A 57671-nucleotide genomic window follows, 5' to 3' on the forward strand; every position below is an offset into this window, starting at 1 on the left:
GTAACTGGCTGACCCGCGATTCGCTGACACCCAGGACCTCACCGATTTCCTTGAGGTTCAGCTCTTCGTCGTAGTACAGCGCCAAGACCAGTCGCTCACGCTCCGGCAAATTGGCAATCGCATCCGCCAGCGCGCTCTGGAAACGCTCATCTTCCAGGTCACGCGATGGCTCCATGTGAGCACTCGCGCCGTCCTCGTGCAGCCCTTCGTGTTCGCCGTCCTGCAGCAGGTCGTCGAAACTGAACAGGCGACTGCCCAAGGTATCGTTCAAAATCCCGTAATAATCATCGAGACTCAATTGGAGTTCGGCCGCAACCTCGTGATCTTTAGCGTCACGCCCGGTTTTAGCTTCAATGGCGCGAATGGCGTCACTGACCATGCGGGTATTGCGATGCACCGAACGCGGCGCCCAATCACCCTTACGGACTTCATCGAGCATCGCCCCGCGAATGCGAATACCGGCATAGGTCTCGAAACTGGCGCCCTTGCTCGCGTCGTATTTGTTCGACACTTCGAGCAGGCCGATCATGCCCGCCTGGATCAGGTCTTCAACCTGGACACTGGCCGGCAAGCGCGCCAGCAAGTGATAGGCGATACGCTTGACCAGAGGCGCGTATCGCTCAATCAATTCGTACTGGGCGTCCCGTGCCGATTTCTTGTAGAGATGGTTGTAACCGCTGGCTGTCATAACACGGGCCCTGCTGTTTGTTGCACGAGACGCTCGACGAAAAACTCCAGATGCCCGCGAGGGTTGGCTGGCAGTGGCCAGGTATCAACCTTCTGGGCAATAGCCTTGAACGCCAGTGCGCATTTGGAACGGGGAAAGGCTTCATAAACCGCACGTTGCTTCTGGACGGCCTTGCGTACGCTTTCGTCGTAGGGCACAGCGCCGACGTATTGTAGGGCGACGTCCAGGAAACGATCCGTGACCTTTGTCAACTTGGCGAACAGGTTGCGACCTTCCTGCGGGCTCTGGGCCATGTTGGCCAGGACGCGGAAGCGGTTCATGCCGTAGTCACGGTTCAATAACTTGATCAGGGCATAGGCGTCGGTGATGGACGTCGGTTCGTCGCAGACCACCAGCAAGACTTCCTGGGCAGCGCGTACGAAACTGACGACCGAATCACCGATACCGGCAGCGGTGTCGATCACCAGCACATCGAGGTTGTCACCGATGTCGCTGAAGGCCTGGATCAGGCCGGCGTGTTGAGCCGGGGTCAGGTGAACCATGCTCTGGGTGCCCGAGGCAGCCGGCACGATGCGAATCCCGCCCGGCCCTTGCAGCAGCACGTCGCGCAGTTCGCAGCGGCCCTCTATCACGTCCGCCAGCGTGCGCTTGGGCGTGAGCCCCAGCAGCACGTCGACGTTCGCCAGGCCCAGGTCGGCGTCCAGCAGCATGACCCGTCGGCCAAGCTCTGCCAGAGCCAGGGACAAGTTCACTGACACGTTAGTCTTGCCGACGCCACCTTTGCCGCCGGTCACCGCGATCACCTGTACGGGATGCATGCTGCCCATGTTCGTTCTTTACCTTGTCTTACTTAGACGGAGGCCACATTACTGGCTGCGCGCTCGCATGAAGGAACAATGCATGGCAGACCATCGATGTAGGTACAAAAAATATTCATGATTACCTCAGCCGACCTGCTTGGTCGGGCTGTGGTAGATATCAGCGAACATATCAGCCATGGCTTCTTCGCTGGGTTCTTCCTGCATTTGCACACTCACGGCACGACTGACCAGTTGATGACGGCGCGGCAGATGCAAATCATCCGGGATCCGCGGCCCGTCGGTCAGGTAGGCCACCGGTAAATCATGACCGATCGCCAGGCTCAACACCTCGCCCAGGCTTGCCGTTTCGTCCAGCTTAGTCAGGATGCAGCCGGCCAGCCCGCAGCGTTTGTAGCTGTGGTATGCGGCGGTTAGAACCTGTTTCTGGCTGGTGGTTGCCAACACGAGATAATTTTTTGACCGGATCCCACGCCCGGCCAGGCTTTCAAGCTGCATGCGCAGGGCCGGATCGCTGGCTTGCAGGCCGGCGGTATCGATCAGCACGACGCGCTTGCGCAGCAGCGGTTCCAGCGCCTGGGCCAGGGACTGGCCCGGATCCACATGGGTCACCGACACATTGAGGATCCGGCCCAAGGTCTTGAGTTGTTCCTGGGCACCGATACGGAAACTGTCCATGCTCACCAGGGCGATGCTCTGGGCGCCGTACTTGAGTACATAACGCGCCGCGAGCTTGGCCAGGGTGGTGGTCTTGCCCATACCGGCCGGGCCGACCATGGCAATGACGCCACCTTCTTCGAGAGGCTCGACTTCCGGTGTGGCGATCATCCGCGCCAGGTGCGCCAGCAACATGCGCCAAGCCTGACGAGGTTCTTCGATATCGTTGATCAGCGCCAGCAGGTCGCGGGACAACGGACCGGACAGGCCGATGCGTTGCAGGCGACGCCACAGGTTAGCCTGGGCCGGACGGTTGCCTTGCAACTGGTTCCAGGCCAGGGAGCCGAGCTGAACTTCCATCAGTTCACGCAGGCTGTTGAGTTCGAAGCGCATCGAGTCCAGGGCGCGCGGGTCGACGCCACCGCCCGAGGCAGCCTGAACCGGCGCCGGACGACGCGGCTCGGCCTTGGCCTGCTCGACCAGTGGCTCAGCAGCGGTCAACGGCAATCCAGCGGTCAGAGGCTGGCCGGCGAACAATTGACGATTGGTGCCCGCGCTGGCTTCGCCGTCACTGCTGCGCAAGCTCAATTCGGCCTGGGCACTGGCGATGCGCGACTGGGTCTTGCGCAGCTCATCCTCGAGTTCCATGTTGGGAACACGTGGGGCCAGCGCCGACAATTTGTAATCCAGAGCCGCCGTCAGCTCGACACCCCCGGCGATCCGACGGTTGCCGATGATGGCGGCTTCAGCGCCCAGCTCGTCACGAACCAGCTTCATGGCCTGACGCATATCGGCGGCGAAAAAACGCTTCACTTGCATAAACCACTACCTCAGCCGTTGGGCCCTACTGTCGCAACGATGGTCACTTGCTTGTTGTCCGGTATTTCCTGGTACGCCAGCACATGCAGCCCCGGGACCGCGAGGCGCCCGAATCGCGAAAGCATCGCGCGAATCGGACCGGCCACCAGCAGGATCACCGGTTGGCCTTGCATCTCCTGCCGCTGGGCTGCATCGATCAGCGAACGCTGCAGCTTCTCGGCCATGCTTGGCTCCAGCAGAACGCCCTCTTCCGAGCCTTGTCCTGCCTTCTGCAGACTATTGAGCAATATCTGTTCCAACCTTGGCTCCAACGTGATCACAGGCAGCTCCGACTCAGTGCCTACAATGCTTTGGACGATTGCGCGGGATACGCCAACCCGCACCGCAGCCACCAGAGCGGCGGTATCTTGACTCTTGGAAGCGTTGTTGGCGATAGCCTCGGCAATGCTGCGAATGTCGCGCACCGGCACCTGCTCGGCCAACAGCGCTTGCAACACCTTGAGCAATTGCGACAACGAAACCACGCCAGGCACCAGCTCTTCGGCCAGCTTCGGCGAGCCTTTGGCCAGCACTTGCAGCAATTGCTGGACTTCTTCGTGACCGATCAGCTCGCTGGAGTGCTTGTACAGAATCTGGTTCAAGTGGGTCGCGACCACGGTACTGGCGTCCACCACGGTATAGCCAAGGGACTGGGCCTGGGCCCGCTGGCTGATTTCGATCCATACCGCTTCCAGGCCAAAAGCCGGATCCTTGGCGGTAATGCCGTTGAGCGAACCGTAGACCTGCCCCGGGTTGATCGCCAGTTCACGGTCCGGGTAGATCTCGGCTTCGGCCAGGATCACCCCCATCAACGTCAAGCGATAGGCACTTGGCGCCAGATCGAGGTTGTCACGAATATGTACGGTGGGCATCAGAAAGCCCAGGTCCTGGGACAGCTTCTTGCGCACACCCTTGATCCGCGCGAGCAATTGACCACCCTGATTGCGGTCCACCAAGGGGATCAGACGGTAACCGACTTCCAGGCCGATCATGTCGATCGGCGTCACGTCGTCCCAGCCCAGCTCCTTGGTTTCCATGGCACGAGCCGGCGACGGCAACAGTTCCTGCTGACGCTTGACCTCCTGCAGGGCCTGAACCTTTTGTACGTTCTGTTTCTTCCAGAACAGGTAGGCGCCACCCGCCGCCAATGCGGCCATGCTCAGAAACGAGAAATGGGGCATCCCGGGGACCAGGCCCATCACGGCCATCAGTCCGGCTGCAACGGCCAACGCCTTGGGCGATGCAAACATCTGCCGGCCGATCTGCTTACCCATGTCTTCGGAGCCGGACGCACGGGTCACCATGATCGCGGCAGCTGTGGATAACAACAGTGATGGCAATTGCGCCACCAAACCGTCACCAATGGTTAACAGCGCGTAAACCTTGCCGGCATCGCCGAATGTCATGCCGTGCTGGAAGATACCGACAGCCATACCGCCGATCAGGTTGATGAAGAGAATCAGCAGGCCGGCGATGGCATCGCCGCGCACGAATTTGCTGGCACCGTCCATGGAGCCATAGAACTCGGCTTCCTGGGCCACTTCCAGACGACGGGCCTTGGCCTGGCCCTGATCGATCAGGCCAGCGTTGAGGTCGGCGTCGATTGCCATTTGCTTGCCGGGCATTGCATCGAGGGTGAAACGCGCACTCACCTCGGAAATCCGTCCGGCACCCTTGGTCACCACGACAAAGTTGATGATCATCAAAATGGCGAAGACGACGATACCCACCACGTAGTTTCCGCCGATCACCACTTCACCGAAGGCCTGGATCACCTTACCGGCAGCGGCGTGGCCTTCATGCCCGTGGATCATCACCACCCGGGTGGACGCCACGTTGAGCGCCAGGCGCATCAGCGTCGCCACCAGCAGAATGGTCGGGAACACCGCGAAATCCAGTGGCCGCAATGCGTACACACACACCAGCAGTACAACGATGGACAAAGCAATGTTGAACGTGAAGAACACGTCCAGCAGAAACGGTGGCACCGGCAGCATCATCATGGCGAGCATGACCAGCAGCAACAACGGCACGCCCAGATTACCCCGACTGAGGTCGGCTACGTTGTTGCGCGCGGTGTTGAATAACTGAGAGCGATCCACCAATAATCCCCGTTCCTGTGAAGCAAACTTTTGACGCCCGGAACGGGCGTAGACGGGGTATTGCAAGAAGCCTTCCAACTTTTGTCAGAGGCTGAAATAGAGGCGCTAGCCAAGGCGCTGAATGCAATCGAGGCTCGCTCCCACTGGTTCTGCATCCGAGCGCAATCAGCGCAGGCCCGAATCAGGAGTCGCGGCGCAAATCCGGTGGAATCGGCAAATCCTTGAGTGGCTCGGGGCGCTTGCCCTTGCCGGCGCGGTGTTGACGGATCTGATAGACGTAGGCCAACACCTGGGCCACGGCCAGGTACAGGCCTCCGGGGATTTCCTGGTCGAGTTCGGTGGAGTAGTAAATCGATCGCGCCAACGCGGGGGATTCGAGCAGCATCACTTCGTTGGCTACGGCAATCTCGCGGATTTTCAGCGCCAGGAAATCACTGCCCTTGGCCAGCAACACCGGAGCATTGCCTTTATCGGGGTCGTACTTGAGTGCCACGGCGTAGTGAGTCGGGTTGGTGATGACCACGTCGGCATCCGGGATCGCCGCCATCATCCGGCGCTGGGACACTTCACGCTGCAACTGGCGAATCCGTTGCTTGACCTCCGGCTTGCCCTCCTGGTCCTTATGCTCGTCGCGGATCTCCTGCTTGGTCATCATCAGCTTCTGCTTGCTCTGATACAGCTGGATCGGCACGTCGATGGCGGCGATCAGAATCAAGCCGCAAGCCATCCACAAGGTACTCCAGCCCACCAGTTGCACGCTGTGGATAATGGCCTGCTCCAAGGGTTCATGGGCGATGCGCAGCAAGTCGTCGATATCGGCCTGCAGTACCGTCAGCGCGACAAACAGGATCAGGAAAAACTTCCCAAGCGCCTTGAGCAACTCCATCAGCGCCGTGCTGGAAAACATTCGCTTGAGGCCGTTGGCCGGGTTCATCCGACTGAACTTGGGCGCCAGGCTCTTACCGGCAAACAGCCAGCCCCCCAGGGAAATCGGGCCAATAATGGCCGCCAACAGCAGAAAGATCAGGACCGGTTGCACGGCCAGGATCGCGATCTTGCCGGAGTGCAGCAGGTATTGCCCCATGGCACCGGGACTGAGCAGTACCTCGCGGGGCAAGGAAAAATTCAGGCGCATGATTTCCAGCAGATCCAGGGCCAGCCCGCCGCCATAAATCAACAGACCGCCCGCCCCGGCCAACATCACCGCCAGGGTATTGAGCTCCTTGGAGCGCGCAATCTCGCCCTTGTCCCGAGACTCCTTCTTGCGCTTCTCCGTGGGGTCTTCTGTCTTGTCCTGCCCACTCTCGCTTTCGGCCATGGTTCAGCGCGCCTGTGCCATGTCGCGTAACAGCTGCAGGGCCTGGGTCGCCAGCGGCTGGTACTGATTGAGAATATCCCCCAGGCTGATCCAGAAAATCACCAGGCCCAGCACCAGGGTCAACGGAAAACCGATGGAGAAAATGTTCAACTGCGGCGCCGCCCGGGTCATCACGCCAAAGGCAATATTGACCACCAGCAACGCGGTAATCGCGGGCAATACCAACACCATCGCCGCCCCTAGAACCCAGCCAAGCTTGCCGGCGATGTCCCAGAAATGATTGACCAGCATCGCGCTGCCCACCGGCAATGTGGTGAAGCTCTCGGTCAACACCTCAAACACCACCAGGTGCCCGTTCATGGCCAGAAACAGCAGGGTCACCAGCATCGTCAGGAACTGCCCGATCACTGCGCTGTTCACACCGTTGGTGGGGTCGACCATGGAGGCGAACGCCATGCCCATCTGGATCGAAATGATTTGCCCGGCCACCACAAACGCCTGGAAAAACAGCTGCAGCGAAAAGCCCATCAAGACGCCAATCAGAATCTGCTCGGCCACCAGCATCAATGCACTGAGGTCCAGAGCGTTGACCGGCGGCATAGGTGGCAACCCTGGTGCGATGACCACCGTAATCGCCAGAGCGAAATACAGCCGTACGCGGGTTGGCACAAGGGTAGTGCCAAACACCGGCATGCTCATCAGCACCGCGGTGACACGAAACAGCGGCAGGATAAATGACGCCACCCAGGTACTGATCTGGGTATCCGTCAGTTCGAGCATCGACATCAGGTCAGCCGATCAACTGCGGAATACTGCCGTAAAGCTGCAGGATGTATTCCATGAAAGTTTGCACCAGCCAGGGACCGGCGACGATCAACGTCACCAGCATTACCAGCAGACGCGGCAGGAAGCTGAGGGTCTGTTCGTTGATCTGGGTCGCGGCCTGGAACATCGCCACCAGCAAGCCCACCAGCAGGCTGGGTATCACCAGCACAGCGACCATCATGGTCGTCAGCCAGAGCGCTTCGCGGAACAGGTCTACCGCTACTTCAGGCGTCATATTCTTGCTACCCGCACAAATGGCCTAAACACCGCCGAAACTGCCCGCCAGGGTGCCGATGATCAGGGCCCAGCCGTCCACGAGCACGAACAGCATGATCTTGAACGGCAGGGAAATGATCAATGGCGACAGCATCATCATACCCATGGCCATGAGCACACTGGCGACCACCAGGTCGATGATCAGGAACGGGATGAAAATCATGAAACCAATCTGGAACGCGGTCTTGAGCTCGGACGTCACGAACGCCGGCACCAGGATGGTCAGCGGCGCTTGATCCGGGCTGGCAATGTCAGTGCGCTTGGACAGGCGCATGAACAGTTCCAGGTCGCTGGTGCGGGTCTGGGCCAGCATGAAATCCTTGATCGGCACTTCAGCCTTGGCCACCGCGTCTTGGGCGGTGATGGTTTCCGCCAGATAGGGCTGCAGCGCATCCTGGTTCACCCGGTCGAAGACCGGTGCCATGATGAACATCGTCAAGAACAGCGCCATGCCGGTAAGAATCTGATTCGACGGCGTCTGCTGCAAGCCCAGGGCCTGGCGCAGGATCGAAAAGACGATAATGATCCGAGTGAAACTGGTCATCAGCATGACGAACGCCGGGATGAAACTCAGCGCGGTCATGATCAGCAGGATCTGCAGGCTGACCGAATACTCCTGAGCTCCTTCGGCGTTGGTGCCCAAGGTAATTGCCGGGATCGACAGTGGATCGGCGGCAAGCACCAACGGCGCGGCCAGCATCAGGACCACCGCCAACAGAATGCGCAATGGCATTACTTTTTATCCTTCTGATCTTTACCCAACAGCTCCATGAGACGCTGGGCAAACTCGGGGGTGGCCTGGTCGGTGGCAGGCACCTGCACCGGCTCCTTGAGAACATGCAATGCAGTAATGGTACCCGGGCTCAGCCCCAGCAGAATCTGCTCGTTGCCAACCTGAACCAGCACCAGCCGGTCCCGCGGGCCAAGCGCGCGGGAACCGACGATGTCGATGACCTGCCCCTTGCCGGCTGGCCCCGCCTGCTGCACGCGCCGCAGCAACCAGGCCAGGAAGAAGATCAACCCCAGCACCAGCAGCAGACCGAGCACCAATTGCGCCAGTTGCCCGGCGATCCCGCTACTCGCCGCCGGCGCAGCCGCTACGGTGGCTACCGGTTCGGCCGCCAGCACGCTGAATGGCAGCATCAAGGCTGCGGCGAAAAAACCTTTCACTCAGCGCAGCTTCTTGATGCGTTCGCTCGGGCTGATCACGTCCGTCAGGCGAATGCCGAACTTCTCGTTGACCACCACTACCTCGCCATGGGCGATCAGCGTGCCGTTGACCAGTACATCCAACGGCTCGCCAGCCAGGCGATCCAGCTCGATCACCGAGCCCTGGTTAAGCTGCAGCAGATTGCGGATGTTGATGTCGGTGCTGCCCACTTCCATGGAAATCGACACCGGGATGTCGAGAATCACGTCCAGGTTCGGCCCGTCCAGCGTCACCTGTTCGTTGCTTCTGGGCACGCTGCCAAACTCTTCCATCGGCAGGCGGTTGGAGGCGTGAGCGCCAGTGTCGGCCGCCAGCAAAGCGTCAATGTCGGCCTGCCCGGCGTCGCCGGTTTCTTCCAGGGCCGCAGCCCACTCGTCGGCCAGCGCCTGGTCATCCTGGGTGTTCATATCGTCAGCCATCATTTGTCCTCGGCGGGCAAAAATTCAGTTAAAAACGTAAGGATTCGACACCGCTCAGCGGCGTTCGATCGGCTCGATCACCTGCAACGCCAGGTTGCCTTTGTGAGAGCCCATCTTGACCTTGAAGGCCGGTACACCGTTGGCGCGCATGATCATGTCTTCAGGCATCTCGACAGGAATAATGTCCCCCGGCTGCATATGCAGGATGTCCCGCAGGCGCAGCTGACGCCGGGCAACCGTCGCGCCGATCGGCACGTCGACATCCAGCACATCCTGACGCAAAGCATTGATCCAGCGCTCGTCCTGATCGTCGAGATCCGACTGGAAGCCGGCGTCGAGCATTTCCCGTACCGGCTCGATCATCGAGTACGGCATGGTCACGTGCAGATCGCCACCACCGCCATCGAGCTCGATGTGGAAGGTCGAAACCACAATGGCTTCGCTCGGGCCGACGATGTTGGCCATGGCCGGGTTCACTTCCGAGTTGATGTACTCGAAGTTCACTTCCATGATCGCCTGCCAGGCCTCCTTCAGATCGACAAAGGCCTGCTCCAGCACCATGCGCACTACCCGCAGCTCGGTCGGGGTGAATTCACGCCCTTCGATCTTGGCGTGACGACCGTCACCGCCGAAGAAGTTGTCCACCAGCTTGAACACCAGTTTGGCGTCAAGGATGAACAGCGCTGTGCCGCGCAACGGCTTGATCTTCACCAGGTTGAGGCTGGTGGGTACATACAGCGAGTGCACGTATTCACCGAACTTCATCACCTGCACGCCACCGACGGCCACATCGGCCGAACGGCGCAGCATGTTGAACATGCTGATGCGGGTGTATCGGGCGAAACGCTCGTTGATCATTTCCAGGGTCGGCATCCGTCCGCGAACGATGCGATCCTGGCTGGTCAGGTCGTAGCTTTTGACGCTGCCCGGCTCAGCAGCGTTTTCGGTCTGCACCAGGCCATCGTCGACACCATGCAACAGCGCGTCGATTTCATCCTGGGACAACAGGTCCTGCACGGCCATGTCGGGTTCCTACTGCAATACGAAGTTAGTGAAGAGCAACTGTTCGATCACCACTTTGCCGAGCTCTTTCTGAGCCACTTCCTGCACGCTGGCCGTGGCTTTCTGACGCAGCATTTCCTGGCCGACGGGCGTGGCCAGGGTGTCGAAATTCTGTCCGGAAAAGAGCATCACCAGGTTATTGCGGATCAGTGGCATGTGCACCCGCAGCGCTTCCAGATCAGCCTGGTTGCGGCCCAACAGGGTGATACTGACCTGCATGTAGCGTTGGCGGCCGTTCTGGGTGTAGTTGGCCACGAAAGCGGGCGCCATCGGCTCGAAAATCGCCGGCTGCTTGCCCACCGGCGCGGCCTCGACCGCGACGGCCGGCTTGCTTTGAGCGTTGTGCATGAAATACCAGGTCGCCCCCACAGAGACCCCAATGGCCAGGAGCAAGCCCACCACGATCAAGATGATCAGCTTGATTTTGCCCTTGGTTGCCGGGTCCTTTACAGCTGCTGCTTCGCTCTTCGCCATGCCAATAATCCGTCACTAATCGGGGTTTTCACTGTTGCACGGCAAGGCAGGAGCAAGTGTTATGCCAGAAGTGTCGGGGCACAAGGATCACGATTGGGATGCAATCTGCAGAACGCCATAAAACCAATGTGGGAGCGAGCCTGCTCGCGATAGCGGAGTGTCAGTCACCCATTTTGGGACTGATTCACCTCTATCGCGAGCAGGCTCGCTCCCACAGGGGGGGGCATCTTGGGGTCAGGCGTAGAAATCGACCGCGCTGGTGCCGATCACGCTGGTGGCAGTGGCTGCTACTTCAGCAATGCAGGCTGGCAGGTCTTCCTCTACCGAATCCACCCGACCGCCGGACGATGTTGTGCGCCCAGCCTGGGCCTGTTGCTGCGCTTGCTGTTCCTGCCCTTGGGAGCCACGGGATTGGTCGGACACGCTGACGTCGACCTGGCCCATGCCCTGCTGGGCAAAACTGTCGCGCAGGCGATGCATCTGACCTTCGAGCGCTTCGCGAACGCCGGAATGAGCGCTCATGAACGTCACCTGTGTCTGCTGATCCGGAACCATGTTCACCCGAATATCCAGACGACCGAGTTCGGCCGGCTGCAACTGGATATCGGCCGCCTTGAGGTTGACACTCGACAGGTACATCACCCGGTTGACCACTTCTTCGGTCCAGCCGCTCTGATTCATGGCGATAGGCTGGTTGACCGGTATCGCATTGGCGGTTTTTGGCGTGGCGGCCTGGGTTAGTGCCGCCAGACGGTTAGCGAAGTCATCCACGCGAGTATCGCTGGAGGCGGCGGTCAGATCCTTGAGACCCTCATTGATCAAACCGCCAAATGCCTTTTCACCGCCTTGGCTGCCGGGGCCAGTACTGTTCTGATCAGCCTGGACGGTGAGCATGCTTGCCATGCCGGCGGCAAAGGTTTGGGCCGATGACGGCTCACCGTCAACCGATGCAGGGGCAGGCGTCTTGGACTGCGCGTGGCTGGCAGCGGAAACATGGCCGCTCTGCTCCATCGCCAGGCGCAAGGCAGGCAATGCATCAAGCGGATCGGCCGCCGGATCGAATTCAGGATCGACCACAGCCGAAGTCTGGGCTGCTGCGGCCAATGGAGCAACCGGCGCCGCCACCGCAGCCGCGACTTGAGGCATCGTCGTGGCCACCACGGGGGCGGGTTCTGCCTCGGTTGCGACAACCGTTGCGATCATATCCGGCAGCAGCGCGGGGTCCACAGCCGGATCGCCAGAAGCAACTTCCGCCACTGGGGTTTCAGTCGTGTCGGCACCGTCATCACTGGCCACCTTGTCATCGGCCGTTGACGGCTTGTCGGCGGGCAAGGATTTGCCGCTATCGGCAACCGTCGTCTCGGAGGCGGCAGCCGTTTCGTTGCCATCGTCTTTTTTGACGGTGTTATCAGAAGCCTGGTCGCGCACCTGTTTAACCGATGGCTCGGGGGCGGTCGACGACTTCGCGGGGGCCTGGCGGGCGAAGACCTGGGCGAAGCTGGAGGCTTTATTCCCGAACTCAGGGGCCGCTGCCGGTGAATTGACGGCGGCCTGAGGCTTGGCCTGCGGGGTGGCCTGAAGCAGTGTATTGGGCGTTACGGGCATAAAAAGGTCTCCGCTGCACTGGAATCATAGGTACAGTCGAGAGAGGACAATGCAAGGGACGGGCCAACCTATTGGCAATGCTCGAATCTCAGCAGTGGAACCCTTCACGCTCTTCCCTGCAAAGCTTGCGGACATGGGCGAATTCACTGTCGATTTCGCTGACCAGCTTTTCAATCCCGCTCAACGACGGCTGTTTGGCACGTTGCTCCAGTTCGCCACACAGTTCTGCCAGGCGGATGGCGCCCATGTTGCTGCTGCTGCCCTTGAAACTGTGGGCCGTGGCACTGAGCTTTTCCGCATCCCGCGCCTCATGCAGCACACGCAGGCGTGCTTCGGAATCGTTAAGAAAGGTATCCAGCAACTCCAGATACCCGTCCTCCATGACTTCCTTCAACGTACTCAGTACGTCGCGGTCCAGATGAATCTCACTCACTTGTTCGCTCCCTGATCAAGAATGGCGCCGATTATGCCAGAGCCTCCCAGAAAAACTCCACGCGCGCACTACGACCATCGTCGGACCAGCAGGCCTGATGGCTCAACTGACGCACCAGGCTCACGCCGCGCCCCGACAACCGGTTACTGTCCGCAGGTCGTGCCAACACCCGGGCGACATCGAAGCCCTGGCCACTGTCTTCGACTTCAATGACCAGACGACCACCGTCACCGTGAGGCGTGACGTGCACATGAACCCGGACGTGACCGCTGTTCAATTCATCCAGGCGCTGGTTGCGCTCGCTGTAGTAACGGGCGAAACCCGACGCGTCGCGCTTGAGACTCGAATCGAGCCCCAATACGCCATGGTCCAGCGCATTGGAGTAGAGCTCCGACAGCACGCTGTAAAGAGCGCCACTCTGAGCCCTGAGCCCATGAACCTCAAGCAACAGCTGCAACAGGTACGGCATCGGGTTGAACCGCCTGAGCGTCTGCGCGCGAAACTCGAAACTCATCGACCAGTCCAGGGGACTGGACTGGCCGCTATCGGAATAGACCGGCGGTGGCGGGTTGAGTTGCGTCGGCGCGACCAAGCGCACCTCGACCATGCTGAAGTCGTCCCGCGGCTCGCCGCGAAAGTCCCGCAAGGCTTGCTGGATGTCTTCGAAAAGACAGTCGGGCTCACGATTGGCCGAAAAGACCTGTTGCAAACGCTCCACGCCAAACAGCTGCTCATTGTCGTCAGCGGTGTCGATCACGCCATCGGACAGCAGGAATACCCGGTCACCCAGCGACATGGGGTGTACTTCAGTGCGGTCATCGAACAACTGGGGAGTGAGCACGCCCAGCGGCAGGTGCCGCGCCGGCAATGGCGTGCGCACACCGCTGAGACTGTCATGCAGGTAACCATCGGGCATGCCGCCGTTCCAGACTTCCACCGTGCAGCGCTGGAAACTCAGGCATAACAGGGTCGCGCAACAGAACATGTCCACCGGCAGGATGCGCTTGAGCTTGGCATTCATCTCCCGCAGGATCTGCGCCAGGCCATAACCTTTGGCGGTCATGCCGTAGAACACCTCCGCCAGCGGCATCGCGCCGACAGCGGCCGGCAAACCGTGTCCGGTGAAATCCCCCAGCAGGATGTGCATATCGCCCGCCGGGTTGAATGCGGCCAGCAGCAGATCGCCGTTGAACAGGGCGTAAGGGGATTGCAGGTAACGGATGTTCGGTGCGCTCAGACAGCCGGAATGGGCGATCTTGTCGAACACGGCCTTGGCCACGCGCTGCTCGTTGAGCAGGTAGTCATGGTGCCGGGATATCTGGTCACGCTGTTCCACGACAGTGGCCTGCAACCGACGCAAGCGGTCCATGGCCTTGATCTTGGCGGCCAGGATGACCTGGTTATACGGCTTGGCCAGAAAATCGTCCCCCCCGGCTTCCAGACATCGGGCCAAGGCTTCGCTTTCGGTCAACGAGGTGAGAAAGATGATCGGAACCAACTGCTCCCCGGCCAGTTGCTTGATCTTTTGCGCCGCCTCGAAACCATCCATCACCGGCATCATCGCATCCATCAGCACCAGGTGCGGACGCTGCTGGATATAGATGTCCACCGCTTCGGCACCGTCAGCCGCAGTGAGCACGTGATGGCCCTGACGACGGACAATAGTCGACAGCAGCAGTCGATCAGCGGCACTGTCTTCGGCAATCAGGACCGTCAGCGGTTCGAGGTCGGACAACATGGCTGCCGGTCAAGCTTTTCCGGGATGAAGTTTGTCCTGGAGATGGCCTGCCTGTGGCTTGTCTTTTTCTCCCGAGCTGTCTTTCCCGGCTTCTTCTTTCGGATAGATATCGAACAGCTTGTCGAAGTTGGAGATCGCGAGGATTTTCTTGACGTCACTGTTGCTGTTCACGATCCGGATATCCGAATCTTCGCCGCCGGCATGATCGCGTAGCAACAGGAGCATGCCCAAGGCGGAACTGTCGAGATAAGTGGCTTCTTTCAAGTCCACCACAATGGATTCGGGCTTTTTGTTGAGCCGCTCGTAAGACTCGCGAAACTCCTGATGCCGCCCAAAATCGAAACGACCCTTGATCGAGATCGTCAGCTTTTGCCCATCGGGGGATACTTCGGTAACGACTGACATGTTCGGCTTCCTTGTCATGGACATACGTGTACAAGGTTTAGCACCTGGTAGAAGTCTGAGCAAGGTTTGGAACACTTCCCTCTCAAAATCCCGGCCCGATGATCAATACGGATCCTGACGCGGCAGACGCTGGGACAATTCATCCAGCAGTTTTTGCTCGCGCCTGTCCTCCAATCGCCGCGCTTCGTCGATATAACGCTGTACGAGTTTGCGCAGCCCTTCGACCCGGGCGAAAGCCTCCTGCCAACTCTGGCGAGCCTTTTCCAGGTTGTTCTGGTGCCAGACCAGACTCTGGCGCTGCTGGTCAATGGCGGTGCCCAATTGCGCAAGAAAGCCCTGGTAACCCAGCAACCATTGGCCGGAAACCCCATGGCTGCCACGGGCGATCCACTGCTCCTGGTATTCGAGACGGAAGTTTTCCAGGTCCGCCAGTTTGCTTTCGGCGACGGCCACCTGCCCCTGGAAATATGCCAGACGCTGGACGGCGGTTTTTTCGGCTTTTTCCGCCATCTCCACCACGGGCGCCAGACGCGCCGCACGACTCGTGGCCATGGCCGGTTATCCGCCGGCGACCGGAGTGAAGATGCTCTGCAGGTGCGCCTCGCTGGCGCCCATGCCGATGTTGTCGTTCAGGCTCTGGCGCAGATAGACCGCCATTGCCGGATAGAGATTGATGGCGGTATCGGTCTCACGATCACCGCCGGGCACGTAGGCACCGACGCTGATCAGATCGCGGCTTTGCTGATAGCGCGACCAGTATTGCTTGAACTGTTGGGCACGCTTGAGGTGCTCGGCGCTGATGACCGACGGCATGACCCGACTAATGGACGCCTCGATGTCGATGGCCGGATAGTGCCCTTCTTCGGCCAGACGCCGGGACAACACGATGTGACCGTCGAGCACGCCACGGGCCGAGTCGGCAATGGGATCCTGCTGATCGTCGCCTTCGGACAGCACGGTATAGAACGCCGTGATCGAACCGCCGCCCTTTTCCGCATTACCGGCGCGCTCAACCAGCTTGGGCAACTTGGCGAATACCGAGGGTGGATAGCCTTTGGTGGCCGGCGGTTCGCCGATGGCCAGGGCGATTTCCCGCTGGGCCTGGGCGAAACGGGTCAACGAGTCCATCAGCAGCAGGACATTCTTGCCCTTGTCGCGGAAATACTCGGCGATCCGCGTGCAGTACATGGCGGCCCGCAGGCGCATCAACGGTGCATCATCGGCTGGCGAAGCCACGACCACTGATCGCTTGAGGCCCTCTTCGCCGAGGATGTGCTCGATGAACTCCTTCACCTCGCGACCCCGTTCGCCGATCAGCCCGACCACGATAATGTCCGCCTCGGTGAATCGGGTCATCATGCCCAGCAGCACACTCTTGCCCACCCCCGTACCGGCAAACAGGCCCAGACGCTGACCGCGCCCGACCGTCAACAAACCGTTGATGCAACGAATGCCCACGTCCAGCGGCACGCTGATGGGGTCGCGCTTGAGGGGGTTGATCGTCGGGCCGTCCATCGGCACCCAATCCTCGGCCTTCATGCCGCCCTTGCCGTCCAGGGCACGCCCGGCGCCGTCCAGCACCCGTCCGAGCATGCTCATGCCCATGGGCAGCCGACCGGTGTCAGCCAAAGGCACAACCCGCGCGCCAGGTGCGATGCCGGCTACGCTGCCCACCGGCATCAGAAAGACCTTGCTGCCGGAGAAGCCCATGACTTCGGCTTCGACCTGGACCGGGTGATAACTGTCGTCGTTGATCACCATGCAGCGACTGCCCATGGCGGCACGCAGACCCTCGGCTTCGAGGGTCAGGCCAACCATGCGCAGCAAGCGCCCTTCCAGGATCGGCTGTCCGGCCAGCTCGGTGGCCTCGGCGTAGCTGCCCAGGCGCTTGCCGAAGCTGGTTCGCTCAAGGCGCATCGCGGCCGTCCAGTTCAGGGGTACTGAGTTCAAGAGCATCCGACTCTGCGGCGCCTGGATCAATAGGGGTGTCAACCTGGGGCTCGTCCGGCAATTCCAGGCTCAGGTCGGCAGCAGCCGGGTGCAGTGCCTGTTCGTGCAACTGGTCGAAGAGCTTGGCCATGATCTGGCTGATGCGGGTTTCGATGGTCGCATCAATGCGGCTGTGCTCGGTTTCCACACGGCAACCGCCCGGCAGCAGGGATTCGTCCTCGACGATGCGCCAGGTTTCTTCATGACGCTCACGCAGCGCCTTGACCAGTTCGAAATCCTGAGGATTGATGTACAGCCGCACATTGCCCACGCCCAACGGCAAAAGCTTGAGGGCTTCGCGCATGACGTGTTCGATCTGGCTCGAATCAATGGCCAGTTCCCGCTGGATCACTTGTCGAGTGATGTGCTGCACCAGCCCGACCAGGGACTTCTCGATCTGAGTGTCCTGCTCGGCGATGGGCTCGAACAGGTTGAGCATCAGCGATTCCAGCGCGCGGAGCTTGGCTGTCAGCGCTACGTCGGCTTCCTGGCGAACCTTGAGCGTGGTGCTATGGAAACCTTCTTTTTCACCAATGGCGAAGCCTTCGTTGTAGGCCTCCTGACGAATACTTTCGACTTCTTCGAGGGTCAGTGGCTGGACTTCTTCCAGCGGCACCTCCTCCATTTCCGGCAGTTCTTCCTCGGGCTCAGGCTCAGGCTCGGGCACGTGGGGATCGAAGCTGGGCAGCGACCAGACGTCAAAACCACCGACGTCCCGAGCGCGGATCAGGTCGCTGGGTGAATCATCACTCTTGGCAGACATAACGACCTTAGATCATCTCTTCGCCGCCCTTGCCACCGAGCACGATCTCTCCGGCTTCGGCCATACGGCGGGCGATGGTGAGGATTTCCTTTTGTGCGGTTTCCACGTCGCTGACACGTACCGGGCCCTTGGCCTCGAGATCGTCGCGCAACAGTTCGGCCGCCCGTTTGGACATGTTCTTGAAGATCTTTTCCTTGACGCCTTCGTCCGACCCCTTGAGGGCCAGTACCAGGACGTCGGAGGACACTTCGCGCAACAGCGCCTGAATGCCGCGATCGTCGACATCGGACAGGTTGTTGAACACGAACATGAGGTCTTCGATCTGACCGGACAGGTCTTCGTCGAACTCGCGGATCGAGTCCATGAGCTGGCCTTCGATCGAACTGTCGAGGAAGTTCATGATGTCCGCCGCGCGCTTGATGCCACCCAGAGTGGTGCGCGAGGCATTGGAGTTACCCGAGAACTGCTTCTCGAGAATCTGGTTCAATTCTTTCAGGGCCGCCGGCTGCACGGTATTGAGCGACGATACCCGCAGGATGATGTCCAGGCGCACCTTATGATCGAAGTTGCCCAGCACTTCACCGGCCTGGTCCGGGTCGAGGTAAGCCACCACGATCGCCTGGATCTGCGGGTGCTCGTAACGAATCACGTCAGCCACCGCGCGCGGCTCCATCCACTTGAGGCTGTCCAGGCCGCTGGTATTGCCGCCCAGCAGAATCCGGTCGATCAGGCCATTGGCCTTGTCCTCGCCCAGGGCCTGGGTGAGCATTTTGCGCACGTAGTCGTCAGATCCGACGCCCAGGCTGGTCTGGTCGCCGACGATGTCGACGAACTCGCTCATCACCTGTTCGACCTGCTCACGGTGCACGTTGCCCATCTGCGCCATGGCCACGCCCACGCGCTGGACCTCCTTGGGCCCCATGTGACGCAACACTTGGGCGGCGTCGGTCGACCCCAGGGACAGCAGCAAAATCGCGGCTTTGTCGACCCGGGACAATTTGGCAACAGCGGCTCGATTATCACTCATCTGCGTTAATCCACTCTTTCACGACCTGGGCCACACGACCCGGATCTTCTGCCACCAGACTCTTGATAGCGTTCAACTGAGCGTCATAGCCTTCACTCGGACTTGGCAGCAGAATGCTCTGCGGCCCACCGAGGCTGACGCGATCATTGGCCAATTCGCCATCCAGGCCGCCCATGCCTCCCAGCTCTACATCACCCAAGCCAGCCAACTGCTTGTTCTTGCCGCCACCGGTAATGTTGTTGAGCACCGGACGCAGCACGCCGAACACCAGGATCAGGATGAACAGCACACCCAATACTTGCTTGACCACATCCCAGAACCAGGGTTGCGAATAAAATGGAATGTCGGCGATTTCTTCGCCGCGCTCCTGGGAGAACGGCACGTTGATCACGCTCACACTGTCGCCACGGCTGGCGTCGAAACCGACCGCGTCCTGCACCAGGCGAGTGAACCGCGCCAGTTCGTCGGCACTCCACGGCGCACGGCTGGTTTCGCCATTGGCCGGGTTGATCTTGACCTGATCGTCCACCACCACCGCGACCGACAGGCGATTCAAACGGCCCTGCTGCTGCTTGGTGTGGCTGATGGAACGGTCGAGCTCGAAGTTCTTGGTCGATTGTTGGCGCTTGTCGGCCGGGTACGGCGCCAGCATCGGCTGACCGGTGGCCGGATCCATGATCTGTTGGCCGTTGGCGTCGATCAGCGGCTGGCCCGGTTGCACCATGCCAGCGGCCGCAGTGGCACCACCGGTGGTCTGGGGCGCGCTGGCCGGCGACGGCGGTTGGTTGCTAAGCGCACCAGGCACGCCTTGCGGGCCATTGCTGGCGGTGCGTTGCTCGTTCACCGACTGTTCGCTGCGCAACGCCGGTTGATCAGGGTTGAACTGTTCGGACGTCGATTCGACGGAGCTGAAATCCACATCGGCCGACACCTCGGCCTTGTAGCGGTCGTTACCCAGGATCGGTTGCAGGATGTTGTGCACCCGCTGAGTCAGCATGCCTTCCATGCGACGGCTGTAGTCGAATTGCTTGCCGGCCATGGTCAGAGCAGAGTTCTCCGCCTGATCGGACAACAGGTTGCCCTTCTGGTCGACCACGGTGATCTGGGACTTGCTCAACTCGGGAACACTGGTAGCCACCAGATTGACGATGGCCACGACCTGGCTGGGCTCCAAAGAGCGACCGGAATACAGTTCAACCAGTACCGAGGCGCTTGGCTTGCGCTCATCGCGCACAAACACCGAGCTTTTTGGAATCGCCAGGTGCACACGGGCACCCTTGACGTTGTTCAGACTGGCAATGGTGCGCGCCAATTCGCCTTCAAGGCCGCGACGATAACGGGTCGCCTCCATGAACTGGCTGGTACCCAGGCCCTGGTCCTTGTCGAGGATCTCGAAACCGATATTGCCATCGGTGGGCGTTACGCCAGCAGCGGCGAGCTTGAGGCGCGCGCGCGCCACGTCGTCGGCCTTGACCAGCAAGGCGCCGGAATTGGGTTCGACGGTATAAGGAATGTCGGCGGCAGCCAGGGTTTCCATGACTTGCTTGGCGTCCATGCCCTCCAGACTGCCGTACAAAGGACGGTAGTCTGGCTGCTGGGACCACAGCACCACGGCAAACCCGATCGCCACGCTGGCAGCCAGGCCGACCAACAGGCCCACCTGACGCAGCATGGTCATCTCGGAGAGGTTTTCCAGGAAGGACAGACCGAACAGCGGCGGTTTGCCGTCGGGCGGAGTGGCCTTGGCCGGAACGTTATCAGCGACTGCTTCTGCCATGACTCAATAATTTCCTTAGACCGGCATCTGCATGATGTCTTGGTAGGCTTGAACCAGCTTGTTACGAACCTGGGTCAACGCCTGAAACGAGACACTGGCTTTCTGCGAAGAGATCATCACGTCCGTCAGATCGACGCCACTTTTGCCAATCTCGAAAGCACTGGCCAACTGACTCGATGCCTGCTGGGTATCGTTCACTTTATTGACGGCCTGACCGAGCATGTCGGAAAAACTGCTGGCGCCCACTTCCGGGACCGCGACCGACTTAGGCTGTGCCATGGCGTCCATTTGCATGGCCCGCATGTCCAGCATCAACCGATTAAATTCAATACCTTGGCTCATGGTCTACTCTCTCTGGCGGCCCGCATTTTTTTGACACTTACTCAGCGGGTACACAGGTATTAGCAACAAGGGTGCCAGCTCCGTGACCGTAAAAAACAAATGCATGTGGGAGCGGGCTTGCTCGCGAAGGCGGTGGTTCAGTCAATGCAACGGCGACTGGTAAATCGCTTTCGCGAGCAAGCCCGCTCCCACAAGGGATATTCGGTGCACATCACTCAACTGGCGAACAGGTAGGCCTCGACGTCCATGCCGGCGTCACGCATTTGCGCCAGCTTGTAGCGCAGGGTGCGCGGGCTGATCCCCAAGCGCTCGGCCGCTTCCTTGCGACGCCCGCGCTCGGCGCGCAGGGTGTCGATGATCATCTGGAATTCGCGACGACGCAGGTCGTCTCCCAAAGCACCGGCCGATTCGCCCTCCACTTCCGCCGGAGGGGCGAACGCCGGGACCGCTGACACGGCCGGCAATGGCGCGCAGGCCACCGGACCGCTCAGGCAAAAATCTTCCGGCTGGATCAGACCGCCCTGCTGCAGAATCAATGCCCGCTGAATCGCGTTATCCAGCTCCCGTACGTTGCCAGGCCAGGGGTAGGCGATCAGAAACGCCTGGGCCTCGGGGGACAGCCTGGCTGCCGCATGCTTCATTTTATTGACGTGTTTGGTCAGCAGACGCTCGGCCAGCGGCAGGATATCGGCGGTGCGCTCGCGCAACGGTCGCCAGGCCAGCGGAAATACTGACAGACGGTAGTAAAGGTCTTCGCGAAAACGCCCTGCCGCCACTTCGCCAGCCAGGTCGCGGTTGGTGGTCGCCACCACGCGGATATCCAGGCTGATAGGCTTGCGCGCACCCACCCGCTCCACTTCCCGCTCCTGCAACACGCGCAACAGCTTGGCTTGCAGGCCAAGGGGCATTTCGGAAATTTCATCGAGCAGAATGGTGCCACCGTCAGCCTGCTCGAACTTGCCGGCCTGGGCCGAGATGGCGCCAGTAAACGAGCCCTTCTCGTGACCGAACAGCGTCGCCTCCAACATATTGTCGGGAATCGCCGCACAGTTAATGGCAATGAACGGTTCGCTGGCACGCCGGGATTGCTGGTGAATGTAGCGCGCCAGCACCTCCTTGCCGGTGCCGGATTCGCCGGAAATCAAAACAGTGGAGTCGCTGCGAGCCACCCGCGCGGCCAACGCCAGCAACTGCGCACTGGCCGGTTCGATCGCGACCGGGCCTTCACCCTCGACGGCAGGGCTGCCCAAGGCATGGCGGGCCACCAGATCCAACAGCGCCTTGGGCTCGAACGGCTTGACCAGATAATCCGCAGCCCCCTGGCGCATGGCATCCACGGCACGCTCGACGGCACCGTGGGCAGTCATCAGCAGGACCGGCAATTGAGGTTGGCGGGCGCGCAACAAACCAAGCAGCTGGTGCCCATCCATGCCCGGCATGTTGACGTCACTGACCACCAGGCCGAAGGTCTCTTGAGCCACGGCCAGCAAAGCATCTTCCGCCGAACCGACGGCGGTGTAATCGTGCCCGGCCAGCACCAGGGTATCGGCCAGCGCCTCACGCAGGGCCCGGTCATCCTCAACCAGTAACACCTTGATCGCCATGACCTTCACTCCACTCCCGGCGTACTGGAAAACAATGGCAAAAGCACCAGTGCACAGGTGCCACGCCCCAGACGCGAGCGCAGTTGCAATTCTCCCTGATGGGCACGCGCCACTGCCTTGACTACGGTCAGGCCCAAGCCCGTGCCTGTGGTCTTGGTGGTAAAAAAGGGTTCGCCCAAACGCGCCAGCACCGCTGGCTCGATGCCGCTACCACTGTCACTGACACACAAGCGCAAGGTGTTGCCCCGTGTGAACAAGTGCACTTTGAGCCGGACGTCGCCGCCGCTGGCCTGGACCGCGTTTTCGATCAGGTTCAACACTGCGCCCACCAGGGTGTCGCGATTACACAACACCTCGCCAGCATGGCTGTCGCATTGCCAGCGAATTGGCAGGTCCTGCACGTGAGTCAATGCGGCGGCTTGCAAGGATTGCAGCAAGACCTTGGGGGTGACGCGATCGGTCAATGGCAACTCGCCACGAGCGAACACCAGCATGTCGCGCACCTGATGCTCCAGCTCGTGCAGCCGCTCTTTCAGGCGTCCGGCGAAGCGTTGCTGGGTTTCCACCGGCAGTTGCTGCTCGGTCAGATGACTGGCGTACAGCAAAGCGGCCGACAGCGGCGTACGAATCTGATGAGCCAGCGAGGCCACCATCCGCCCCAGGGAAGACAGGCGTTCGTGGCGGGCCAGTTGATCTTGCAGGTGACGGGTTTCAGTCAGGTCATTGAGCAGCACCAATTGCCCGGGCTCGGCGTCCAGCGAACGAGTGGAGATGGACAGGCGCCGACCGTCCTTGAGCGACACTTCATGGCCGTCGTCTTCACGCGGGGCGAAGCAGCGGGCGATGACGTGCCGCCACAACTCGCCCTCCAATGGCAGGCCAAGCAGCTCGCAGGCCGCCGGATTGGCTTCGCGCACGCGACCATGGGCATCGATGACGATAACGCCACCGGGCAACAGGTCGAGGAGATTTTGCAGCCGATTAGCCAGCCGTTCCTTTTCCGCCAGCTCCTGCATGCGCTGGGCACTGACCACTGCCAGCTCGCCCTTGAGCTCAGTGACGCGAGCTTCGAGGAGGCTGTAGGAATCGGTCAACCGGCTGGACATCTGGTCGAACAGCGAAAAGGCCTGCTCAAGTCCAACCCGGCTTGCCTGCTCGGCGGACGGCATGATCCCCGGCTCGGGGACAGGTGAGATCTGGGCGGCTTGGGTCATCGTGCTCTCTCGCTTGGCTGACCGTCAGTTAAACGGAACGTTGCGAGGGATGTAGCAATACCCGTGCCGAAAAAAAACCGCCTGAAAAATCAGGCGGTTGGAAAACAGGCGTCAATCATCCGCCTGTTCATCTCCTTCGCGACGGCTCATGCCGTACTTGCGCATCTTCTCCACCAGGGTGGTACGACGGATGCGCAGGCGTTCGGCGGCGCGGGCCACGATACCGTTGGCATCGTCCAGGGCCTGCTGGATAAGGCCTTGTTCCAGGCCTCCCAGATAATCCTTGAGGTCAAGGCCTTCTGGTGGCAGCAAGGCATTGGCGGTGAAGTCCGGCGTATGGCCGTTGATCGCCACGCGCTCTTCCAGATCGCTGCGCAGGCTATCGACCATTTGCTCGTCTTCATCGTCGACATAACGGAATTTCTTCGGCAACTCGACCACGCCGATCACACCGTAGGGATGCATGATCGCCATGCGCTCGACCAGATTGGCCAGCTCACGGACGTTACCCGGCCAACCGTGGCGGCACAGGGACATGATTGCCGCCGAGTTGAAACGGATCGAGCCGCGCTTCTCGTGCTCCATGCGCGAAATCAGTTCGTTCATCAGCAGCGGGATGTCTTCGACCCGCTCACGCAGCGGTGCCATTTCAATCGGGAAAACATTGAGGCGGTAATAGAGGTCTTCGCGGAAACTGCCCACCTCGATCATGCTCTCGAGGTTCTTGTGGGTCGCGGCGATGATTCGCACATCGACGCTCTGGGTCTTGTTGCTGCCCACGCGCTCGAAGGTGCGTTCCTGCAAGACTCGCAGCAACTTGACCTGCATCGGCAACGGCATATCACCGATTTCATCGAGAAACAGCGTGCCGCCGTTGGCCAGCTCGAACCGCCCGGCCCGGCTGGTGATGGCGCCGGTGAAGGCTCCCTTCTCGTGTCCGAACAGTTCGCTCTCGAGCAACTCGGCCGGGATCGCACCGCAGTTGACCGGCACGAACGGCGCTTCGCGACGCTTGGAATGGTAGTGCAGGTTACGCGCAACCACTTCCTTGCCGGTGCCCGACTCACCCAGGATCAACACGCTGGCGTCGGTATCGGCGACCTGCTGCATCATCTGGCGCACATGCTGGATCGCCCGACTGGTGCCAACAAGACTACGGAAAAGGTTGGGCTCGCGATGCCGGCCGCGCTCGCGCGCCTGGTCGTACATCTCGCGATAAACCTGGGCGCGGTGCAGCGAATCGAGCAACTTGCTGTAGCTGGGTGGCATTTCCAACGTGGAAAGCACCCGGCGGCGCTGGTCCTCAGGCAAGTCAACGGAAGAATTTTCGCCCATTAACAAAACCGGAAGGAACTCATCCCAGGTTGAGAGTGTCTTTAGCAAGCCCAAAAGCGTTGCGGGTGCATTTACGGTTCCGATCAGAACGCAAATGACTTCACGACTGGACGACAAAGAGCCGACGGCCTGCTGCCAGTCATGGCTTCCGCAGGGTAAATTTTCTTCACCAAGAAAATTTAGGATCACCGCCAAATCGCGGCGGCGGACGCTATCGTCATCGATCAGGAGAATTTTGGTTTCACGCCACATGCAATAGCAACTTCCCTAGTCAACTCAATGCCCGGAATTTGGGGGCAAGCTAGACGCTTGCAGACTTGTCATGCCTGTAGACGCCTGAAATCTGTAAACAGCCACTAGTTAAGTCAAAAAACCGTGCACAGTCAAATTTATGGCGCACTTTGTTCGGATTAACTGAGCGTTAACCGAACAGATGGTAAACCTTTGCCGCGTTCTGCGCTTGATGGATCTGCGACATCTCGTCGACAATCGCCTGACGCTCGCCAGTGGCCGCCTCCAGCAGCTGCCGATAGACCCCCAGCAACTCCTCAAGATTGCTCCGCAACGCCGCCTCGTCTACCTCAGGCTCGCTCAGAACGTCTTCCATGCAGGAACGGCAAGCCAGGTCCAATTGACCGATTGCCTCCCAGTTGCGCTCGGCCAGGGCACCGACCAGGGCATCACGGGTTTGTTCGATTCGCTGCAAGACAAGACTCATGAGCGTGCTCCTTAGAATTGCGGACCCGGTACGGCGATGGCATCCCAACCTTCCTTGACCGTGCTCAGCAGATCGGCGACTTCGTCGAGGATCTTCGGATCAGTCTTGGCGTTGGCTTCGGCCAGGCGCTTCATCATGTAGGTATAGAGGCTATCCAGCTCGGTGACCGACTCGGCCTGGTTTTCCAGGTCCAGGCCTTCACGCAAACCGCCAATGATGCCGATGGCCTTACTGATCAGTACGCCTTTATTGGCGATATCCTTGCGCTCCATCGCACCCTTGGCCTGGGCAATGCGGTCCAGCCCGCCCTCCATCAGCATCTGCACCAGACGATGGGGACTTGCTTCGGAGGTTTGCGCCTGGGCGCCAATCTTCTGGTATTGGCGAAGGGCTAACATCGGATTCATGTTCTACCTCATCAAAAAAACTTCGGTTCGTATAAACAGCGTATCGACGCCGCGTCAAAAAACTTTAGATCGAAAAAGCCGAAAGCCCGGAGCGTCCTGAGACGCTACCGGGCTTTTGTGTATCGGCCAGAATCAGCTGTTTTTCTGCTGTGCCGTCATGGCTTCGAACATCGAGGTGATGTTACTGGCAGTGGCTTTCAGCCTGCCCACCAGGGTGTCCATGTCGTTGTACTTTTTGGTCAGCACCGCGGTGAGGGTCTCGATTCGGCGATCAAGGGCCAACTGATCTTCGCTCAGTTTCGCCTTGAGAATTTCCAGGTTCTTGGATCGAGCCGTCAGGATGTTATCCACGGTCTTCCCGTTGGAGTCCTTCTTACTGGTCTCCGTGTAGGGATTGAGTGCATTCTGCATGCGCTCGATCAGGCCATTCTCCCCAGTGAACAGGGTCTGGATTTCCCCACCCAACTGCTTTTCGTTCACAGCGGTTGCAAACTTTGTACTGTCAAAATCCAGGGCACCAGTCGTCTGATTGGTGGTAATACCCAGCTGCGACAACACGGTCAGCTTATCGCCAGCACCGGTTTCGGACAAAGGCGCGCGAATGGCCGCCAAAAGCGAACGAGGCAATGAGTCGCCGGTCAATGCTGCCGGAACCGAGTTACCTTCGGCATCTGTCGATGGCTTGGTCAGGGAAGTCACGGCCTTCGCGATCGCGTTATAAGCATCGACAAATTTCTGGATCGAAGCTTTCAGACCGTCGGTATTGGCAGCAACGGTGACGGTCGTCGGGCCGGTATCGGCAACGACTAACGTCATACTCAAGCCTGAGACCACGTTATCCAACTTGTTGGTCGGACTGGTCATCGCCAGGCCGTCGACGCTGAACTCGGCATCCTGTGCGAACACCAGAGAACCTGAAGAAGTCGCGGTGGGGGGGGTAGCCATCGCTACAGAGCCGTCAGCCGCAAGACTGGCAACACCGCTGAGGGAAATATCGTTACCCGCACCAGTTTTAGTCGAGCCCACCACAAGACGTGAACCAAAACTGTCGGTCACGATGTTGGCGGTCAGACCGCTGGAGGAGTATTTGCTGTTGATAGCGTCCCGAACCGATTGCAGCGTCGAATCAGCAGGGATATCAAGGGTGTAATCCGTACCGCCCTGACTGATGGTCAGCGTACCGGTCTCCACCGCACTGGAAGCGCCACCGGCGAAAGCAGCCGTGGCAACTTTTGAGGAGGTTGCCAGCTGAGTGACGTTGACCGAGTAGATACCACTTACCGCCGAATTCCCGGCTGTCACCGTCAGCGCACTGGTATTGGCCGAAGTAGCGGAAACACCGGTGAATTGAGGCGTGGTGGTGCTGCCCAGGCTTTCAAGCGCGGACTGGAAGGTAGCCAACAGTGACTTCAGGGTGCCGATCCCCGAAATATTGGCCGTATTGGTCTTGGTGGCACGGTCAATCTGACCTTGCTTGGCTGCTTTGTCAGAATCCACCAATGCCTTGACGATAGCACCGGTATCAAGGCCAGAGCCTAAACCCAAGCCAGGTAGAATTGGACTTGCCATGTGGGACTCCCTTCAGTGTGCCGCCGGTCTTTTGACCTTTAAAACGTCAAAAGAACCAAACAACAAAATTCGTGCCAGCTATCAGGCTTGTGCGCTGAACAACAGGCTGCTTGCATCATTCAAACTGTTCGCCAGTTTGAGCACTTCTTCGTTAGGGATCTGGCGAATCACTTCACCGGAACCACTGGCAATCACTTTGACGACCACTTTGCCTGAAGGCTCATCGATTGAGAACTCCAGGTTGCGCTTGACCGACTGAACAAAGGTTTCGATCTCCTGAACCGCTCTCTTCAGCTTTTCCTGCTCGGCCTCAGCGTCTTTTGGCTCATCCTTGACCGGTACCACGGTGGCAGCATCGGCTCGAGGCTTCTCCACTGGCTTGTCGGCAAATGTCGTCGCCGGCTTCGCAGCTGGATAAGACAAGTTCAGCTTCACGCTCATATCCATGTCCATCACCTCTTGAACGGAAAAAGCGAGAGAGTACGCAAGCGCACTCCCCCGCTAAAACTCATCCGACTATTACTGAAGCAGCTTCAGTACAGCGGATGGCAGTTGGTTGGCCTGGGCCAGAACCGAAGTGGAAGCCTGTTGCAGAGTCTGCTGCTTGGTCAGCTGGGCAGTTTCAGCAGCGAAGTCGGTGTCTTGTACACGACCCAGTGCAGCGGCGGCGTTTTCGTTGACGTTCTGCAGGTTGGAGATGGTGCTGGTCAGACGGTTTTGTGCAGCACCGAGGTCAGCACGGCTGGAGTTGATGGTTGCCAGAGCAGCGTCGATTGCATCGATTGCAGCAGCGGTGCTGGCTTCCGCCGTGGCGCTGTCGTTACCGGTAATGGCGATGGCAGCAGAGTCAACGCTCAAGGTTGCAGCGTCGAAGCCGCTATCCAGGGTCAGAGTGATCTGGTTGGTAGCACCAGTGTTGGAGCCGACCTGGAAAGTCATGGTGCCAGCGGAACCGTCGATCAGGTTCTTGCCGTTCAGGTTGGTCGACTCGGCGATACGGGTCAGTTCGTCCGACATCTGAGCAAATTCTTTGTTCAGAGCGTCACGGTCAGCAGTACCGTTGGAGTCGTTTCGAGCCTGGACAGCCAGTTCACGCATACGCTGCAGGATGTTGGTGGATTCCTGCAGAGCGCCTTCAGCGGTCTGAGCGATGGAGATACCGTCGTTGGCGTTTTTGATCGCAACAGTCTGACCGCGGATTTGCGAAGTCATACGGGTAGCGATCTGCAGGCCGGCGGCGTCATCTTTGGCGCTGTTGATTTTCAGGCCGGAAGACAGACGGGTCATCGAAGTGGAGAGAGCATCGGAAGCCCGGTTCAGGTTCTTCTGAACGTTCAACGATGTGACGTTGGTGTTTACTGTTAAAGCCATGACGAATTCCTCGTTGGTTGGGTACTGCGGCTTCCGGCCCTGGCAACCGCCGGGTGTGGCCTAGAGAACCTTCGTAATAGTTATCGTCGTAATCGGAACTTGCTTTAGCTGTTTTTTCAAATAATTTGCCATCAGGGTGCCACCCCTCGTAAATCAAGGACTTGGCAGCGCTCAGAAGGTAAAAAAATGACGTCAGGGAAATGCCGGAGCCGCCATTCGTCCAGGCAGCGGCCCGGGCGGAGGGGAAAAAGACTTAAACCGCCTGACCAGCGGTCAATAGCTCAACCAACTCGAACTCCAGATAATCCGCCAGCGAAAGCCAGTTCTGAGCCTGCTGATTGTTGAACATCAAGCCAAGCAAACCGCCCCACGCTGACTGGACATCGCCAGGCATAAGCGCGACAAAAGGCTGGGCCGCCTCGACCACTGCAACCATCGCCAGTCCCGCCTCGACATCGCGGCCAAGACGAAACAGCCGAGCACACCCGCGCGCGTCTTCGATGACCACCTCAAGGCCGCTCATCGCACAAACTCCGGATGAAAAGCAGTGCCCACGATCATCGCTCCGTCTCGACTGCTGTTATAGAAGCGCACCTGAGGGTGCCCGGCGACAAATCGCTCCAGCTCACACAAATAGCTACGGAAGTTGAGCTGAGTCTTGACCCGCTGGCCATGGCCATCAAGCACCCAGTGCCTGGATGCGTCCAACTGTGGCCCCAGGTCGCCGTCGCCCCAACCCGCATGGGTCTTGTCATGGGGAAAAGCGAAATCGGCTCCGAACAAAGTGACCTGCTCTGCGCCCATCCTGACGGCCAGGTCCACGGCCGGATGAATCACGCTGCCACCTACGTACAACTCGCCCCGAGGCAGTTGCTGGCGCATTTGATGATAGACAGGGCTGGCGGAATAACCGGCATAACGGCGGCCCTGCCAGGCTTCAATCACCGATGGGTCCGCCATTGGCAGGTAAACCAGTGCAATGGCACCGGTGTCTTCGGGCGGAAGGTGGCGCGCCGAAATGCGTTGATCAATGCTGACCACGATATCCGGTCGGATGCCCTGGATGATCAAGGGCCGATAGGCCGTATCGACACAGATCAATAGCGGCCGCTCGGCTTGGCTATTCAAGCCGCGCAACCGCTCGAAGTGCTGTTCGAGACTTGGCCCGGTGGCGATGACAAAAACTTCGCGTCCATTGAGGGTGCCAAACAGCTCGGCGACATCGCGATCCCTTTGCACGAGACCGAAGGTGGATTGCAGACGCTCGATGATCTCCGGAGCCCGTGGGTCGAATTCCCGGTTGTTGAAGGCCAGATGCGTTTCACTGATCAGCCGGTCGCGTATCTTCGCGTTGAAATCGTCGGCCAGCACCAGTTCGGCGGGCAGGGCGAAAAACGGCAACTGGAGTTCCGCCAGATCGCCGGCGTAAAGCATTTCGACACGCGGGTCAGCAAGCCATGACGACTGGTCCAGCAACTGCAACACAAGGGCGAACACTGAGCCATTGAGGATATGCACGTACAGATGTTCAACCTCTGCCTGCTCCAGCAGCCGGTTTTGCAGATCCCCCAGCCCGGTGCCATAGACATGCACCGCAGTGGCGTCTGGCGGCAGGCTGCCGGCTTGCAGGTCGGCTTCGGCGAGACGGTCATGCCGGCTGGTCAGCTGGATGCCGTTGATGCTAAGGGTCGAACCCAGGCCCTCCACCAGATCGGCCTGCAACTCACCGGCATTCTCCAGCAGCAGCCGCTGGGCCACGGCCGGCCAACGTTGCTCGATCACCTGGAAATTGCGCTCAAAGAACTCGCTCATGGCGTCTCGCTTTTCCATCAGGCAAAAAATAGCGTTCAAGGTTACACCTTGGACGCTATTTTTTGTGCTCGGGCTTTAACGGCTCAAGGACGATAAATGATCGCCGAGCCCCAGGACAGGCCCACGCCAAAACCACTTAACGCCACGCGTTTCCAGTCGGAATCGAGCACGTGCTTTTCCAGCAGCAATGGAATGCTCGACGACACGGTGTTCCCGGTCTCGACCATATCCTTGATGAACTTCTCCGGCTCGCCTTCGAAACGCCGCGCCACCGCATCGACAATCGCCGCACTGCCCTGGTGAATGCAGAACGCATCGATGTCGCTGGCTTGCAGATCGGAATCGGCGAGCAACTCATGCAAATGAGCCGGAACCTTGATCAAGGCGAAATTGAACACTTGGCGACCGTTCATGAAGAACACCCCGTCGCTGACCTTCAGGTGCGGCGCACCGGAACCGTCGGTGCCGAACTTGGCCTTGCCCAGGTGCCACGGTGCATCCTCGCCCATCCAGGTAGCGGTGGCGGCGTCTCCAAACAACATCGTGGTGTTGCGATCTTCCGGATCAACGATTTTCGAATACGGGTCCGCCGTTATCAGCAGGCCATTCTTCAGGCCGGCGGCTTCCATGAAGCCCTTGATGGCGTAGATGCCATAGACATAACCCGAGCAGCCCAGGGAGATATCAAACGCTGCGACAGTGGTCGGCAAACCCAGCTTGTCCTGAACGATGGCCGCCGTGTGAGGCAAGCCTTCTTCGTCGCCGTTCTGGGTAACGACGATCAGTACATCGACAGATTCACGTTTCAGGCCGGGATTGTTGGCAAACAGCGCATTGGCCGCTTCTACACACAGGTCCGAGGTTTCCTGCCCGTCATCCTTGCGCGGCAAGAAGGCGGAACCGATCTTGCCCAGGATGAACTCTTCATCCTTGTCGAACTTCGCACCTTGTGCGTAATTATCCACGCCGGCTACAGGAACGTAGCTCGCAATGCCTTTTATGCCAATCATTACGGCTTCCCAATTAAAAACAGCCCAATACCACCGCTCGCAAGGATTCGAGGGGCGCCGACAAACGGGAAGTGTAAAGGGCTATCACTGGGCCTGATAAGGGCCAGGCGCCATCTTCCCGGTCAATACAATACAGTGAAGATGCGCGTTATGACTCACAGGTCACGCGATTTTACTGATTAGCTCGATCACAAAGCTATTCAACCAGTGCCCAACCCAGGGGAGTACCCCGCGCGATCGCCTGGCGCGCGTGCCGGCCCATCACGGCGTCCGCATGCTTGGGAGCCAGTCCCAGACCCGGGCGGATGGCCCGCAGGTTCTGCGGTGTAAACGCATCACCAGGGTTCATGTCTTGCGTCACGTACAGCGAACGACGATAGACCAGCGACTTGCGCTCAGCCTCCGTCACGCCATAGTGCACCTGCCCAAGCGCCTGCCAGGCGCGCTCGGTTTCGATCACCAGCGCCGCCAGTTCCGCCGGTTCCAGCGAGAAACTGGCGTCCACTCCGCCGGCGGCGCGGTCAAGAGTGAAATGTTTTTCCACCACGGTGGCGCCCAACGCCACGGCGGCGACAGACACCCCGACGCCCATGGAATGGTCCGACAAGCCCACCTCACAGCCGAACAATTCTCGCAAATGAGCAATGGTGCGCACGTTGCTGTTGGCCGGCGTGGCCGGATAGGTGCTGGTGCATTTGAGCAGCACCAGATCCTTGCAGCCGGCTTGGCGGGCGGCACGCACGGTTTCGTCGAGTTCTGCGATGCTGGCCATGCCGGTGGAAATGATCAACGGCTTGCCGGTGGCGGCGACCCGACGGATCAGCGGCAGGTCCGTGTTTTCGAAACTGGCGATCTTGTAGGCCGGCACCTCCAGACTCTCGAGGAAATCCACGGCTGTCTCGTCAAACGGCGTCGAGAACGCCAGCATGCCCAGCGCCTTGGCCCGGGCGAAAATCGGCGCATGCCATTCCCACGGTGTATGAGCCTTTTCGTACAAGTCATAAAGCGAGGTCCCGGCCCACAAGCTGTTGGGGTCCTTGATGAAGAACTCACCTTCGCTCAAATCCAGCGTCATGGTATCGGCGGTGTAGGTTTGAAGCTTCAAGGCGTGGGCACCGGCCCGGGCGGCGGCCTCGACGATCTGCAACGCCACGTCCAAGGACTGGTTATGGTTGCCGCTCATCTCGGCAATGATGAACGGTGGCACCTGCGACCCGATGCTGCGGTGGCCGATCTTGAAACTACTCATGGGGGTGATCCTTCAATACACGCGTAAACACGCAGGTACTTTGAATAAAACCGGCCTGCCGAAACAGGTTCAGGGATGCTTGATTACCGGGCAGTATTTGCGCGGTGAGAGTCCGCAGTTGAGGCCAATGGGCGCTGGCAAAGGCTTCGCCATGGGCCAGCAGCGCCCTGCCCCACCCCAGCCCCAGGCGACTTTCGAACAGATAAATCGACACCAGCGCCTCGGTGCCTTGCAAGTCATAACGTAACGCGCCCACGGGCCCGTCCGTGGTTTCACCGATCAGCAACAGGCGCTGTGCGTTCACCAAGCTTGCTTGCAGCCATTGGCAATGGCCGTCCCAGTCAATGATCGACGTATCCAGCGATACGCGGCGCACGGCCTCGGCGTTACGTCCGTCAAAAAGCAGCCGGGCGTCGGCTTGCGTGGCCGGGCGAATCCGCAGCAAAGCACCGGCCAGCGTCGCTGCGACCCTTTTTGCGCCCAAGCCATCGACCAATTGCCGTGAGCGCTGGGCCAAACTACAGCGCATGCCGTGATTGTCCGCAACGAACCCGATGGCTTGGCGCAACTGCTCGATGCTGACCGTCTCCCGAGGTCCGAGATAAACGTGTGCGCCGAACGTCGCCATAACCTCGCCATTGGCCTGCTGATTGTTCGACACCGCAATGCAAATCGTAGGCAGGCCCATCGCGGCGCGTTCCCAACTGGTACCTCCACCGGCGCCGACGAACAGGTCCGCCTCGAACATGAGCTGATGAAAGTTGCGCACGAAACTGTGCAACCGCCAGCGCGGCCGAGTCGCCACTATCGCCTGCATCTGAGCCCAGGCCGGGTTGTCGGCACCGGCGACAAAATCGACGTCAAGATCATCAAAATCCGCCAGCGCTTGCATGGCGTGATGGGTTTGCATCGCGGCATCAAACCCGCCGAAGTTAACCAGTACCCGTCTGACCTTGGGTTTTGGCTCAATCGCCCGACCACAAAACTCATCACGCAACAACGCGTACCGCGGCCCGAGCAGCGTCTGGCAGTGCTCGGGTAATAGCCCTGCGTACGCGGCCCGGGTGCCGGACAGGTTCTGATTGAGCAGTAGATCGACGCTATAGGCACGTGTTGCCAGGTCGTCCAGGGCCATGATCCGGGGCGCAAAGCGCCGTGCGGCGGTTTGCCAATGATGGTCCAGGCCATAATGGTCGACGATGATCCAGTCGAAACGCTGCTGAGCGCGCAAGGCCTGTTCCAACGCAGTGATATCCGCCTGCCAGGGCAGCAACGACTCGATCGCCTGCAGCGGGTCCTCGCCGGGATAAAGATCCGGCAAGGCAAATGTTTCGAAGCCCTCGGTTTCTAGTGCCTGTAATCGATGCCCTGACAGCGAGCGACAGGCAAACGCGACGTGCGCTCCCTGCCCACGCAACACGCGAGCCAGCGTCAGACAGCGAGCAATGTGCCCGCTGCCAATGGTTGGCGAGGCGTCCGCGCGAATCAGCACCCTCATTGCAGTTCCCCGCCTGCTTTCAAGGCGGCGTAGAGGTATTCGGCCCGCTTCCAGTCTTCAGGGGTATCGATGTCCTGCACCAGATGGCGGGGCAGAATCACCGGCAGGCTGTTGGGGGAAAACAGCACGTCCCCCCGCAACCAGGCCTCCCGACGCCCCCAATAAAACTGGCCGGCATCCTGGAAAGCTTCCGGCAGGTCCTGAGAGCGAGTGTCGCGAAACTGCGGATAAAGCGGGGTCAGCGCGCCCTGCTCATCCAGGGTCAAGGCCCGTTGGACGGGAAAACCAAAACCGGTCACTGAAAACGCGAACGACTTGTCAGGGTGCTCGCGCAACAACTCAAATCCCTCACACAGGAACCGCGCCTGCAACAGCGGCGCAGTGGCATAAATACAACAGGCGAAATCGAACGACCGCTCGCGCAACTCGCCCACCGCATGGGCAATCACCGCTGCCGTTCCGGTGAAATCATCAGCCAGCGCGGCCGGACGCATGAACGGTACCCGCGCGCCATGAACCTGCGCCAGCTCGGCGATTTCTTCGTCATCGGTGCTGACAATCACCTCAGCGAACAGCCCCGAGGCCAGAGCCGTGCGAATCGAGTGGACAATGATGGGTACGCCAGCGAACAGCTTCAGGTTTTTGCGTGCAATCCGCTTGCTGCCGCCCCGGGCGGGAATGATCGCGATGGCGTTCACCTCGTTACTCCTCAAGCAATCGGCGCAGCTGCTCGACCACATAGTCCTGCTGTTCATCACTGAGGGAAGGAAACATGGGCAAGCTGATGGCTTCGCTGTAATAACGTTCGGCCTGGGGAAAATCACCTGTGGCGAATCCCAGGTCACGGTAATACGGTTGCAAATGAACTGGAATGTAATGCAGGTTTACGCCAATCCCGGCCGCACGCAAGCCCTCGAATACCTGAAGGTGGCTCAGGGTGATGCCATCGAGTTGCAGGCGCACCACATACAAATGCCAGGCCGACTCCGCCTCGGGCTGTAAGCCGGGCAAGGTCAATGGCAAACCGCCCAGCAAACGATGGTATCGCGCTGCCAGCTCACGGCGCCGTGCGATGAACCCGTCCAGCTTGTTCAACTGCGAGAGTCCCAGCGCGGCCTGCAGATCTGTCATGCGGTAATTGAAACCCAACTCGACTTGCTGGTAATACCACGGTCCATGGCTGGGCTCGGTCATTTGGCCGACCTCGCGGGTCATTCCATGGCTGCGCAGGCGTTGCAGGCGCTGTGCCAGGTCCGGGCGATTGGTCAGGACCATGCCGCCTTCGGCGCTGGTGATGATTTTCACCGGGTGGAAACTGAACACCGTCATGTCCGCGAATTCACCACAGCCCACCGGCCGGCCCGCATAAGACGCCCCCACTGCATGGGAAGCATCCTCGATCACTGTGAAGCCGTATCGCTCCGATAGCTGGCCGATTCTACGCATGTCACAGCTTTGCCCCGAGAACGCCACCGCCACCAACACCTTGGGCAGCGTTCCATCGCGCTCGGCCTCTTCAAGCTTTGTGGTAAGGGCATCGGCATCGAGATTCCAGGTCAGCAGATCGATATCGACAAAATCGACCTGCGCACCGCAATAACGCCCGCAGTTGGCCGAGGCCAAGAACGTATTGGGGGTGGTCCATAAACAATCACCTGGCCCCAGCCCCGCCGCCACGCAGGCAATGTGCAGCGCGGCGGTCGCATTGCACACCGCCACGGCGTGATCGGCCTGGCAACGAAGGGCCATGGCCTGTTCGAAACGCTCAAGCGCCGGCCCCTGGGTCAGCCAATCGGAGCGCAATACCGCGACCACCGCATCGATGTCAGCTTGATCGAGGCTTTGCCGCCCGTAGGGAATCATGTCGGCAACCGGGCATGAAGGTCGGCAATCTGATCAACCGACAAAAAGTGCGGATTGGTGTCGGAGCGATATTCAAAGTCCTCCGCCACCGGCTTGCCGCACTCCCCCAGATTGTCCAGCGCGAAATCCACATCCACGCTGGTGAAGCGAATCGACGGCTGGATGGTGTAGTGATCGGCAAACTCGATGGTCATGCGCGCGTCATCGAGCGGCACCATTAGCTCATGGAGTTTTTCGCCAGGACGAATTCCAACGTTCTTGTGAGGCAAATGCCCAGCCATGCCCAACGCCAGATCGACGATACGAATCGACGGAATCTTTGGCACGAATACTTCACCGCCGTGCATGCGGGCAAAGCTGTCGAGCACAAACTGCACGCCGTGGTCGAGGGTGATCCAGAAGCGGGTCATGCGTTCATCGGTGATCGGCAGCTGCGTCGCACCCTCTGCGATCAACTTGCTGAAGAACGGCACCACCGAGCCTCGCGAACCGGCGACATTGCCATAGCGCACCACGGCAAACCGGGTCTGCTGCTCACCCGCGATATTGTTGGCCGCCACGAACAGTTTGTCCGACAGCAACTTGGTCGCGCCATACAGGTTGATTGGACTGGCCGCTTTGTCGGTGGACAGCGCAACGACTTTTTTCACACCGTTATCAATGGCCGCCGCAATGATGTTCTCGGCGCCATTGACGTTGGTGCGAATGCATTCGGTGGGATTGTATTCCGCCGCCGGCACCTGTTTGAGGGCGGCCGCGTGCACCACGTAGTCAATCCCGCGCATAGCCTGGCGCAAACGGTCGGCGTCACGCACGTCCCCCAGGAAATAACGCATGCACGGGGCATTGAAGGTTTGTTGCATCTCGTACTGCTTGAGTTCGTCGCGAGAAAACACCACCACACGCTTGGGCTGGTACTGCTCCAGCAACCGGCGGATGAAATTGCGCCCGAACGAACCGGTGCCGCCTGAGATGAAAATCGATTTGCCGTTGAACATACCTGATTCCTTTTGCCTGGCAGGCTTATGCGAGCAACCGCGACCAATCGACAGCCGTAGCAGTGCCCAGCGCAAAGCCGGTGCCGGTCAAGGCCAAATTGGGGTTACGGGCCGGATCGTGTTCAAAGCGCGCCTGCCATTTGTCCTGCAGAGCGCCGGCAGCCTGTGGCGCTTGGGCGAATGTGCCGGGGTGCAGCATCTGGGCCTGAGGGGTCCAGACGGTGAGATAACCCGCATCGGCCGCTTTCAGGCACAGATCGACATCGGCTAACGCGTCAGCGAAGTGCTCCTCGTCCAGGCCGTCCACGGCTTCGAACAGCTCCTTGCGGATCATCAGGCAAGCGCCCGACACCGCCGAGTAGCTCTGCTCCACCTGATGACCGTTGAGGTAGCCCTTGGCGTCCTTGCGTTCGCCAACAAACACCGAGCCCACCTGGCCGTCGGGTTTAAGCACCAGACCGGCCTGGGTGGTGACACCGCGGATGTCCATCTGTTTGCTGCCGACGATCCCCACTTCAGGCCGCTGGGCCTGGTTGAGCAGACTGTCGAGCCAGTTGGCATTGATCACTTGCACCTGGGCCGACAGCAGCACCAGATAGTCACCTTTGGCCTGGCCGCTGGCCCAGTTGTACAACGCCGAAGTACTCAAGCGCCGGTCGCTGCGCAGGATGCTAATCCGGTCGCCCTTGCCTTCCAGGCTATCCAGCCACTGGATCAGGTCTTCGGATTGGCTGTGATTGTCGGCAATCACGATTTCATGACGATGGTAGCGGGTACGCTGCAGCACGCTGACCAACGCCTGTTGGATGTGTTCGAAGTTGTCGCGGCTCTCAAGGATGATCGACACCAGCGGCCGTTCGGCGTGCTGGTAATCGATCTGGTAGGTCAGCGGCTGGGCCGTAGTGACCTGGGCGCGATAACCCCGGGCAGTCAAGTGACGGGTCAACACCTGACGCTCTTGAGGGTTTTCTTCCTGCGTCGGGGCGTTGCAGATCAACAACGGCTCGGCCAGATGCGCCAGGCCACTGAGCCCTTCGTCCTCGATCAGACGCAACAGCAGGTCCAGTTCCAGGGCCTGGGTGTATTGCGCGGTAAAACCACCGACTTGGGTCAGCACTTCACGGCGAATCAGCCAGTGCCGCGCCATCAACGAAGGCACCGATTGCAACAGATCAAGGTTGACCCCCGGACGGAATACGTCGGTGAGGCCGCCATCGGCCTTGCGCTGGATTTCATCCATGGCCACCGCGCGCACGCCCTCGGCACCGATCAGTTCGAGGCTGGCGCGCAGCAGGCCGCTTTGGGTGAACTGGTCACCGGCTTCGGCCAGCAACAGCCAGTCGGCGGTGGATTGCCCGACGATCTGATTGATGCGCTCGACGTAATTGGTGGTGCTGACTTTGACGAAGTGCACGGTGTCACGCGCGGTGGTGGTCGCCGGCAAGTCACCCGTGGTGAACACCACGACGTTGAATGCTTTGCAATGGCCATTGACCAGGCTGTCGAAGGTAGCCTGCAACTTGAACATGTCAGCGTCCAGATCCAGCAACAGGATGCCAAACCGCGGCCCGCCCTGATGTTCGGCCAGGTGGGCGGCGATGGACTTGAGTTGCTGTTCATCAGGGTTACGTGCTTCAAGCCAGCTCAACAAGCGGCCGGAGTGCATGTTCTCCAGTAACCGGCGATCCTGCTGCCCCGGCACCGAGTCCAGACGCTCGAGCCAGGCCTGCAATTTCACCGCCTCTTCAGGCTCGTCGCTGTTCTTCAACGACTCGGCCAGGCGCTTGACCACGGTACGGTTGAACGCATAAAGACCTTGGGCTTCCCACAAGCGGCTGCGTATCGTGCGTTCGTTGTCGTTGGGTTGCACCTGCATCAATTCGTACTGGCGCAGCAGGATGCCTTCCAGTTGCTGAAGCTGAAGGCGACCGGCCGGCATTGCATGCAGCAGGAATTCAAACTGGGTCAGCAGATCGAAAACCCTCTGATTATAAAATGGCATTTCGACAAACTGCTGTGGGCCAAACGAACGTATCGGCTCGCCCCCTGCTTCCAGCCAGGCCGAACGAATGATCTGTGTACCTTTGAGTGAGCGCCCCTGCTGCAAGCAGTCAGCCATGGCCGCAAAACTGTCCAAAGCAATCTGTTTGATACGCTCCGGAGCCTGCTCGGTAAGCTGGGTAGGCACGGATGCCAGGAACTCGGCGAACTGTTCACGCTCGGCAACGCTTTTGGCATCCTTGAAGGTGAGCACGGTCAACACATTGGTGTTGTGTTCGGAACCGCCGTAGTTGAGTTCGCGCACGGCGAACGGAATCGGCAAGATCCGCGCCTTGGCGCACGCCAACAAGTAAAAGGTATGACCGATTTCCTGCCATTCGAAACTGGTGCCTGGCGGCAGCATGCCGTACCACTGCTGCAGCAGGTCGGTGCGGGTCACGGCGTAGAACGGCGGAAGGAACTGATCCATGAAACGGATCACACGGTCCTCGGCCAGTTCGCTGTTGTAGTCCTCATGCACCTTGCGATCACGACGGAAGTAGCAGACTTCTGTGGCGCAGGACAAATACATGATCCCGTAGCCATGGCACAGGCCATAGTCAGGATTGGCTTCGAGGAACTCCACCGATTCGGTCAAGGCATCGTGCAGCAGGAAATCGTCATCGGCGGCGAACACCATGTAGGGCGTCGTGACCTGATTGACGCCGTACACCAGCTTGTCTTGCAGCCCCTTGTAAGTGAACTGAGGCAAGTGCCGGTAATCGACCGAGGGAAAGTCCCGGGCAATTTGCTCATCGCGCTCGACCGATGAATCGAGCACCAGCACCGAACACGGATAGCCGCTGTAGTAATGCAATGTCCGGCGCAGGAAAGCACTGCGGTTGTGGGAGATCACCACCACTGTGAACCGCTCGTTCAGCGGTGCCACGTTGCTTTGAGCATTGTTTCGAACCTGCATATTTCCTGTCCCCACAACCTGCCAGACGCCAATGATTTGATACGGATGAATTAACGAACCCGGCGCAGATAGCCATCCGGTGCAACGGTGATCAGCAGCTTGTTCTGCAACTGCCGGTCAATTTCGAAATCGCCATTTTCCTCGAGGTATTTCCACACCGCGGTTTTCGGGTTGTCGCCCGGGCCCCATGGACGATCCGGGAAAAAGTCCGCCGGCATGTCCTCGACCACCGTGTCCATCACCACGCAATAGCTGCCTACCGAAACCAGCGGCGCGTACAGACGCAGTTCTTCGAGCACATGGTCGTGGGTGTGGTTGGAATCGAGCACCAGGATGACTTTCTTGCCTTTGGCCGCTGCATGGACCTGCTCGGCGATAGCCGCATCGATGCTCGAACCCTCGATCATCGAGATGCGTTTGCTCATCGGGTGGTTTTCGATGGCTTCACGGTTATGCGGGCGGATATCCAGGTCGATGCCCAGCACTTCACCGTGGCCTTGCAGTTCCAGCAACGAGGCGTAGTAGATGATCGAACCGCCGTGGGCGATGCCGCACTCGATGATCAGGTCAGGCTTGATCTGCCAGATCAGTTCCTGCATGGCCATCATGTCCTGCGGCAACTGGATGATCGGCCGGCCCATCCAGGAAAAATGGTAGCTGTACTTGTGGCGGGCCGATTCGTTGAAGAACTCCTTGGCCAGCGCAACGACTTTCTCGTCTTGGCCTTGAGCTGAGATTTCAGCCTGGCATTGGGCTTCGAAAGTTTTATGAAGAGTATTGTCGGTCATGTTCGAATCTCGCGGTTATTGGAACGAAGCGCTGTCAACGGCGTGATAGACGTATCGCCCACCGGTCATCCGCTTGATCTCTTCGAAGTAATTGGAATTCATCACAAACAGATTGGCGCCTTCAGGCAAGGTGTCCATCGCCTCCTGGGGGGAGGACACTCGCACACCACTCAGAGGCAAGTAGCGCCCCTGCTTGGTTGGATTGATATCCACCACGCGATCCACTGCCACACCTGCACGTTGCAGCGCTAATGAATAGATCACGCCTTTGGAGGACGCGCCCCAGATCGCCGAACCTTGCTCAGGCGCGCCCCGGATGATCTGCACGGCACGGTCGAGGCTGGCGGTGAAGTTTTCAGGCAGCATCAGCGGCTGTGGTGCCTCGGCGGGTGTGCTGCGCAAAGTGGAAAGATCCGCAACGATGTAAAGGTATTGGCCGCCGAATAAATGACCCGCCTCGTGCACCGTCCCGAACATTGCGCGCAAATCGGCGAGGCGAAAGTAATTCACGTGTTCGTAGAACACATCGAACCAGGCGCTGTGCTCGACAATCCAGTCGAAACACGGAACTTCGATATAAATCTGTCCGCCCTGGTTGGCAGCGGCGATTTCAGCCAGAAAACCGACCGGATTGCTGATGTGCTCCAGCACATGGCGCAACACAATGGCATCAGCCGCCATCCCCAACTCCCGACTGAAGGGAGCCTTGATCACATCAGGGTTGTCACCTTCATAGGAAGGATCGATCCCGGTGATGGCGTAGCCCATGCCTCGCAGCATCTCGAGGAAATAACCTTTGCCGCAGCCAACTTCAATCAGGCTTTTGTCTTTGAAATGTCGCGCCAGGATCGCTTCGACGTCATTCAGGTGCTGTTGAAACTGCACTGAGTGGGCCTGCTCGTTTTGATAGTCGACGTCATAACTGAGTTTGCTCGCGTCGAATGCCTGATTGAAGATCAGACCGCTCTGGCTGTCCTGCACCAGCACGATATCCGCGCTGGCCGACGCCTGAGCCTGTTCGGCAGTGGCAAATGTGCGGTTCTGCAGAATCGGCAGTCCGCTCGCCCGATACAGTTCATGCTGCATGATCTTCTCTCCTGAGCTGCGAAATCCGCTGAGCATCACCCCAAAACGCCATGGGCTCATGCCCCGAGTACCCGTAGTGCCCCAGGTTCAAGGCGATGGCCGACTGGCGCTCACGCACTCGCTGTTCAACCAGAGCCCGCACCGACACCGGATGACCACTGCAACAGTTGATCACCCCATCGACATCGCGCCGCGCAATCAGCGAGGCCAATTGAGAAGCGGCTTGTCCGATTTCCAGGTAATCGCGCAACTGGTCGCCCGCAGACATGTTGAACTGCGCATCACCTTCGTTGATCGCCCGATCGAGACTGGCCAACAGACTGTTAGGGTTCTGTCCCTCGCCGTGCAAATAAAACAGGCGTGCCCACTGCAACGTAAAGGCGCGCTCGCGCTGCAAGGCTTCAAGGAACCGGTGCAAAGTATGTTTCGCCAGGCCATACGGCGTGCAAGGCTGTGCGATCACCGTCTCGCTCAATGGGCCACTTTGCAGCCCGTATTCGAAACAGGTACCGGTGACCAGCACATGGCTGACACCAGCCTCGATCACGCGCTTGAGAAACGCGTAGTCCAAAGGCAAGGTTCGCTCGAAATGGAACAGCGCCTGATAGTTCGGCAGGCCTGGCCAAGCCAGATGCGCGATGGCCTCGACCCCGTCAGTCAGAGCGGCCACGTCCAGGTCCGGTGCGTGGATGTCTGCCGTGCGGAACTCCACATCATCAAACCATGGCATGGCACGCGCGATTTCGACGTTTCGGCCAGAAGCTCGAACCTTGAAGCCTTTAGCGAGTAAAGCACTGACCAGATGCCGACCGACAAAGCCGGTGGCTCCCGTAACCAGTACGGTCGAGGAATGCCCCATTACAGCTCAACTCCACTGAAGTCTTTGTCCAGCAACGGATGACTCGCGTCTTTGGCCGACAGGTTTTTAACCGGCAACGGCCAGGGTATAGACAGTGCAGGGTCAATCACCGAAAGGCCGGCTTCATGATCCGGAGCGTAGTCAGCATCGGTCAGGTACAGCACTTCAGCGTCATCAGTGAGGGCTTGGAAACCATGAGCGAAACCGGCAGGAATCAGCAAACTGCGGCCGTCATCGGCTTGCAGCTCCTCGGCATGCCACTGCAGGTAGGTTGGGGATTGCGGCCGCAAGTCGACCACCACGTCCCATACCGCGCCCCGGACGCAAGTAATCAGCTTGGACTCTGCATATCCGGGCTTTTGGTAGTGCAGACCGCGAACGCTACCTTTTTCGACCGTACGTGAATGGTTGATCTGGCGAATAGCGAATGGACGTCCCTGAAGCGTGAGGCGGGACTGACAGAACAATCGGGCAAAACGGCCCCGATCATCGCAGAAGACTTTTTGCCGGATCAGATACAAGCCTTCCAGCGCCAACGCCTGAAGGGTGAAATCAGTCATAACCGACCTCTGTAGAGATTCAATTGATTCAGAGTTATCGCACGCATGTCATCGCCGTTCTGCCACGCCAAATGCCAATCGAGAGTCTGGGCAAGACACTGCTGCAGCGACCAACGCGGTTGCCAACCCAGCAACTGTCGGGCACGGCTGCTGTCCAGGCGCAACAGGCCGGCTTCATGCAAAGCACTCGGTTCGATCCGTAGGCCCGGCGCCAGCGGCCAGCGTTCGGCGAGCAACTGGACGACTTCGCCGACGCTGCACATGTCGGCCTCGCCGGGGCCAAAGTTCCAGGCACCGGCAAACTCCGGGCCTTGCTCATAGAGCCGCGCGGCCAATTGCAGGTAACCGGCCAGCGGCTCCAGGGCGTGCTGCCAGGGGCGTACGGCCTGGGGATAACGCAGCGTCACCGGTTCGTCCGCCGACCAGGCCTTGAGCACGTCCGGGATCAGCCGTTCAGGGGCGAAGTCACCGCCGCCCAGCACATTACCGGCCCGGGCCGTGGCCAGGGCCAGGCCGTGTTCGGCGTAACGATCGGCGGAGAAAAACGAGGCGGCATAAGACTGCGCCAGCAACTCGCAGCAGGCCTTACTGCTGCTGTAAGGATCATGGCCACCCAGGGCTTCGTTTTCGCGGTAGGGCCACAGCCATTCCTGATTGGCGTAGACCTTATCGGTAGTGACCAGAACACAGGCACGCACGCCGCCGATCTGGCGGACCGCTTCGAGCAGGTTCAGGGTGCCCATGACGTTACTGGAATAAGTGCCCAGCGGATCGCGATAACCCTCGCGTACCAATGGTTGAGCCGCCAGGTGCAGGACGATCTGCGGCTGCACGTCGGCGAGCACTTCCAGCAACGCGCCGAGGTCGCGCAAATCACCGCGCCGATCATCGATGCCCTCGCCTACCCGTGCCAGCTCGAACAGGTTGGGTTCGGTGGCCGGATCCAGGGAAAAACCACTGACCCGAGCGCCCAGGCTTTGCAGCCACAGCGCCAGCCAACTGCCCTTGAAACCGGTGTGGCCGGTGACCAGCACCCGCTTGCCGTGCCAGAACTCCGGGCTCAACCCCATTGTTTCCATGGGGCCTCCCCGCTTTGCCACAGGGCCTCAAGATGATTTTTATCGCGCAGGGTGTCCATCGGGTGCCAGAAACCGTCGTGCTGGAACGCCTGCAGTTGCTGTTCCGTTGCCAACGCTGCCAGCGGCTCGGCCTCCCAGGAAGTCTGATCGTCAGCAATGTAAGGCAGGACCTTCGGCGAGAGGACAAAAAAACCACCGTTGATCCAGCCACCGTCACCCCGAGGTTTTTCGGTGAAACCCAGGACGCTATCGCCGTCACGCTCCAGCGCACCGTAACGTCCAGGAGGCTGGACTGCCGTCACCGTGGCGAGCTTGCCGTGCGCCAGGTGAAAATCCACCAGCGCACCGATGTTGAGGTCCGAGACGCCGTCGCCATAGGTAAAGCAAAACGCCTCTTCGTTTTCCAGATAACGCGCCGCCCGCCGCAGCCGGCCGCCGGTCATGGTGTCTTCACCGGTGTCGATCAAGGTCACGCGCCACGGCTCGCTGTAGTTCTGGTGAACGTCCATGCGGTTGTTGCACATGTCGAACGTGACATCGGAGGTGTGCAGGAAGTAGTTGGCGAAGAAGTCCTTGATGGCGTAGCCCTTGTAGCCCAGGCAAATGACGAAGTCGTGGATTCCATGAGCGGAATACTGCTTCATGATGTGCCAAAGAATTGGCTTGCCACCGATTTCGATCATCGGTTTTGGCTTGAGGTGCGACTCCTCGCTGATCCGCGTGCCGAGACCACCTGCCAAGATAACTGCCTTCATCGTCTCCCCTCTTGTTCATCACCGGGCTCGGCCAAGCGTTGTTTCGCTCTGCGGGCGCGGGGATTACACCTTCGATGCCGATCCGGGCGCCGCGGAATGCCGCAAGCGCTCGTTTTATGGCGATATGAGGGGGGCTTGCAGGAAACGCGCCAGCTCGCCGGAGGGGATTTGAATCAAAACAGGGTTGAATACTGATCTTAGTGGCGAGGGAATTTTATCCCCTCGCCACAGGCTTTCCGGCCCAAACAGCTCATGCTCAGTCCGGCAACCAGCCCCACAACCAATGCTGCAAGTTGTCGCCGCTGAGCATGAAATCACGAAGCACCGCTTCGCGCAGTTCATCGCCCATGCGGTAGCTGGCGTCAGGGTCGGCCAGGTGCATGCGGATTGCCGCGATCCATTCCTCGGTACTGTTGCTGCGCACCTTGGTACACGGCAGGAAGCCGTCGTAGGCCTTGGTGTCGGTGCAGATCACCGGGTAGCCGCAGGCGCCGTATTCCAGCAAGCGCAGGTTGCTCTTGCAGTCGTTGAAGATGTGGAACTCCAGCGGCGCCAGCGCCAGGTCAAGGTTCAGGCTGGCCAGTTTGAACGGGTAAGTCTGCAACCCGACGGAGCCGTGGAACTCATGAATGTAGGGGCGTAACGCGTCCGGGCACATCCCGAAGAACACCCACTCCACCTCATTGGCCAGTTCGCGGACGACGTCGGCAATGATTTCCAGGTCACCGCTGTGGCTGGTCCCGCCGCCCCAGCCAACCCGCGGCTTGGAAGATGTTCCGCGCCGGCTGGTCAACCGGGTCCACGGTTCGGGCGGCAGCATGTTGGGCACTACCCGAATTTCGCTATGCATGCTCGACAAGGCATCGGCCAGCGCCTGGGTCGTCACCACCACCCGGTCACACAAGCCAATTCCCTCGCGCAGCATCTGCTCGGTGTTGACCGGTTTGTTACGGGCGTGAGTATTTTTCTTGGGGGCACTGACGACGTAATCGTCGAGCTCGAAAATCCGCAAGGCGCCGGAGTACTTCTTCATCCGCAGGATGTCACCGGCAGCGCCTTCGCTGTAGCGCCCCTGCAAAACGATGGTATCCGGGGACAGCCGCTCGATTTCCACGGTCGAAGGCGACTCGTAGGCCACCCGGGCGATCACCCGCCCGCTGGCTTCGAGTTCGGCCAGCGGGGCGGTGACCCGATAGTGGCCGACCGCGGTGGAGTTGACCGGCAGTCCCAGTACCAAGGGCAATGCACGGGTGCAGAACGGATTCCAGTTATTGCGCAGTGACGGTTCCAGACTGAAACTGGAAGCCCCAAGACTCAAGGCAGGACTGTAAGCCGGGTCACGAGCAATCTGCGGCAACCATTTGCGATAGAAAACTTCGCGTTCGCGCTCCTGCAACACTTCTTCCGGCTGGGCTGACGATTGCCCGGTCGTTTGCATGACGCTGGCGTAGGGTGTCCAGACCACCAGGTAGCCATCTTTACCTGCACGCAAGCACAAATCGACGTCACTGAGGCCCTGGGTGAACGTCGCGTCATCGAGACAACCCAGCTCCTCGAACACCTGCTTGCGCACTATCAGGCAGTCGCTGCTGACCGAACTCCAGTTCTGGGTCGTATGCAGACGTTGCATGTAGCCACGAGAGGTCGCGGACTCACCGTAAAATGGTGATCCCACCGGCCCGGCCAACCCGAGAATCTGCCCACCACCGACAATCGTGCCCTGGGGGCTGAGTATCCTTGCGCCGACCACCGCGACTTCCGGACGCAGGGCATGGTTGATCATCTCGTCCAACCAGTCACTTTCGCAAATGACAATCTGCGGGCTCAGCAGCAACAGGTAGTCGCCCCGGGCCTGGCTCGCGGCAAAGTTACGCACCGAGGCGTCATTGTCGTCACCGGCGTAGCGAAGCACGCGCAGCATGCTCGCGCCCAGCTGCGCCATGTCCTCGAGCCAGCTAAGCATGGCCGAATCCCGGACGCCGCTGTCCACGATCAGGATTTCATAGTGCGTATAGGCAGTGCGCTCGATCAGGCTTTCGCAGCAGCGCTGCAAGGCTGCCAGTGAATCACCCGTGCGCAGGATGATCGACACCAACGGACGGGTGCCGTAGCGGTAGTCGATGCGATTGATCAGCGGCAACACATCCTGGCGAATCTCGTGAGGTGCGCCAATACGCTCCAGGTGAGCGCCGACCATAGGAGCGTTGCCCTCGATCACCTCGGGCCACGACAACCACTGGGCGAAGCTCAGTGTGGATTCAACCTGGATCTCGGCAATGTGTTCGATGGTTTGCGGGCCGGCCTCTTCCACCAGCCGCCAGAGCAGATCGTGAGGCGCCAGCTCACCGCGAGCCGGGTCGAACCCGCCCAGGGTCATGAAGCGTTCACGCTCGAAGGCCAGGGCCCGACCGACGTAGGGATAGGCGCGCATCAGGTCGAGGTTGAAATCAGGCTTGAACACCGGCTCGATGGACTCGCCGTTTACCAGCGCGCCTTCGTCGCTGTAAGCGCAGAGAATTCCGCTCTTGCCCGCCACGCGTTCGGCCAGGATCAACAACGCTGAATCACGGAGGGTATCGCCAGCACGCAGAAGATAGAACCAATGTGCGCCCTCCAACTGCGCAACGATGGCATTGAGTTGCCGCGCCCAGTCGGACTGATAAGGCAACTGCAACACCCGATCATTGACCTCACAACGGGCGTCGGAAAGCACCACGACAGCCTGGGCCGGATAGAGCTGGCCCTCTATGCTGCGCAGCGTGGTCGCCAATGCCACGTCGTCGCCGGCACTGTCGATGACAATCGGCACGATGTTCGGACGCAATGGCCAACTGTCGATGCGCGCAGGCATGACACGCTGCTCGACCTCGCTGAAGCGACGAATCGACAGCCACTCGCTGTAGAACTCGGCATAACTCTCGCTCTGGGCACCTACCCGGCCATTGACGACCGTATTGCGATTGCCCAGCACGCGGGTCACACATAATTCCTGCCAGGCGTGAGGCTGATCGGTGACTTTGTCCAGATCAACGCAACGCACCCAGCCAGAGGCCGGAGCCGCTTCACCGTTGCGTGCGGCGAGCATCTGCGCCAACCATTGCCACTCCACTTTCGCAGCCTTGAGCATTTCAGCAGTCTTGCTCAAACGCTCAGGGTACAAGCGCTCGATACTCAAAACCGTATTGAGCGCTGCCAGGTTACCGCGGCGCATCAGACAGACAAACAAGGCAAAGTCGAGGGTGGCAACGAAACCGGCTCCGCCCTGGACCAGCGCTGGCAGCAGCTCGAGCACATCGGCCCGGCGCATCAGGGCGGAACTGAAATTACCAACGAAATTAGTCGGCGTGCTCTCGAAAATCGCCAGCATGTCATCGCCCTTGAGCAGGGCATCGTTCGGCGAGAATCGGCAATTGTCGACGCGAGGCGGCAGGATGAAGTTGCCAGCGTCACACAACAAGCGAAGGGCAAATACCACGCTGGCATCGGCGTGATCGATCAGCACCTGGGCCTGCATCGCAATGCTCGGCGCAAACAGCCGATCATCGTCGCACAGCACTTTGATGAACTCGCCCCTGGCCTCTTCGACACAACGCAACAGGTTGCCCTGAAGCCCCAGTCGCTGCGGATTTCGCAGATAGCGGATCGGATGGGACGGCTCAGTGAAGGAATCGACTATCCGGCGAATCTCATCGCCAGGCGAATCGTCACAAACAACGATTTCAATCTGCTCGTAAGTCTGGGCCAGGGCACTGAGCAGTGCCTGATCGAAGAACCGGGGGTTGTACGCAGGAATGACAATACTGACGAGGGGCAATGGTTTCACGGCGAAAACTCTCGAGCGGCGGGCCCCGACCTTTTCAGGCCGGAGCCCCGGAACCGCTTAAAAAAGACGGTTGGCGGCTCGGTCGATACCGGCTCAGATCTTGTTGAACAGGCCCAGTTGGGTGATCTTGCTGAAAGCCAGTTGCGAGGCTTGCAGCATGGTCTGTTGCAACGTCAAGCGGGTCATCACTTCGGCCGGATCGGAATCGCGGATCGACGATTGGGTCTGGCTATTGGCCAACAACAGGCTCTGGTTCGTGTCGCTTTGGGTTTCCAGAGCCTGACCACGCCCACCTACCGAACTCAAGGCGCTGGACAACTGATCGGTGCCGCTGGCCAGGTTGCCAATACCGGAGGCCAGCGAAGCCTGCAGCTTTTGCAGCGCAATCGGATCGTTGTTGGTTGGCGTGCTCAACGCGGTTTTCAGTTGGTTCACGGTGTCCAGAATGTTCTGGGTCTCGTGAGTATTGACCGCGATGCTGAACTGATCGTCCGCACCGGGCGTACCGTCCAGGGTGAAGCTCACGCCCGAGGCGGTGGCCACGTTGCCGGCCAGGGTGCCGCTGGACACCGGCTGGCTGTTGGCGGTCAACGGCGCGGCGTACAGGTCGAAGTCGGTGGCGCTGGTGAACTTCAATACGGCCGAACCGGTAGGGAAACTGGCGTGATACGCCACCGGGTCGGTGATCTCGCTGCCCGTGACCTGGACGGTGGTCGGGTTGCCCGGGCTGCGGGTCGCGGCAAAGGTGTCCGGCTTGGCGGCCAGGGTGAAGGTATGGCCCGGCAACACGGTATTGGCATCATCACCGGTTTGCAGATTGATGTTCAGGGTCAGTTCCAGACCACGGAACTGCACCGCCTGACCTTTTTTGCTGCTGGGATCAAAAGCGCCGCCCTGGCTGGCTTCGGCGGTGACGTCGTTGCCGCCGGAGTCGGTGATTCTCAGCTGCGTGCCGCTGGTGAATTCCACGGTATAGGGTTCGCCGCTGCGGAATTTGCTGTTGTAGCTGACACTGGACGAGACCTGACCATTGGACAGCACCACGCGACCATCGTCCACCGCCGGCGCGGTCATGGTGACCTGGCTGCGGCTGGTGTTGACGGCCTGCTGGAACACTTCCCAGCCGGTGCTGTTGGTGGCCATCGACATGGTATCGCCGACCGGCAGGTCGAGGGTCACCTGGTCACCGTTGTAACTGTAGCTGCCATCGTTGTTGCGGGTGAACGGGATGGTGTCGCCCTTGGAACCGGCAAAAATGTACTTGCCGTTTTCGTCCTTGCTGTTCATCAGGCTGAGCAACTGCTCTTCGATCTGCGCCAGCTCCGAGGCGTTGGCCTGGCGGTCGGCGTCGGTGTAGCCAGCGTTGCCGGCACCGACGGCCAATTCCTTGGCGCGCTGCAGCACGTTGCCAATGCTGGTCATCACCGCTTCAGTGGTGCCCAGCGTCGCCTTGATGGTGTTGGCGTTGGTTTCGTACTGAGCCAGCATCGAGGCCTGTGTGCCCAGTTGCAGCAGACGTGAAGCCCCTACCGGGTCATCGGCAGCGGTATTGACGCGCACCAGGCTGCTGGCCTCTTCGCTGGTCTTGACCACATTGGCGAAGTTTTTCTGATAGTTCGCAGCCGTGGATTCGTAAAACTGGGCGGTAGAAATTCGCATGGGCTACGACTCCTTAAAGACTGTTGATCAATGTGCTGAAGATTTCCTGCGCAGCCTTGATGATCTGCGAAGACGCGGTGTAGTACTGCTGATACTTGACCAGGTTGCCGGTTTCTTCGTCCAGGTCCACGCCCGACAGCGAATCGCGAGCGCCCTTGGCGTTATCCAGGATCGCGCCGGTGGCAGCGCTGTCGAGCTTGCCCTGGGCGGCCTTGGAACCTACGCCCTCCACCAGCTTGCCGTAGGCATCGTTCAACGAAATGCCCTTGCTGGCGGAACCGGTGTCCACGGTCTTGGCAGTCTGCAAACCGGCCAGGACAGTGCCGTTACGGTTATCCAGGCTGCCGGCCTGGCTGACGCTCACATCGATCGCGGCACCGTTGGACGGTGCGCCAGCAATCGACATGTCGAAGGTGACGGTACGCTGCACCGGCGGTGCCGAGGAATCCATGATCGGGTTGCCGCTGGCATCCTTGAGTGGAACGCTCAGGCTCAAGGTATTGCTCTGGCCGGGCTTGATCGTGCCATTGCTGATCTCGACACCCGTGGCATCGAGCAACTGGTAAGCCTGGCTGGTACCGTCGGCGGACGTCGCGCCGAAGACCACCTTGACTGGCATCGAGGTCTTGATGCCGTTCTGGATGATGGTGGTGGTGGCTTCGTCGTAGATGTCCAACTGCGACGTCATGGTCGGCTGGCCGCTGGCCGGAATGGTCAGCGTACCGCTGCCGCCCGGCACGATGGCTGCGCCCAGCGGCGCGGCAATCGCCAGTCGCTTGGAGTCGGTCATCTCGGTCTTGATACTGGTCGCCGCGTTGCGGGTCGGGGTGATCTTGAACGAATCGCCAGCGGCAGCGGTGCCATTGGCGAAGGTCATCGAAAAGCCGTCGATCACCGGCGGCGGCGTCGTCGCGGTATTGAACGAACCCATCGAAGTGCCGTCAGGCAGGCGCTGGACCGTGTAGTCGGTGGCGCTGGTGAACTTCACCTTGTAATCATTGGTGGTCAGCGCGCCGGTGTCTTCGATGGCCACGTTGAAGTTGCCGGAACCGGCGCTATTGTTCAACGCGGCAATACTGCGCTGACTCATCTGCGCGGCACTGTTGATGTTGGTGAACAGGTTGGAACCGAAGGCGCCGTTCTTGTCGATGCCCGAGGCCTGGATCGCGTTCATCTGGTCGGCGACCACCAGGGCCACGCGGCCCAGTTCATTCATGGCCGGGTCAAGCACAGTGCTGCGATAGCGCATCAGGCCGCCGATCTCGCCGCCGGTAAGTACCTGGGTGAGGTCCATGACACTGGAACCGCTATTGAGCTGGATCCCCAGGCGGCCCGGATCGTTCTTGTCCGGCACGGTTTCCAGGGTGTTGACCGTATTGCCCATCACCAACGGCTGGCCGGAACCCAAGTAGATGTCCAGGCTGCTGCCGTTCTCCACGATCTGAGTGCCGGTGAAGGCCGAGAGCTGGAGAATGGTCTGGTTGCGGGCGTCGAGCAGGTCGTTGGGAGCACCGCCGGAGTTGGAGACTTCGGCGATTTTCTTGTTCAACTGAGCGACGGTGGTAGCCAGTTTGTTGACCTGATCGACCATGCTCGACAGGTTGCCGTTGATGTTCTGATTCTGCTCCGTCAATTGGCTGGCGACCGAATTGAAACGATTGCTCAAGGCTTGCGCATCGCTGAGCAGCAACTGACGGGACGCATCATCGCCCGGCTTGGCGTTGACGTTCTGCACCGAGGCGAAGAACTTGGTCAGCGCGCCATTGAGGCCCGTGCCGCTGTCCGACAGCAAGGCATCGAGCGGGGTGATCTGCCCTTGATACGCGGCCGCATCGCTGTTGAGCGAGGTCGTGGTCTTCAACTGCGCTTCAAGGTAGGCGTTATAGACCCGGCGCACATCGGCCAGGGTGGTGCCGGAGCCGATGAAGACGTTGCCGTATTGATTGGACGCCTTGGTGGTCTGCACGGTCTGCTGACGCGAATAACCGGCGGTATCAACGTTGGCAATGTTGTTACCCGTGGTCACCAATGAGGTCTGACTTGCGGACAGACCCGACATCCCGATGTTGAGCAAACTCATGGTTCAGACCTTATAAAGTCGTAGTGGCGCCAGCCGAAGCGTAGTTTTGGTAACTGGTCATCTGCCGGGCTATATTCGAAATCTTGCTGGCGTAGTTCGGGTCGGTGGCGTAACCGGCCTTCTGCAACTCACGCACAAACTGTTCCGGGTTATCGGCCGACTTCAGCACATCTTGATAGCGACTGTTGCTTTGCAGCAGATTGACCAGGTCATGGAAGCTGTCGCGATACGAAGCGTAGGAACGGAACTGGGCCGTCTCCTTGACCATCTCGCCATTGCGGAATTCGCTGGTGATCGCCCGCGCCGAATCGCCCGTCCAGTTCTTGCTGGCCTTGATACCGAACAGGTTGTGGCTGCTGCTGCCATCAGGCTGACGCATGACCGACTTGCCCCAGCCGGTTTCCAGGGCCGCCTGGGCCACCAGGTAACGAGGGTCCACGCCGATACGGTCCGCGGCTTCCTTGGCCATTGGCAGCATGGCATCGACGAACTCGTCAGCATCGCGGAAGGCCTTGCGGGCTGGCGCCAGGGGTGGCTGCGCCACGGCACGCCCGTACACCTGCATGGACTCGCTCGGCTCTGACGCCTTGAGCGCGGCCAGCCAGTCGCCATTGGCCAGTTCGCCGGTGGCAGGCTTGACGGCGGTGATGGCACGATCCGGCAAAATATTCTGCGCCTTGACGTCAGGCGCGACGGCAGCCGAAGGCACCAACCCGGCAAGCAGCCGATCGGCCAGTTTTGGCGGCAAAGCCAGGCGGCGCTGGTTGAGCATTTCCATGTCGTTGCGGTGAACGCCCTCGCCCGCCCCTTGCGGCGCACTCACGGCCCGCGAAGCCCACAGCGGACGCTGGCCGTTGGAGCGCGACAATGGCCCGTCGGGCAACGTGCCGGCGGCAATGGGCGTCGGCACCGGGGCCTTGACGGCCTCGTCCAACGCTTGCTCCTGCTTGCCGGCCGACAGCGTTGCCGCCTCGCCTGACACCAGGGGTTTGTTCTTGGACATCTGGCGCAGCAGCACGTCAGCCAGGCCAATACCACCGCCCTCGCGAGACATGGAAACGGCCAACTGCTGGTCGTACATTTCCTGGTACTGCTTGGCTTCAGCGGTATTGAGCGGATTGTCCTTGCCCATCGACTCGGTCGCCGCACGCATGGACTTGAGCATTTCACCGATGAACAGCGACTCGAATTCCTGCGCCACTTTGCGCAGGTTGCCGTCACTGTTCTTGTCGCCGACCTTGAGCTGGTTCAGGCGATTGAGGTCCGAGTAGGAACCCGAATCCCCGCTGATCAAAGCGCCCTTGCGCATATCCATGGCTCGTTCCTTAAATCACGATCAGGTCGGCTTGCAACGCGCCGGCCTGCTTCAAGGCTTCGAGAATCGCCATCAAGTCGCCCGGCGCCGCGCCGACCTGGTTCACCGCCCGGACAATTTCATCCAGGGTAGTGCCCGGGCCGAACTTGAACATCGGCTTGGCTTCCTGCTCGGCATTGACCCGCGAACGGGGCACCACGGCGGTCTGGCCGTTGGACAAGGGTCCAGGCTGGCTGACGATCGGGTCTTCGGTAATGGTCACGGTCAGGCTGCCGTGGGTCACCGCGGCGGGTGAAACCTTGACGTTCTGGCCGATCACAATGGTGCCGGTGCGCGAGTTGATGATGACTTTCGCAACCGCCTGGCCCGGATCGACTTCGAGGTTCTCCAGGATCGACAAATAGTCGACCCGCTGACTCGGATCCAGAGGCGCGGTGACGCGCACCGAGCCGCCGTCGATGGCCTGTGCCACGCCAGGGCCGAGCATGTCATTGATCTTGTCAACGATGCGCTTGGCGGTCGTGAAGTCATAACGGTTGAGGTTCAGAGTCAGGCTGTTGCCCTGGTTGAAACCGCTCGGCACCGCACGTTCCACCGACGCACCACCAGGAATGCGGCCAGCCGACGGAACGTTGACGGTGATCTTGGAACCGTCACGGCCTTCGGCGTCAAAGCCACCCACCACCAGGTTGCCCTGGGCGACGGCGTAGACGTTGCCGTCGATACCCTTGAGCGGCGTCAACAACAGGGTGCCGCCGCGCAGGCTCTTGGAGTTACCGATGGACGAAACAGTGATATCCACCTGCTGCCCGGGCTTGGCGAACGCCGGCAGGTCGGCACTGACCGACACCGCCGCCACGTTCTTCAACTGCACGTTGCCCGAACCCGCCGGCACCTTGATGCCGAACTGCGACAACATGTTGTTGAAGGTTTGCAGGGTGAACGGGGTCTGGGTGGTCTGGTCGCCCGTGCCATTGAGACCCACGACCAGGCCATAGCCGATCAACTGGTTGGAGCGCACGCCGGAAATGCTGGCGATGTCCTTCAGACGCTCGGCTTGAGCGGTGAAGGCCGCCGACATCAGCAGTGCCCCCATCAACAGCTGCTTGAGATTCAACCGCTTAAGATTCAACTGGGCCACCTAGAAAGGGAACTTCGGGCTGAGGAAGAAACGGTCGAACCAGCCTGGCTGACTCGCATCGGCAAAAGCACCGGTGCCCGAGTAGGTAATACGTGCATCGGCTACACGGGTCGACGAGACGGTGTTGTCGGTAGCGATATCATCGGCGCGAACCATGCCGGCGATGCGCACCAGTTCGTCACCGGTGTTGAGGGTCAGCCACTTCTCGCCCCGCACAACGATGATGCCATTGGGCAACACATCGGCGACGGTCACGGTGATCGAGCCGGTCAGGCTGTTGCTCTGTCCGGACTTGCTGTCGCCCTTGGTGGCCCGGTCGGAGCCATAACCGGCGTTGAGGCTCAGGTCCCCGCCACCGATGGGATTGTTGGTGGTCAGGCTGGAGCCGAACAACGACGTCAGGCCAACGCTGGTCTCGCTGGTCTTGTCGATCTGCGAGTTGGCGTTCTTGCTGGCCTGGGTCCGTTCGTTCAGGGTGATGGTGATGATGTCCCCAACCCGGAAAGCCTTACGGTCGCTATACAGGTTCTGCTCGAAGCCAGCCTGGTAGATCGAACCGTTGTTGGCAGCGGCCGGCAACGGCGTGCGCGGCAACACCGGAGCGTAGTACGGGTCATTGGCTTTGGGCGTTGGCGCGACACAGCCCGCGAGCGCAGTAACTCCACTCAGTGCCAGAACAGATACGAAGCGATTCATGACCCTACCTCTTGGTGTTGCAGGCGGCCTCAGGCCGCCCTATAGACGTGATTACAGATTCTGCGTAACGAACGAGAGCATCTGGTCGGCGGTGGAGATCACCTTGGAGTTCATCTCGTAGGCGCGCTGGGTGGTGATCATGTTGACCATCTCCTCCACGGTGCTCACGTTGGACGTTTCCAGGGTGTTCTGCAGCGTGGTACCGAAGCCGTTCAGGCCTGGCGTGCCGACTTGTGGCGCGCCGCTGGCCGCGGTTTCCAGGAACAGGTTGTTACCCACCGCTTGCAGGCCGGCCGGGTTGATGAAGTCGGCAGTCTGCAGGTTGCCGATCACCTGCGAAGCAGGGTTGCCCGCCACAGTGATGGACACGGTGCCGTCGCGGCCCACGGTGAACGTTTGGGCGTCGTTCGGGATGATGATCGCCGGTTCCAGGGCGAAACCGCTGGCGTTGACGATCTGGCCATTGGAATCGAGGTGGAACGTACCGTCACGGGTGTAGGACGTGGTGCCATCGGGCTGCAGGATCTGGAAGAAACCGCGACCGTCGATGGCCATGTCCAGCGGCTGCTCGGTGGTTTGCAGGCTACCGGCGGTGAAGTTTTTCTGGGTGCCGACGATGCGCACACCGGTACCAACTTGCAGGCCCGACGGCAATTCGCTGTCCTGGGTCGATTGGGCGCCTGGCTGGCGTTTGACCTGGTACAGCAGGTCCTGGAACTCGGCGCGATCACGCTTGAAACCCGTGGTCGACACGTTCGCCAGGTTGTTGGAAATAGTAGAAAGGTTGGTGTCCTGGGCGGACAGACCTGTTTTGGCAACCCAAAGAGCCGGAAGCATTCGATTCTCCTCGTACGCCTGTTTTTCGGCGCGACGCTGTAATTAATGATTAGATCTGCAAGACCCGAGCCATGGCTTCGTCGCCTTCTTTGGCGGTGTTCATCATCTTGACGTGAAGCTCGAACTGCTTGGCCAGGGCCAGCACCGAAGTCATCTCGTCCACGGCATTGACGTTGCTCGCTTCCTGGAAACCCGACACCAGTTGCACGTTGGCATCAATGACAGCCGGCTGGCCGTCCTTGGTGCGGATGGTGCCGTCCAGGCCCTTGGTCATGTTGCGAAGATCCGGGTTGACCAGCTTGATGCGGTCGACTTCAGCCATCACGCGCGGGCCTTCACCCATGGCGCGGATACTGATGGTGCCGTCCTGGCCGATTTCGATTTTCTGCTCTGGCGGCACGGCGATCGGACCACCGTTGCCCATCACCGGCATACCGTTGCCGGCCCGCAGCACGCCCAGGGCGTCAACGTTGAGGCTGCCGGTGCGCACGTAGCTTTCACCGCCTTCAGGGTTCTGCACAGCCATCCAGCCCGGCCCGCTGACTGCCACGTCGAGGTCGCGGCCGGTTTCCACCAGCGCGCCAGGGGTGAAGTCAGTGG

The 57671-nt window shown here is 59.9% G+C and carries 53 protein-coding genes (2 of these 53 running past the window's edge); all 53 read right to left on the reverse strand.

The genetic code is table 11. The features are described from left to right. On the reverse strand, window positions 1–688 hold the 5' portion of the coding sequence (fliA, locus tag HQ912_RS20030) for an RNA polymerase sigma factor FliA (protein ID WP_003184000.1). The gene continues 56 nt to the left of window position 1, outside the view; only the first 688 of its 744 coding nucleotides appear in the window; it begins with the start codon at window positions 686–688; its stop codon lies beyond the left edge, outside the window. Beyond that, window positions 685–1515, reverse strand: coding sequence for a flagellar synthesis regulator FleN (gene fleN, locus HQ912_RS20035; protein ID WP_003184001.1), 831 nt, complete (start codon window positions 1513–1515; stop codon window positions 685–687). Before fleN ends, fliA begins: the two co-directional genes overlap by 4 nt. Window positions 1516–1632: 117 nt before the next feature. Then, the gene (flhF, locus tag HQ912_RS20040) at window positions 1633–2982 is read right to left on the reverse strand and encodes a flagellar biosynthesis protein FlhF (RefSeq protein ID WP_047226261.1); all 1350 of its coding nucleotides are present in this window, start codon (window positions 2980–2982) and stop codon (window positions 1633–1635) included. An 11-nt stretch (window positions 2983–2993) separates the two neighbouring features. Beyond that, window positions 2994–5123, reverse strand: a complete 2130-nt coding sequence (gene flhA / locus HQ912_RS20045; RefSeq protein ID WP_047226414.1) for a flagellar biosynthesis protein FlhA — start codon at window positions 5121–5123, stop codon at window positions 2994–2996. A 181-nt stretch (window positions 5124–5304) separates the two neighbouring features. Continuing rightward, window positions 5305–6441, reverse strand: a complete 1137-nt coding sequence (gene flhB, locus HQ912_RS20050) for a flagellar biosynthesis protein FlhB (RefSeq protein WP_047226260.1) — start codon at window positions 6439–6441, stop codon at window positions 5305–5307. A gap of 3 nt (window positions 6442–6444) precedes the next feature. Beyond that, entirely contained in the window at window positions 6445–7227 is a 783-nt protein-coding gene (gene fliR, locus HQ912_RS20055; RefSeq protein ID WP_107322134.1) for a flagellar biosynthetic protein FliR, read from the reverse strand. Window positions 7228–7231: 4 nt separating this feature from the next. After that, entirely contained in the window at window positions 7232–7501 is a 270-nt protein-coding gene (fliQ, locus tag HQ912_RS20060) for a flagellar biosynthesis protein FliQ (protein ID WP_047226258.1), read from the reverse strand. A gap of 24 nt (window positions 7502–7525) precedes the next feature. Continuing rightward, window positions 7526–8275 (reverse strand): flagellar type III secretion system pore protein FliP, encoded by a 750-nt coding sequence (fliP, locus tag HQ912_RS20065; protein ID WP_047226257.1) that lies wholly within the window; start codon window positions 8273–8275, stop codon window positions 7526–7528. Beyond that, entirely contained in the window at window positions 8275–8712 is a 438-nt protein-coding gene (gene fliO, locus HQ912_RS20070) for a flagellar biosynthetic protein FliO (RefSeq protein WP_092397555.1), read from the reverse strand. The genes fliP and fliO overlap by 1 nt, the downstream gene beginning before the upstream one ends. Next, window positions 8713–9171 carry a flagellar motor switch protein FliN gene (gene fliN, locus HQ912_RS20075; protein WP_047226255.1) on the reverse strand — a complete coding sequence of 153 codons (459 nt, stop codon included), beginning with the start codon at window positions 9169–9171 and terminating at the stop codon, window positions 8713–8715. 54 nt (window positions 9172–9225) lie between these two features. Next, on the reverse strand, window positions 9226–10194 hold the full coding sequence (gene fliM / locus HQ912_RS20080; protein WP_003184019.1) for a flagellar motor switch protein FliM: 969 nt from the start codon (window positions 10192–10194) through the stop codon (window positions 9226–9228). A 9-nt stretch (window positions 10195–10203) separates the two neighbouring features. Next, window positions 10204–10707: a flagellar basal body-associated protein FliL gene (gene fliL / locus HQ912_RS20085; protein ID WP_047226254.1), complete on the reverse strand. Its 504-nt coding sequence runs from the start codon at window positions 10705–10707 to the stop codon at window positions 10204–10206. 234 nt (window positions 10708–10941) lie between these two features. After that, window positions 10942–12312, reverse strand: coding sequence for a flagellar hook-length control protein FliK (locus HQ912_RS20090; protein ID WP_173407212.1), 1371 nt, complete (start codon window positions 12310–12312; stop codon window positions 10942–10944). 88 nt (window positions 12313–12400) lie between these two features. After that, on the reverse strand, window positions 12401–12745 hold the full coding sequence (locus HQ912_RS20095; RefSeq protein ID WP_047226252.1) for an Hpt domain-containing protein: 345 nt from the start codon (window positions 12743–12745) through the stop codon (window positions 12401–12403). A gap of 31 nt (window positions 12746–12776) precedes the next feature. After that, window positions 12777–14483 (reverse strand): fused response regulator/phosphatase, encoded by a 1707-nt coding sequence (locus HQ912_RS20100; protein ID WP_047226251.1) that lies wholly within the window; start codon window positions 14481–14483, stop codon window positions 12777–12779. A 9-nt stretch (window positions 14484–14492) separates the two neighbouring features. Next, a complete protein-coding gene (locus HQ912_RS20105) occupies window positions 14493–14888 on the reverse strand; it encodes an STAS domain-containing protein (RefSeq protein WP_331717220.1) in 396 nt (131 codons plus the stop codon). A gap of 102 nt (window positions 14889–14990) precedes the next feature. Continuing rightward, a complete protein-coding gene (gene fliJ / locus HQ912_RS20110) occupies window positions 14991–15440 on the reverse strand; it encodes a flagellar export protein FliJ (protein ID WP_047226250.1) in 450 nt (149 codons plus the stop codon). Between the two features lie 6 nt (window positions 15441–15446). Then, a complete protein-coding gene (fliI, locus tag HQ912_RS20115) occupies window positions 15447–16805 on the reverse strand; it encodes a flagellar protein export ATPase FliI (RefSeq protein ID WP_047226249.1) in 1359 nt (452 codons plus the stop codon). Beyond that, a complete protein-coding gene (gene fliH / locus HQ912_RS20120) occupies window positions 16795–17640 on the reverse strand; it encodes a flagellar assembly protein FliH (protein ID WP_173407213.1) in 846 nt (281 codons plus the stop codon). The genes fliI and fliH overlap by 11 nt, the downstream gene beginning before the upstream one ends. 7 nt (window positions 17641–17647) lie before the next feature. Further along, window positions 17648–18667 carry a flagellar motor switch protein FliG gene (gene fliG, locus HQ912_RS20125; RefSeq protein ID WP_003199086.1) on the reverse strand — a complete coding sequence of 340 codons (1020 nt, stop codon included), beginning with the start codon at window positions 18665–18667 and terminating at the stop codon, window positions 17648–17650. Then, window positions 18660–20444 carry a flagellar basal-body MS-ring/collar protein FliF gene (fliF, locus tag HQ912_RS20130; protein ID WP_047226247.1) on the reverse strand — a complete coding sequence of 595 codons (1785 nt, stop codon included), beginning with the start codon at window positions 20442–20444 and terminating at the stop codon, window positions 18660–18662. The genes fliG and fliF overlap by 8 nt, the downstream gene beginning before the upstream one ends. A gap of 15 nt (window positions 20445–20459) precedes the next feature. Continuing rightward, window positions 20460–20786, reverse strand: coding sequence for a flagellar hook-basal body complex protein FliE (gene fliE, locus HQ912_RS20135; RefSeq protein WP_047226246.1), 327 nt, complete (start codon window positions 20784–20786; stop codon window positions 20460–20462). Between the two features lie 215 nt (window positions 20787–21001). Next, a complete protein-coding gene (locus HQ912_RS20140) occupies window positions 21002–22390 on the reverse strand; it encodes a sigma-54-dependent transcriptional regulator (RefSeq protein WP_047226245.1) in 1389 nt (462 codons plus the stop codon). 5 nt (window positions 22391–22395) lie between these two features. Next, the gene (locus HQ912_RS20145; protein ID WP_173407214.1) at window positions 22396–23604 is read right to left on the reverse strand and encodes a sensor histidine kinase; all 1209 of its coding nucleotides are present in this window, start codon (window positions 23602–23604) and stop codon (window positions 22396–22398) included. 111 nt (window positions 23605–23715) lie between these two features. Then, on the reverse strand, window positions 23716–25191 hold the full coding sequence (locus tag HQ912_RS20150) for a sigma-54 dependent transcriptional regulator (RefSeq protein ID WP_047226243.1): 1476 nt from the start codon (window positions 25189–25191) through the stop codon (window positions 23716–23718). Between the two features lie 169 nt (window positions 25192–25360). Further along, complete coding sequence (locus HQ912_RS20155; protein WP_047226242.1) at window positions 25361–25657, reverse strand: hypothetical protein; 297 nt, start codon at window positions 25655–25657, stop codon at window positions 25361–25363. Between the two features lie 11 nt (window positions 25658–25668). Further along, window positions 25669–26064 (reverse strand): flagellar export chaperone FliS, encoded by a 396-nt coding sequence (gene fliS / locus HQ912_RS20160; RefSeq protein WP_047226241.1) that lies wholly within the window; start codon window positions 26062–26064, stop codon window positions 25669–25671. A gap of 132 nt (window positions 26065–26196) precedes the next feature. Beyond that, window positions 26197–27633 (reverse strand): flagellar filament capping protein FliD, encoded by a 1437-nt coding sequence (gene fliD / locus HQ912_RS20165; RefSeq protein WP_047226240.1) that lies wholly within the window; start codon window positions 27631–27633, stop codon window positions 26197–26199. An 81-nt stretch (window positions 27634–27714) separates the two neighbouring features. Beyond that, window positions 27715–28080, reverse strand: coding sequence for a flagellar protein FlaG (locus HQ912_RS20170; protein ID WP_047226239.1), 366 nt, complete (start codon window positions 28078–28080; stop codon window positions 27715–27717). A gap of 72 nt (window positions 28081–28152) precedes the next feature. Beyond that, a complete protein-coding gene (locus tag HQ912_RS20175; RefSeq protein WP_047226238.1) occupies window positions 28153–29004 on the reverse strand; it encodes a flagellin domain-containing protein in 852 nt (283 codons plus the stop codon). A gap of 253 nt (window positions 29005–29257) precedes the next feature. Further along, the gene (locus HQ912_RS20180; RefSeq protein ID WP_173407215.1) at window positions 29258–29527 is read right to left on the reverse strand and encodes a hypothetical protein; all 270 of its coding nucleotides are present in this window, start codon (window positions 29525–29527) and stop codon (window positions 29258–29260) included. Next, window positions 29524–30816, reverse strand: a complete 1293-nt coding sequence (locus HQ912_RS20185; protein ID WP_047226236.1) for a motility associated factor glycosyltransferase family protein — start codon at window positions 30814–30816, stop codon at window positions 29524–29526. Before HQ912_RS20185 ends, HQ912_RS20180 begins: the two co-directional genes overlap by 4 nt. An 83-nt stretch (window positions 30817–30899) precedes the next feature. Further along, on the reverse strand, window positions 30900–31826 hold the full coding sequence (locus tag HQ912_RS20190) for a ketoacyl-ACP synthase III (RefSeq protein ID WP_047226235.1): 927 nt from the start codon (window positions 31824–31826) through the stop codon (window positions 30900–30902). A 196-nt stretch (window positions 31827–32022) separates the two neighbouring features. Then, window positions 32023–33075 (reverse strand): pseudaminic acid synthase, encoded by a 1053-nt coding sequence (pseI, locus tag HQ912_RS20195; RefSeq protein WP_173407216.1) that lies wholly within the window; start codon window positions 33073–33075, stop codon window positions 32023–32025. Further along, on the reverse strand, window positions 33068–34573 hold the full coding sequence (pseG, locus tag HQ912_RS20200; RefSeq protein WP_173407217.1) for a UDP-2,4-diacetamido-2,4,6-trideoxy-beta-L-altropyranose hydrolase: 1506 nt from the start codon (window positions 34571–34573) through the stop codon (window positions 33068–33070). Before pseG ends, pseI begins: the two co-directional genes overlap by 8 nt. After that, window positions 34570–35271, reverse strand: coding sequence for a pseudaminic acid cytidylyltransferase (gene pseF / locus HQ912_RS20205; RefSeq protein ID WP_047226232.1), 702 nt, complete (start codon window positions 35269–35271; stop codon window positions 34570–34572). The genes pseG and pseF overlap by 4 nt, the downstream gene beginning before the upstream one ends. Window positions 35272–35275: 4 nt before the next feature. Further along, window positions 35276–36436, reverse strand: a complete 1161-nt coding sequence (gene pseC / locus HQ912_RS20210) for a UDP-4-amino-4,6-dideoxy-N-acetyl-beta-L-altrosamine transaminase (RefSeq protein ID WP_107322126.1) — start codon at window positions 36434–36436, stop codon at window positions 35276–35278. Continuing rightward, entirely contained in the window at window positions 36433–37434 is a 1002-nt protein-coding gene (gene pseB / locus HQ912_RS20215; protein ID WP_173407218.1) for a UDP-N-acetylglucosamine 4,6-dehydratase (inverting), read from the reverse strand. The genes pseC and pseB overlap by 4 nt, the downstream gene beginning before the upstream one ends. Window positions 37435–37459: 25 nt before the next feature. Beyond that, window positions 37460–40393, reverse strand: a complete 2934-nt coding sequence (locus tag HQ912_RS20220) for a TIGR00180 family glycosyltransferase (protein ID WP_173407219.1) — start codon at window positions 40391–40393, stop codon at window positions 37460–37462. Window positions 40394–40443: 50 nt separating this feature from the next. Continuing rightward, window positions 40444–41181, reverse strand: a complete 738-nt coding sequence (locus HQ912_RS20225; protein ID WP_047226228.1) for a cephalosporin hydroxylase family protein — start codon at window positions 41179–41181, stop codon at window positions 40444–40446. 15 nt (window positions 41182–41196) lie between these two features. After that, window positions 41197–42267: a class I SAM-dependent methyltransferase gene (locus HQ912_RS20230; RefSeq protein WP_173407220.1), complete on the reverse strand. Its 1071-nt coding sequence runs from the start codon at window positions 42265–42267 to the stop codon at window positions 41197–41199. Then, a complete protein-coding gene (locus HQ912_RS20235) occupies window positions 42257–43126 on the reverse strand; it encodes an NAD-dependent epimerase/dehydratase family protein (protein WP_173407221.1) in 870 nt (289 codons plus the stop codon). Before HQ912_RS20235 ends, HQ912_RS20230 begins: the two co-directional genes overlap by 11 nt. Beyond that, window positions 43126–43686, reverse strand: a complete 561-nt coding sequence (rfbC, locus tag HQ912_RS20240; RefSeq protein WP_173407222.1) for a dTDP-4-dehydrorhamnose 3,5-epimerase — start codon at window positions 43684–43686, stop codon at window positions 43126–43128. The genes HQ912_RS20235 and rfbC overlap by 1 nt, the downstream gene beginning before the upstream one ends. Next, the gene (rfbG, locus tag HQ912_RS20245; protein WP_107322122.1) at window positions 43683–44765 is read right to left on the reverse strand and encodes a CDP-glucose 4,6-dehydratase; all 1083 of its coding nucleotides are present in this window, start codon (window positions 44763–44765) and stop codon (window positions 43683–43685) included. Before rfbG ends, rfbC begins: the two co-directional genes overlap by 4 nt. Continuing rightward, window positions 44747–45520 carry a glucose-1-phosphate cytidylyltransferase gene (gene rfbF, locus HQ912_RS20250; protein ID WP_076385852.1) on the reverse strand — a complete coding sequence of 258 codons (774 nt, stop codon included), beginning with the start codon at window positions 45518–45520 and terminating at the stop codon, window positions 44747–44749. Before rfbF ends, rfbG begins: the two co-directional genes overlap by 19 nt. A 256-nt stretch (window positions 45521–45776) precedes the next feature. After that, window positions 45777–49343, reverse strand: a complete 3567-nt coding sequence (locus tag HQ912_RS20255; protein ID WP_107322121.1) for a glycosyltransferase — start codon at window positions 49341–49343, stop codon at window positions 45777–45779. 93 nt (window positions 49344–49436) lie between these two features. Beyond that, the gene (locus tag HQ912_RS20260) at window positions 49437–51002 is read right to left on the reverse strand and encodes a flagellar hook-associated protein 3 (protein ID WP_047226221.1); all 1566 of its coding nucleotides are present in this window, start codon (window positions 51000–51002) and stop codon (window positions 49437–49439) included. A 13-nt stretch (window positions 51003–51015) separates the two neighbouring features. Next, the gene (gene flgK / locus HQ912_RS20265; RefSeq protein ID WP_047226220.1) at window positions 51016–53082 is read right to left on the reverse strand and encodes a flagellar hook-associated protein FlgK; all 2067 of its coding nucleotides are present in this window, start codon (window positions 53080–53082) and stop codon (window positions 51016–51018) included. A 10-nt stretch (window positions 53083–53092) separates the two neighbouring features. Further along, window positions 53093–54397: a flagellar assembly peptidoglycan hydrolase FlgJ gene (gene flgJ / locus HQ912_RS20270; protein ID WP_173407223.1), complete on the reverse strand. Its 1305-nt coding sequence runs from the start codon at window positions 54395–54397 to the stop codon at window positions 53093–53095. A gap of 10 nt (window positions 54398–54407) precedes the next feature. After that, complete coding sequence (locus tag HQ912_RS20275) at window positions 54408–55493, reverse strand: flagellar basal body P-ring protein FlgI (RefSeq protein WP_160892017.1); 1086 nt, start codon at window positions 55491–55493, stop codon at window positions 54408–54410. Window positions 55494–55538: 45 nt separating this feature from the next. Next, a complete protein-coding gene (gene flgH, locus HQ912_RS20280; protein ID WP_047226218.1) occupies window positions 55539–56234 on the reverse strand; it encodes a flagellar basal body L-ring protein FlgH in 696 nt (231 codons plus the stop codon). A gap of 51 nt (window positions 56235–56285) precedes the next feature. Next, complete coding sequence (flgG, locus tag HQ912_RS20285; RefSeq protein ID WP_047226217.1) at window positions 56286–57071, reverse strand: flagellar basal-body rod protein FlgG; 786 nt, start codon at window positions 57069–57071, stop codon at window positions 56286–56288. Between the two features lie 49 nt (window positions 57072–57120). Then, window positions 57121–57671, reverse strand: the 3' portion of a protein-coding gene (locus tag HQ912_RS20290; protein WP_047226216.1) for a flagellar basal body rod protein FlgF. Its footprint extends 187 nt past the window's final position; 551 of the gene's 738 nt are visible here — the last part of the coding sequence; its start codon lies off the right edge, out of view; its stop codon occupies window positions 57121–57123.

It is taken from the genome of Pseudomonas sp. MPDS, assembly GCF_013283895.1.
GTDB lineage: Bacteria > Pseudomonadota > Gammaproteobacteria > Pseudomonadales > Pseudomonadaceae > Aquipseudomonas > Aquipseudomonas rhizophila.

What these genes read in the sequence shown, in the direction of transcription:
- fleN (WP_003184001.1), bottom strand. Translation starts at nt 1,515, where the DNA reads ATGGGCAGCATGCATCCCGTACAGGTGATCGCGGTGACCGGCGGCAAA.
- flhF (WP_047226261.1), bottom strand. Translation starts at nt 2,982, where the DNA reads ATGCAAGTGAAGCGTTTTTTCGCCGCCGATATGCGTCAGGCCATGAAG.
- flhB (WP_047226260.1), bottom strand. Translation starts at nt 6,441, where the DNA reads ATGGCCGAAAGCGAGAGTGGGCAGGACAAGACAGAAGACCCCACGGAG.
- fliR (WP_107322134.1), bottom strand. Translation starts at nt 7,227, where the DNA reads ATGTCGATGCTCGAACTGACGGATACCCAGATCAGTACCTGGGTGGCG.
- fliQ (WP_047226258.1), bottom strand. Translation starts at nt 7,501, where the DNA reads ATGACGCCTGAAGTAGCGGTAGACCTGTTCCGCGAAGCGCTCTGGCTG.
- fliP (WP_047226257.1), bottom strand. Translation starts at nt 8,275, where the DNA reads ATGCCATTGCGCATTCTGTTGGCGGTGGTCCTGATGCTGGCCGCGCCG.
- fliN (WP_047226255.1), bottom strand. Translation starts at nt 9,171, where the DNA reads ATGGCTGACGATATGAACACCCAGGATGACCAGGCGCTGGCCGACGAG.
- fliM (WP_003184019.1), bottom strand. Translation starts at nt 10,194, where the DNA reads ATGGCCGTGCAGGACCTGTTGTCCCAGGATGAAATCGACGCGCTGTTG.
- fliL (WP_047226254.1), bottom strand. Translation starts at nt 10,707, where the DNA reads ATGGCGAAGAGCGAAGCAGCAGCTGTAAAGGACCCGGCAACCAAGGGC.
- HQ912_RS20090 (WP_173407212.1), bottom strand. Translation starts at nt 12,312, where the DNA reads ATGCCCGTAACGCCCAATACACTGCTTCAGGCCACCCCGCAGGCCAAG.
- HQ912_RS20100 (WP_047226251.1), bottom strand. Translation starts at nt 14,483, where the DNA reads ATGTTGTCCGACCTCGAACCGCTGACGGTCCTGATTGCCGAAGACAGT.
- HQ912_RS20105 (WP_331717220.1), bottom strand. Translation starts at nt 14,888, where the DNA reads ATGTCAGTCGTTACCGAAGTATCCCCCGATGGGCAAAAGCTGACGATC.
- fliJ (WP_047226250.1), bottom strand. Translation starts at nt 15,440, where the DNA reads ATGGCCACGAGTCGTGCGGCGCGTCTGGCGCCCGTGGTGGAGATGGCG.
- fliI (WP_047226249.1), bottom strand. Translation starts at nt 16,805, where the DNA reads ATGCGCCTTGAGCGAACCAGCTTCGGCAAGCGCCTGGGCAGCTACGCC.
- fliH (WP_173407213.1), bottom strand. Translation starts at nt 17,640, where the DNA reads ATGTCTGCCAAGAGTGATGATTCACCCAGCGACCTGATCCGCGCTCGG.
- fliG (WP_003199086.1), bottom strand. Translation starts at nt 18,667, where the DNA reads ATGAGTGATAATCGAGCCGCTGTTGCCAAATTGTCCCGGGTCGACAAA.
- fliF (WP_047226247.1), bottom strand. Translation starts at nt 20,444, where the DNA reads ATGGCAGAAGCAGTCGCTGATAACGTTCCGGCCAAGGCCACTCCGCCC.
- fliE (WP_047226246.1), bottom strand. Translation starts at nt 20,786, where the DNA reads ATGAGCCAAGGTATTGAATTTAATCGGTTGATGCTGGACATGCGGGCC.
- HQ912_RS20140 (WP_047226245.1), bottom strand. Translation starts at nt 22,390, where the DNA reads ATGGCGATCAAGGTGTTACTGGTTGAGGATGACCGGGCCCTGCGTGAG.
- HQ912_RS20145 (WP_173407214.1), bottom strand. Translation starts at nt 23,604, where the DNA reads ATGACCCAAGCCGCCCAGATCTCACCTGTCCCCGAGCCGGGGATCATG.
- HQ912_RS20150 (WP_047226243.1), bottom strand. Translation starts at nt 25,191, where the DNA reads ATGTGGCGTGAAACCAAAATTCTCCTGATCGATGACGATAGCGTCCGC.
- HQ912_RS20155 (WP_047226242.1), bottom strand. Translation starts at nt 25,657, where the DNA reads ATGAGTCTTGTCTTGCAGCGAATCGAACAAACCCGTGATGCCCTGGTC.
- fliS (WP_047226241.1), bottom strand. Translation starts at nt 26,064, where the DNA reads ATGAATCCGATGTTAGCCCTTCGCCAATACCAGAAGATTGGCGCCCAG.
- fliD (WP_047226240.1), bottom strand. Translation starts at nt 27,633, where the DNA reads ATGGCAAGTCCAATTCTACCTGGCTTGGGTTTAGGCTCTGGCCTTGAT.
- HQ912_RS20170 (WP_047226239.1), bottom strand. Translation starts at nt 28,080, where the DNA reads ATGGATATGAGCGTGAAGCTGAACTTGTCTTATCCAGCTGCGAAGCCG.
- HQ912_RS20175 (WP_047226238.1), bottom strand. Translation starts at nt 29,004, where the DNA reads ATGGCTTTAACAGTAAACACCAACGTCACATCGTTGAACGTTCAGAAG.
- HQ912_RS20180 (WP_173407215.1), bottom strand. Translation starts at nt 29,527, where the DNA reads ATGAGCGGCCTTGAGGTGGTCATCGAAGACGCGCGCGGGTGTGCTCGG.
- HQ912_RS20185 (WP_047226236.1), bottom strand. Translation starts at nt 30,816, where the DNA reads ATGAGCGAGTTCTTTGAGCGCAATTTCCAGGTGATCGAGCAACGTTGG.
- HQ912_RS20190 (WP_047226235.1), bottom strand. Translation starts at nt 31,826, where the DNA reads ATGATTGGCATAAAAGGCATTGCGAGCTACGTTCCTGTAGCCGGCGTG.
- pseI (WP_173407216.1), bottom strand. Translation starts at nt 33,075, where the DNA reads ATGAGTAGTTTCAAGATCGGCCACCGCAGCATCGGGTCGCAGGTGCCA.
- pseG (WP_173407217.1), bottom strand. Translation starts at nt 34,573, where the DNA reads ATGAGGGTGCTGATTCGCGCGGACGCCTCGCCAACCATTGGCAGCGGG.
- pseC (WP_107322126.1), bottom strand. Translation starts at nt 36,436, where the DNA reads ATGATTCCCTACGGGCGGCAAAGCCTCGATCAAGCTGACATCGATGCG.
- pseB (WP_173407218.1), bottom strand. Translation starts at nt 37,434, where the DNA reads ATGTTCAACGGCAAATCGATTTTCATCTCAGGCGGCACCGGTTCGTTC.
- HQ912_RS20220 (WP_173407219.1), bottom strand. Translation starts at nt 40,393, where the DNA reads ATGCAGGTTCGAAACAATGCTCAAAGCAACGTGGCACCGCTGAACGAG.
- HQ912_RS20225 (WP_047226228.1), bottom strand. Translation starts at nt 41,181, where the DNA reads ATGACCGACAATACTCTTCATAAAACTTTCGAAGCCCAATGCCAGGCT.
- HQ912_RS20230 (WP_173407220.1), bottom strand. Translation starts at nt 42,267, where the DNA reads ATGCAGCATGAACTGTATCGGGCGAGCGGACTGCCGATTCTGCAGAAC.
- HQ912_RS20235 (WP_173407221.1), bottom strand. Translation starts at nt 43,126, where the DNA reads ATGGGGCATTCCTCGACCGTACTGGTTACGGGAGCCACCGGCTTTGTC.
- rfbC (WP_173407222.1), bottom strand. Translation starts at nt 43,686, where the DNA reads ATGACTGATTTCACCCTTCAGGCGTTGGCGCTGGAAGGCTTGTATCTG.
- rfbG (WP_107322122.1), bottom strand. Translation starts at nt 44,765, where the DNA reads ATGGAAACAATGGGGTTGAGCCCGGAGTTCTGGCACGGCAAGCGGGTG.
- rfbF (WP_076385852.1), bottom strand. Translation starts at nt 45,520, where the DNA reads ATGAAGGCAGTTATCTTGGCAGGTGGTCTCGGCACGCGGATCAGCGAG.
- HQ912_RS20260 (WP_047226221.1), bottom strand. Translation starts at nt 51,002, where the DNA reads ATGCGAATTTCTACCGCCCAGTTTTACGAATCCACGGCTGCGAACTAT.
- flgK (WP_047226220.1), bottom strand. Translation starts at nt 53,082, where the DNA reads ATGAGTTTGCTCAACATCGGGATGTCGGGTCTGTCCGCAAGTCAGACC.
- flgJ (WP_173407223.1), bottom strand. Translation starts at nt 54,397, where the DNA reads ATGGATATGCGCAAGGGCGCTTTGATCAGCGGGGATTCGGGTTCCTAC.
- HQ912_RS20275 (WP_160892017.1), bottom strand. Translation starts at nt 55,493, where the DNA reads ATGGGGGCACTGCTGATGTCGGCGGCCTTCACCGCTCAAGCCGAGCGT.
- flgH (WP_047226218.1), bottom strand. Translation starts at nt 56,234, where the DNA reads ATGAATCGCTTCGTATCTGTTCTGGCACTGAGTGGAGTTACTGCGCTC.
- flgG (WP_047226217.1), bottom strand. Translation starts at nt 57,071, where the DNA reads ATGCTTCCGGCTCTTTGGGTTGCCAAAACAGGTCTGTCCGCCCAGGAC.